This is a genomic window from Nonomuraea sp. NPDC048826 (genome assembly GCF_043198225.1).
GTDB lineage: Bacteria > Actinomycetota > Actinomycetes > Streptosporangiales > Streptosporangiaceae > Nonomuraea.
Genome location: NZ_JBICUQ010000016.1, coordinates 1 through 53,581, shown reverse-complemented (window position 1 = coordinate 53,581; position 53,581 = coordinate 1). Strand labels below are relative to the sequence as shown.

Annotated in this window: 56 protein-coding genes and 2 pseudogenes (1 of these 58 cut by a window edge); 31 read left to right on the top strand and 27 right to left on the bottom strand. The window is 72.5% G+C overall.

Going from position 1 to position 53,581, the window contains the following annotated elements; genetic code table 11:
* Positions 1–343, bottom strand: the 5' portion of a protein-coding gene (locus ACGFI7_RS40585) for a universal stress protein (RefSeq protein WP_393414783.1). Its footprint begins 515 nt before the window's first position; only the first 343 of its 858 coding nucleotides appear in the window; its start codon is at positions 341–343; the stop codon falls past the left edge of the window.
* 311 nt (positions 344–654) lie between these two features.
* Here ACGFI7_RS40585 and ACGFI7_RS40580 point away from each other — a divergent pair, with 311 nt between their 5' ends.
* The 12 genes from ACGFI7_RS40580 (at position 655) to ACGFI7_RS40525 (ending at position 9,931) form a co-directional block, all read left to right on the top strand.
* Positions 655–1,104, top strand: a complete 450-nt coding sequence (locus ACGFI7_RS40580) for a universal stress protein (protein WP_393414781.1) — start codon at positions 655–657, stop codon at positions 1,102–1,104.
* Positions 1,105–1,119: 15 nt separating this feature from the next.
* Entirely contained in the window at positions 1,120–1,551 is a 432-nt protein-coding gene (locus ACGFI7_RS40575; protein ID WP_393414778.1) for a hypothetical protein, read from the top strand.
* Positions 1,548–2,447: a hypothetical protein gene (locus tag ACGFI7_RS40570; protein ID WP_393414775.1), complete on the top strand. Its 900-nt coding sequence runs from the start codon at positions 1,548–1,550 to the stop codon at positions 2,445–2,447. The genes ACGFI7_RS40575 and ACGFI7_RS40570 overlap by 4 nt, the downstream gene beginning before the upstream one ends.
* Complete coding sequence (locus tag ACGFI7_RS40565) at positions 2,434–3,723, top strand: V-type ATPase 116kDa subunit family protein (RefSeq protein WP_393414772.1); 1,290 nt, start codon at positions 2,434–2,436, stop codon at positions 3,721–3,723. The genes ACGFI7_RS40570 and ACGFI7_RS40565 overlap by 14 nt, the downstream gene beginning before the upstream one ends.
* Positions 3,651–3,992 carry an ATP synthase subunit C gene (locus ACGFI7_RS40560; RefSeq protein WP_393414769.1) on the top strand — a complete coding sequence of 114 codons (342 nt, stop codon included), beginning with the start codon at positions 3,651–3,653 and terminating at the stop codon, positions 3,990–3,992. The genes ACGFI7_RS40565 and ACGFI7_RS40560 overlap by 73 nt, the downstream gene beginning before the upstream one ends.
* Positions 3,992–4,219 carry a hypothetical protein gene (locus ACGFI7_RS40555; RefSeq protein WP_393414766.1) on the top strand — a complete coding sequence of 76 codons (228 nt, stop codon included), beginning with the start codon at positions 3,992–3,994 and terminating at the stop codon, positions 4,217–4,219. Before ACGFI7_RS40560 ends, ACGFI7_RS40555 begins: the two co-directional genes overlap by 1 nt.
* Positions 4,216–4,710 (top strand): V-type ATP synthase subunit E family protein, encoded by a 495-nt coding sequence (locus ACGFI7_RS40550; protein ID WP_393414763.1) that lies wholly within the window; start codon positions 4,216–4,218, stop codon positions 4,708–4,710. The genes ACGFI7_RS40555 and ACGFI7_RS40550 overlap by 4 nt, the downstream gene beginning before the upstream one ends.
* On the top strand, positions 4,707–6,323 hold the full coding sequence (locus ACGFI7_RS40545; RefSeq protein ID WP_393414977.1) for a V-type ATP synthase subunit A: 1,617 nt from the start codon (positions 4,707–4,709) through the stop codon (positions 6,321–6,323). Before ACGFI7_RS40550 ends, ACGFI7_RS40545 begins: the two co-directional genes overlap by 4 nt.
* A complete protein-coding gene (locus ACGFI7_RS40540; protein ID WP_393414760.1) occupies positions 6,320–7,684 on the top strand; it encodes a V-type ATP synthase subunit B in 1,365 nt (454 codons plus the stop codon). Before ACGFI7_RS40545 ends, ACGFI7_RS40540 begins: the two co-directional genes overlap by 4 nt.
* Entirely contained in the window at positions 7,681–8,286 is a 606-nt protein-coding gene (locus tag ACGFI7_RS40535; protein WP_393414757.1) for a V-type ATP synthase subunit D, read from the top strand. The genes ACGFI7_RS40540 and ACGFI7_RS40535 overlap by 4 nt, the downstream gene beginning before the upstream one ends.
* Positions 8,287–8,642: 356 nt before the next feature.
* The gene (locus ACGFI7_RS40530; RefSeq protein ID WP_393414755.1) at positions 8,643–9,323 is read left to right on the top strand and encodes a CBS domain-containing protein; all 681 of its coding nucleotides are present in this window, start codon (positions 8,643–8,645) and stop codon (positions 9,321–9,323) included.
* Positions 9,324–9,325: 2 nt separating this feature from the next.
* The gene (locus ACGFI7_RS40525; RefSeq protein WP_393414752.1) at positions 9,326–9,931 is read left to right on the top strand and encodes an HPP family protein; all 606 of its coding nucleotides are present in this window, start codon (positions 9,326–9,328) and stop codon (positions 9,929–9,931) included.
* Between the two features lie 61 nt (positions 9,932–9,992).
* On the opposite strand, the gene ACGFI7_RS40520 is transcribed toward ACGFI7_RS40525, so the two are convergent.
* A complete protein-coding gene (locus tag ACGFI7_RS40520; RefSeq protein ID WP_393414749.1) occupies positions 9,993–10,865 on the bottom strand; it encodes a universal stress protein in 873 nt (290 codons plus the stop codon).
* A gap of 120 nt (positions 10,866–10,985) precedes the next feature.
* Positions 10,986–11,972: a type I glyceraldehyde-3-phosphate dehydrogenase gene (gap, locus tag ACGFI7_RS40515; RefSeq protein WP_393414746.1), complete on the bottom strand. Its 987-nt coding sequence runs from the start codon at positions 11,970–11,972 to the stop codon at positions 10,986–10,988.
* Positions 11,973–12,252: 280 nt separating this feature from the next.
* On the opposite strand from gap, the gene ACGFI7_RS40510 reads away from it, so the two are divergent.
* On the top strand, positions 12,253–12,681 hold the full coding sequence (locus ACGFI7_RS40510; protein WP_393414743.1) for a chemotaxis protein CheB: 429 nt from the start codon (positions 12,253–12,255) through the stop codon (positions 12,679–12,681).
* Between the two features lie 155 nt (positions 12,682–12,836).
* Here the strand turns inward: ACGFI7_RS40510 and ACGFI7_RS40505 are convergent, their stop codons facing one another.
* Positions 12,837–13,184, bottom strand: a complete 348-nt coding sequence (locus tag ACGFI7_RS40505; protein ID WP_393414740.1) for a VOC family protein — start codon at positions 13,182–13,184, stop codon at positions 12,837–12,839.
* Positions 13,185–13,444: 260 nt separating this feature from the next.
* A pseudogene (locus ACGFI7_RS40500) lies at positions 13,445–14,611 on the bottom strand (amino acid permease); the annotation flags it as partial.
* Between the two features lie 290 nt (positions 14,612–14,901).
* Here ACGFI7_RS40500 and ACGFI7_RS40495 point away from each other — a divergent pair.
* The gene (locus tag ACGFI7_RS40495; RefSeq protein WP_393414737.1) at positions 14,902–15,480 is read left to right on the top strand and encodes a hypothetical protein; all 579 of its coding nucleotides are present in this window, start codon (positions 14,902–14,904) and stop codon (positions 15,478–15,480) included.
* A 205-nt stretch (positions 15,481–15,685) separates the two neighbouring features.
* Entirely contained in the window at positions 15,686–15,976 is a 291-nt protein-coding gene (locus ACGFI7_RS40490) for a hypothetical protein (protein ID WP_393414734.1), read from the top strand.
* A 532-nt stretch (positions 15,977–16,508) separates the two neighbouring features.
* On the opposite strand, the gene ACGFI7_RS40485 is transcribed toward ACGFI7_RS40490, so the two are convergent.
* Positions 16,509–17,630 carry a Glu/Leu/Phe/Val dehydrogenase gene (locus ACGFI7_RS40485; protein ID WP_393414731.1) on the bottom strand — a complete coding sequence of 374 codons (1,122 nt, stop codon included), beginning with the start codon at positions 17,628–17,630 and terminating at the stop codon, positions 16,509–16,511.
* Positions 17,631–18,634: 1,004 nt separating this feature from the next.
* Between ACGFI7_RS40485 and ACGFI7_RS40480 the strand changes: the two genes are divergently transcribed.
* The 3 genes from ACGFI7_RS40480 to ACGFI7_RS40470 all read left to right on the top strand — a co-directional run bounded on the left by ACGFI7_RS40480 (position 18,635) and on the right by ACGFI7_RS40470 (position 20,965).
* On the top strand, positions 18,635–19,306 hold the full coding sequence (locus ACGFI7_RS40480; RefSeq protein ID WP_393414728.1) for a L,D-transpeptidase family protein: 672 nt from the start codon (positions 18,635–18,637) through the stop codon (positions 19,304–19,306).
* Positions 19,307–19,399: 93 nt separating this feature from the next.
* On the top strand, positions 19,400–19,933 hold the full coding sequence (locus ACGFI7_RS40475; protein ID WP_393414725.1) for a GNAT family N-acetyltransferase: 534 nt from the start codon (positions 19,400–19,402) through the stop codon (positions 19,931–19,933).
* A 468-nt stretch (positions 19,934–20,401) separates the two neighbouring features.
* Positions 20,402–20,965 carry a hypothetical protein gene (locus ACGFI7_RS40470; protein WP_393414722.1) on the top strand — a complete coding sequence of 188 codons (564 nt, stop codon included), beginning with the start codon at positions 20,402–20,404 and terminating at the stop codon, positions 20,963–20,965.
* A gap of 13 nt (positions 20,966–20,978) precedes the next feature.
* Here ACGFI7_RS40470 and ACGFI7_RS40465 read toward each other — a convergent pair whose 3' ends face one another.
* The 5 genes from ACGFI7_RS40465 to ACGFI7_RS40445 form a co-directional block, all read right to left on the bottom strand.
* Positions 20,979–21,401: a hypothetical protein gene (locus ACGFI7_RS40465; protein ID WP_393414720.1), complete on the bottom strand. Its 423-nt coding sequence runs from the start codon at positions 21,399–21,401 to the stop codon at positions 20,979–20,981.
* Positions 21,402–22,010: 609 nt separating this feature from the next.
* Positions 22,011–22,850: a universal stress protein gene (locus ACGFI7_RS40460; protein ID WP_393414717.1), complete on the bottom strand. Its 840-nt coding sequence runs from the start codon at positions 22,848–22,850 to the stop codon at positions 22,011–22,013.
* A 134-nt stretch (positions 22,851–22,984) separates the two neighbouring features.
* Positions 22,985–23,614: an OsmC family protein gene (locus ACGFI7_RS40455; RefSeq protein WP_393414714.1), complete on the bottom strand. Its 630-nt coding sequence runs from the start codon at positions 23,612–23,614 to the stop codon at positions 22,985–22,987.
* Positions 23,611–24,978, bottom strand: a complete 1,368-nt coding sequence (locus ACGFI7_RS40450; protein ID WP_393414712.1) for a sensor histidine kinase — start codon at positions 24,976–24,978, stop codon at positions 23,611–23,613. The genes ACGFI7_RS40455 and ACGFI7_RS40450 overlap by 4 nt, the downstream gene beginning before the upstream one ends.
* Entirely contained in the window at positions 24,968–25,660 is a 693-nt protein-coding gene (locus tag ACGFI7_RS40445; protein ID WP_393414709.1) for a response regulator transcription factor, read from the bottom strand. The genes ACGFI7_RS40450 and ACGFI7_RS40445 overlap by 11 nt, the downstream gene beginning before the upstream one ends.
* Before the next feature lie 180 nt (positions 25,661–25,840).
* Here ACGFI7_RS40445 and ACGFI7_RS40440 point away from each other — a divergent pair, with 180 nt between their 5' ends.
* The 4 genes from ACGFI7_RS40440 to ACGFI7_RS40425 all read left to right on the top strand — a co-directional run bounded on the left by ACGFI7_RS40440 (position 25,841) and on the right by ACGFI7_RS40425 (position 29,016).
* Complete coding sequence (locus ACGFI7_RS40440) at positions 25,841–26,110, top strand: metal-sensitive transcriptional regulator (protein WP_393414706.1); 270 nt, start codon at positions 25,841–25,843, stop codon at positions 26,108–26,110.
* 71 nt (positions 26,111–26,181) lie between these two features.
* Complete coding sequence (locus ACGFI7_RS40435; protein WP_393414703.1) at positions 26,182–27,507, top strand: rhodanese-like domain-containing protein; 1,326 nt, start codon at positions 26,182–26,184, stop codon at positions 27,505–27,507.
* Between the two features lie 36 nt (positions 27,508–27,543).
* Positions 27,544–28,116, top strand: a complete 573-nt coding sequence (locus ACGFI7_RS40430) for a rhodanese-like domain-containing protein (protein WP_393414700.1) — start codon at positions 27,544–27,546, stop codon at positions 28,114–28,116.
* A 42-nt stretch (positions 28,117–28,158) separates the two neighbouring features.
* Positions 28,159–29,016, top strand: coding sequence for a sulfite exporter TauE/SafE family protein (locus ACGFI7_RS40425; protein WP_393414697.1), 858 nt, complete (start codon positions 28,159–28,161; stop codon positions 29,014–29,016).
* Positions 29,017–29,259: 243 nt separating this feature from the next.
* Here ACGFI7_RS40425 and ACGFI7_RS40420 read toward each other — a convergent pair whose 3' ends face one another.
* From ACGFI7_RS40420 to ACGFI7_RS40390, 7 genes are all read right to left on the bottom strand, one after another.
* Positions 29,260–29,892 carry a DUF2202 domain-containing protein gene (locus ACGFI7_RS40420; protein ID WP_393414694.1) on the bottom strand — a complete coding sequence of 211 codons (633 nt, stop codon included), beginning with the start codon at positions 29,890–29,892 and terminating at the stop codon, positions 29,260–29,262.
* Positions 29,893–30,011: 119 nt separating this feature from the next.
* Positions 30,012–30,689: a response regulator gene (locus tag ACGFI7_RS40415; protein ID WP_393414691.1), complete on the bottom strand. Its 678-nt coding sequence runs from the start codon at positions 30,687–30,689 to the stop codon at positions 30,012–30,014.
* The gene (locus ACGFI7_RS40410; protein WP_393414689.1) at positions 30,686–32,116 is read right to left on the bottom strand and encodes a DUF4118 domain-containing protein; all 1,431 of its coding nucleotides are present in this window, start codon (positions 32,114–32,116) and stop codon (positions 30,686–30,688) included. Before ACGFI7_RS40410 ends, ACGFI7_RS40415 begins: the two co-directional genes overlap by 4 nt.
* Before the next feature lie 10 nt (positions 32,117–32,126).
* Positions 32,127–34,106 carry an APC family permease gene (locus tag ACGFI7_RS40405; protein ID WP_393414686.1) on the bottom strand — a complete coding sequence of 660 codons (1,980 nt, stop codon included), beginning with the start codon at positions 34,104–34,106 and terminating at the stop codon, positions 32,127–32,129.
* A 73-nt stretch (positions 34,107–34,179) separates the two neighbouring features.
* Positions 34,180–35,172, bottom strand: coding sequence for a nitroreductase/quinone reductase family protein (locus ACGFI7_RS40400; protein ID WP_393414683.1), 993 nt, complete (start codon positions 35,170–35,172; stop codon positions 34,180–34,182).
* The gene (locus tag ACGFI7_RS40395) at positions 35,169–36,740 is read right to left on the bottom strand and encodes an ABC transporter permease (RefSeq protein ID WP_393414680.1); all 1,572 of its coding nucleotides are present in this window, start codon (positions 36,738–36,740) and stop codon (positions 35,169–35,171) included. The genes ACGFI7_RS40400 and ACGFI7_RS40395 overlap by 4 nt, the downstream gene beginning before the upstream one ends.
* On the bottom strand, positions 36,737–37,669 hold the full coding sequence (locus tag ACGFI7_RS40390; protein WP_393414677.1) for an ABC transporter ATP-binding protein: 933 nt from the start codon (positions 37,667–37,669) through the stop codon (positions 36,737–36,739). Before ACGFI7_RS40390 ends, ACGFI7_RS40395 begins: the two co-directional genes overlap by 4 nt.
* A gap of 394 nt (positions 37,670–38,063) precedes the next feature.
* On the opposite strand from ACGFI7_RS40390, the gene ACGFI7_RS40385 reads away from it, so the two are divergent.
* Entirely contained in the window at positions 38,064–38,435 is a 372-nt protein-coding gene (locus tag ACGFI7_RS40385) for a 2-dehydropantoate 2-reductase N-terminal domain-containing protein (RefSeq protein WP_393414674.1), read from the top strand.
* A 26-nt stretch (positions 38,436–38,461) separates the two neighbouring features.
* Positions 38,462–38,770, top strand: a pseudogene (locus tag ACGFI7_RS40380) (NAD(P)H-dependent glycerol-3-phosphate dehydrogenase); the annotation flags it as partial.
* A 231-nt stretch (positions 38,771–39,001) separates the two neighbouring features.
* On the opposite strand, the gene ACGFI7_RS40375 reads toward ACGFI7_RS40380, so the two are convergent.
* The 5 genes from ACGFI7_RS40375 to ACGFI7_RS40355 all read right to left on the bottom strand — a co-directional run bounded on the left by ACGFI7_RS40375 (position 39,002) and on the right by ACGFI7_RS40355 (position 44,733).
* Entirely contained in the window at positions 39,002–39,349 is a 348-nt protein-coding gene (locus ACGFI7_RS40375; RefSeq protein ID WP_393414974.1) for an acyl-CoA dehydrogenase family protein, read from the bottom strand.
* Between the two features lie 244 nt (positions 39,350–39,593).
* Positions 39,594–40,301, bottom strand: coding sequence for a hypothetical protein (locus ACGFI7_RS40370; protein ID WP_393414671.1), 708 nt, complete (start codon positions 40,299–40,301; stop codon positions 39,594–39,596).
* Positions 40,302–40,465: 164 nt separating this feature from the next.
* Positions 40,466–41,428, bottom strand: coding sequence for an Acg family FMN-binding oxidoreductase (locus tag ACGFI7_RS40365; protein WP_393414668.1), 963 nt, complete (start codon positions 41,426–41,428; stop codon positions 40,466–40,468).
* Between the two features lie 25 nt (positions 41,429–41,453).
* Positions 41,454–43,928: a cation-translocating P-type ATPase gene (locus tag ACGFI7_RS40360; protein ID WP_393414665.1), complete on the bottom strand. Its 2,475-nt coding sequence runs from the start codon at positions 43,926–43,928 to the stop codon at positions 41,454–41,456.
* Positions 43,929–44,031: 103 nt separating this feature from the next.
* Positions 44,032–44,733 carry a universal stress protein gene (locus tag ACGFI7_RS40355; RefSeq protein ID WP_393414662.1) on the bottom strand — a complete coding sequence of 234 codons (702 nt, stop codon included), beginning with the start codon at positions 44,731–44,733 and terminating at the stop codon, positions 44,032–44,034.
* A 175-nt stretch (positions 44,734–44,908) separates the two neighbouring features.
* Between ACGFI7_RS40355 and ACGFI7_RS40350 the strand changes: the two genes are divergently transcribed.
* The 7 genes from ACGFI7_RS40350 (at position 44,909) to ACGFI7_RS40320 (ending at position 50,360) form a co-directional block, all read left to right on the top strand.
* The gene (locus ACGFI7_RS40350) at positions 44,909–45,199 is read left to right on the top strand and encodes a hypothetical protein (protein ID WP_393414659.1); all 291 of its coding nucleotides are present in this window, start codon (positions 44,909–44,911) and stop codon (positions 45,197–45,199) included.
* Positions 45,200–45,375: 176 nt separating this feature from the next.
* Positions 45,376–45,888 (top strand): acetate--CoA ligase family protein, encoded by a 513-nt coding sequence (locus tag ACGFI7_RS40345; protein ID WP_393414971.1) that lies wholly within the window; start codon positions 45,376–45,378, stop codon positions 45,886–45,888.
* A 68-nt stretch (positions 45,889–45,956) separates the two neighbouring features.
* The gene (locus ACGFI7_RS40340) at positions 45,957–47,027 is read left to right on the top strand and encodes a 4Fe-4S dicluster domain-containing protein (RefSeq protein ID WP_393414656.1); all 1,071 of its coding nucleotides are present in this window, start codon (positions 45,957–45,959) and stop codon (positions 47,025–47,027) included.
* Positions 47,024–47,827, top strand: coding sequence for an FAD/NAD(P)-binding protein (locus tag ACGFI7_RS40335; protein WP_393414654.1), 804 nt, complete (start codon positions 47,024–47,026; stop codon positions 47,825–47,827). Before ACGFI7_RS40340 ends, ACGFI7_RS40335 begins: the two co-directional genes overlap by 4 nt.
* The gene (locus ACGFI7_RS40330) at positions 47,824–48,573 is read left to right on the top strand and encodes an oxidoreductase (protein ID WP_393414651.1); all 750 of its coding nucleotides are present in this window, start codon (positions 47,824–47,826) and stop codon (positions 48,571–48,573) included. The genes ACGFI7_RS40335 and ACGFI7_RS40330 overlap by 4 nt, the downstream gene beginning before the upstream one ends.
* Positions 48,563–49,852 (top strand): Ni/Fe hydrogenase subunit alpha, encoded by a 1,290-nt coding sequence (locus tag ACGFI7_RS40325; protein ID WP_393414648.1) that lies wholly within the window; start codon positions 48,563–48,565, stop codon positions 49,850–49,852. Before ACGFI7_RS40330 ends, ACGFI7_RS40325 begins: the two co-directional genes overlap by 11 nt.
* The gene (locus ACGFI7_RS40320; protein WP_393414645.1) at positions 49,845–50,360 is read left to right on the top strand and encodes a hydrogenase maturation protease; all 516 of its coding nucleotides are present in this window, start codon (positions 49,845–49,847) and stop codon (positions 50,358–50,360) included. The genes ACGFI7_RS40325 and ACGFI7_RS40320 overlap by 8 nt, the downstream gene beginning before the upstream one ends.
* On the opposite strand, the gene hypE is transcribed toward ACGFI7_RS40320, so the two are convergent.
* Genes hypE through ACGFI7_RS40300 form a run of 4 tightly spaced genes read right to left on the bottom strand, consistent with a single transcriptional unit; the run spans position 50,270 to position 52,992 of the window.
* The gene (gene hypE / locus ACGFI7_RS40315; RefSeq protein ID WP_393414642.1) at positions 50,270–51,319 is read right to left on the bottom strand and encodes a hydrogenase expression/formation protein HypE; all 1,050 of its coding nucleotides are present in this window, start codon (positions 51,317–51,319) and stop codon (positions 50,270–50,272) included. The genes ACGFI7_RS40320 and hypE overlap by 91 nt on opposite strands.
* Positions 51,316–52,419: a hydrogenase formation protein HypD gene (hypD, locus tag ACGFI7_RS40310; protein ID WP_393414639.1), complete on the bottom strand. Its 1,104-nt coding sequence runs from the start codon at positions 52,417–52,419 to the stop codon at positions 51,316–51,318. Before hypD ends, hypE begins: the two co-directional genes overlap by 4 nt.
* Positions 52,403–52,636, bottom strand: a complete 234-nt coding sequence (locus tag ACGFI7_RS40305; protein WP_393414637.1) for a HypC/HybG/HupF family hydrogenase formation chaperone — start codon at positions 52,634–52,636, stop codon at positions 52,403–52,405. The genes hypD and ACGFI7_RS40305 overlap by 17 nt, the downstream gene beginning before the upstream one ends.
* On the bottom strand, positions 52,636–52,992 hold the full coding sequence (locus tag ACGFI7_RS40300) for a universal stress protein (RefSeq protein ID WP_393414968.1): 357 nt from the start codon (positions 52,990–52,992) through the stop codon (positions 52,636–52,638). The genes ACGFI7_RS40305 and ACGFI7_RS40300 overlap by 1 nt, the downstream gene beginning before the upstream one ends.
* Positions 52,993–53,581 lie beyond the last annotated feature (589 nt).

Sequence of the window (53,581 nt, the reverse complement as noted above, 5' to 3'; positions counted from 1 at the left end):
GCATCCCGCCGATCCCGTGGCTGCCGATCACCAGCAGTTCGGCCGCTTGTGACGCCCTGATCAGGGCGGTGCGCGGATCGCCGGGCAGCAGGTCGGCCATCACCTTGACCTCACGTCCCTCGCGGCGGGCCCGTTCCTCGCCGGCATCGAGCACCTCCTGGCCGCTCCGGCGCATCCAGGCGGCCACTTCGGCGTAGCGGCCGTCGTCGCGTTCGCAGACCCACCGCGACAGCGCGTGCACCACCGTCAGCCCAGTCTGCCGGATGACCGCCTCCCGGGCTGCCCAGCCGACCGCCTCGAGCCCGGCCCGCGACCCGTCGACTCCCACGATGATCATCGTCATCGTCCTCCTCGGTCCCTTTTCCTCCAGCGCATCCCAGCGGCGTGGACGGCACCACCACCGAAGGTCCTACGGTTCGTGACCTTCGTCCTGTCTGTCCACCGGCCCCCTCACAGGAGTCCGGAAAGCCGTGTCTTTCGGCCCGCCGACGACGACTTTCTGCCCTCGCCGGGCGAGCGCGCCGCGCCTGAACTTGGAGTCAGGACCGCAAGCAGAGGGGGCCTCGCCATGAGCGTCGTCAGGGAGGACGTCAGGGTCGGCGGCACCGAACGCGCCGGCAGGCTCGAAGGCGTCCCGCACAAGGACAACACGCCATGATCGAGAAGATTCTGCTCGCCGTCGATGACTCCTCTGCGGCGCTGAAGGCGGCGCGCCCGGCCATCGACCTCGACGCCGCCACGCGGGCACAGCTGCGTGTGCTCCACACGGTCGAGGATCATGTGCTGACCGACGCGGTGGGCAGGGTCTCCACCGCGCGTGACGTCGCCCGGCGCAGAGAGGTCGCGGGCGAGAACGTGCTGCGGAAGGTGGTGCAGCTCGCTCATGGGGCGGGCGTGCCGGCGCACACCACGCTCAAGGGTGGCGAGCTGGCCAGGTGCCTGCTGGCCGAGACGCGTATCTGGCAGGCGGACCTCGTGATCGTCGGCCTCGCCGTGGGCACTTCGGGCGACGCGCATGCGGGCGAGGCCGCCATCGTCGAGTTCGCCGACCAGCCGGTTCTGATCGTCCCCGATCGGGCCCGGCAGGGCGTCCGGAGCGGGTGAAGGGAGGGCTGCGTCATGGCGCGGCTGCGGGAGTTCGCCGGCCGGTTCCGTCCGGCGGGGGTGCCGGGCGCCGCCGCACCGGCGGCGGTGCCGGCCGACCTGCGCGCCTGCCGTGAAGCCGAACTCGAACCCGTCTTCGCGGCGCTGGCGGAGACGGCGCGGACCTGCTCGGATATGCGTGAACAGGCCGAGAAGGACGCTCGTGAGACGGAGCGGCAGGCCGGCGAGCGCTGTGAGGCCATCCTGGCCGACGCGCGCTCCCGTACGGCCGCCGAACGCGCCGATGCTCTCGCCGTGGCCCGGAGCCGGGTCTTGGCCGAGAACGCGGCCCTGCTGGATGAGGCGCGGCGAACGGCGCACGACATCCGCGAGCGCGCACGGTCCCGGCTGCCGCACCTGGTCGAGCGGGTGCTCGACCGGATCCGGGCGCTGGGGGCCGAGCCGTGAGCGGCGCCTGGGTCGCGGGCGCGACCAGGGCGAAGGCTCTGGTGCGGCGCCGGCTGGGCGAGGCGGGAGCCGTGCAACTGGCGCGATCCGGGAGCTTCGAGGCCGCCGTCGAAACCCTGTCCATCGGCCCCTACGGTCACGACGTCCGCCCTGGTCTGGACCCTGCCCGAGCCCAGAACGCCGTGGCGGCCACACTGTTGTGGCACACGCGGGTGCTGGCCGGCTGGGTGCCCCGGCAGGGGGCGGACGCTCTGCGGACGCTGGCCCGCTGGTTCGAGATCGCCAACGTCGACGCCCTGCTCGCCGGTGCGGACGCGCCGTTCGAGCTGGGGGCGCTGGCCACCTCGTGGTCGCGGTTGAGCAGGGCTGCCGACCCGCGGGCGCTCCGCGCGGAACTGGCCTCCTCCGCCTGGGGCGACCCGGGCGAGGACAGCCCGCGGGAGATCCAGCTCGGCATGCGCTTGTCCTGGGCGGCGCGTGTGGCCGACGCGCTCGATCCGGCGCTGCCGTGGGCGGCGGGAGCGGCGGCGCTGCTCGTGGCCAGAGAACGTTTTCTGGAGCGGCGGGAACTGGGTTCGCGAACCTCGGACCGGGCCGTGGCGCTGCTGGGGGCCGAGGCGGCGCACGCGCCGTCGCTCGCGGACCTGGCCAGCCGGCTGCCGGTGGCGGCGGCCTGGGCGCTCGACGGATTGGACGAGCCCGAACAGCTGTGGCGCGGCGAGGTCCGCTGCTGGCAGCGGATCGATCACGACGGCTGGGCCCTGCTCGCCGGATCGGGGTTCGGGCTGGAACCGGTCATCGGCGCGCTGGCCGTGCTGGCCGCCGACGCCTGGCGGACGCGGGCGGCGCTGGCCCGCCTCGCGCGCGGAGTGGGGAGTGAGGATGCGCAGGTCTGAGGCGAGGACGCGGTGGCGGCCGGTGCGGATGGCGCGGGTCGCCGTGGCGGCGCCGCTGTCCCGCATGCGAGAGGTGCTCGCCCAGGTGGGCGATGCCGGATGCGTGGAGTTCGAAGGCGGTCCGGACCTGAAGGCGTTCGCCGACGCGGCGGTGGTGCGCGACGGTGTGGCGGCGCTGCCCGGGTGGATGCCGGAACCCGCCGTCGCGGCGCTGGCGGACCGGCTGGCCCCGCTGGGCGGCGCGGTGATGCCGCTGCCGCATCCGCGCGGGGTGCAGGCGCCTTCCCTGCTGCGCCCGGGTGGGGTGCGCGGATCGATCAACATGCTGGTCGAGACATACGGGGCGGTGCCGTACGCGGACGTCGATCCCGCTCCGCTGGCCATGGCCGCCTACATGCTGATGTTCGGCATGATGTTCGGCGACGCCGGGCACGGGCTGCTGCTGCTGGCCCTGGCCGGGCTGCTGCTGTCGGGGCGGCTGCCGCGCCTGCGCCGGATGTGGCCGTTCGCGGCGGGAGCGGGCGTGACCAGCGTGCTGTTCGGGCTGCTGTACGGCGAGTTCTTCGGCCCCACCGGGTGGGTGCCGGTGCTCTGGCTGGAGCCCATGGCCGAGCCGATCCCGCTGCTGCTGGCCGCGCTCGGCGTCGGCGGCCTGCTGCTCGGCGGCGCGTACCTGCTGGGCAGCGTGAACCGGTGGCGCGAGGGCGGCTGGCCGCTGGCGCTTTATGCCCGCTCGGGCGTGGCGGGGGCGGCGGCCTTCCTCGGCGTCGGGCTGGTGGCCGCCGGCTGGTACACCGGTCTGGGCTGGCTGCTGGGCGGCGGGATCGCGGTGGCGGTGGCCGGGCTTGGGCTGGTGCTGGCGGGTTTCGTGGCGGAGGGCGGCGGGGTCACGCAGGCCGTGATGGAGCTGTTCGACGTGGTCGTCAGCCTGGGCTCGAACGTGGCGTCGTTCGCCCGGCTGGCCGCCTTCGGCCTCACGCACGCCGCGATCGGCGCGATCGTCTGGGAGAACACCGCCGGGTTGTGGCCGTCGCCCGCCGCGGTCGTGGTGTTCCTGCTGGGCAACGCGGTCGCCTTCGCCCTGGAGGGGCTGGTGGTGGCGATCCAGGCGCTGCGCCTGGAGTACTACGAGCTGTTCTCGCGCGTCTTCGAAACCGAGGGGCGGCCCTTCCGCCCCTGGCACGTCCCGTTGGAGGGATCGGCATGTCCGTCTGGTTCAAGCGAGGTGTCCTCACCGTCACTTCCGTCATCGTCCTCCTCGCTGTCACGCTCCTGATCGTGGCGGTGTCCGGCACGGCGGCGGGCGCCGAGGGCGCCGCGCGGGCCGCCGAGGCGAACTGGGCGGCGCTGCTGGGCGCCGCCATCGCGGTGGCGGGCTCGTGCATCGGAGCGGGTGTGGCGGTCGCCTACACCGGTGCCGCCGCGCTGGCGGCGCTGAGCGAGCGGCCGGAGCTGTTCGGCCGCGCCATCGTCATCGTCGGCCTGGCCGAAGGCATCGCCATCTATGGGCTGGTCGTCGGGATCATCCTGATCGGCAGGGCGTGATGGGCCGCATCGCGGTGCTCGGCGAGCGCGCCAGAGTAGCCGACTTCGGGCTGGCCGGCGCGCTCACGCTGCCGGCCGGCAACCTCGAGGAGGTGCGCCGGGCGTGGGAGACGCTGCCGCCGGACGTCCTCGTGGTCGTGCTCACGCCCATGGCCGCCCGGGCGCTGGGCCCGGTACGCGGCCGGCTCACCGTGATCATGGGCGAAAGAGCAGGTGAGGGCAGATGAACGACTCGATCGCCGCGCTGCGAGCGGAGCTGCTGCGCACGGCCGGTCAGGAGGCCGAGCAGGTGCGCTCGCAGGCGGAGAACGAGGCCACCGGGCGCGTCGCCGCCGCCCGCCGGGAAGTCGGCGAGCTGCTGGCAGCCGCCCGCGCGGACGGCCTGGCGCAGGCCGCCGCCGACGACAAGGCCGAGCGCATCAAGGTCGAACGCGAGGCGCGCCGACTGATCCTGACCGCCCGCCGGGAGGCGCTGGAGGAACTCCGTTCGCATGCCGCCGCGGCGGCGAGCCGCCTGCGCGATGACCAGAGGCTGCTGCGCCGGCTGCGCGACCTGGTCGGCGACCGGCTCGGCGCCGGCCACACGCTGGCCGCGCACCCCGACGGCGGCATAGTCGGGCAGGCGCCGGGCCGCCGCGTCGACGCCGGCCTGCCCACGCTGGCCGCCCGGGCGATCGACGAGATGGGAGCGGAGGTTGAGCGGCTGTGGCGAGAATGACGCGGGTCAACGGGCCGCTGGTCGAGGTGGACGGCCTCGGCGGGGCCGCCATGTTCGAGCTCGTGGACATCGGCGGCATTCCGGGCGAGATCGTGGCATTGACCGGCGACCACGCCACCGTCCAGGCGTATGAGTACACCGGCGGGCTCGAGCCCGGCGCCCGCGTCGTGTCCTTGGGCGGCCCGCTGTCGGCCAGGCTGGGTCCCCACCTGCTGGGTGGCATCTTCGACGGCCTGCTGCGGCCGCTGGACGGCACGGACATGTGGCTGAAGCCGGCGCCTCTGCGGGCCCCGGGCCGCAGGCTGCGGCCCTTCCGGCCGCTGGTATCGGCGGGCACGCCCGTCGCGCCGGGCACGCCGATCGGCTCAGTGGACGGCTCGGGCACTCTGCCCTATCTCGTCCTGTCCCCCGGCGGCACGGTCACGGCCATCCGTCCCGCGGGCGGCTACGCCGCCGACGCTGCCGTGGCCAGCGTGAGCGGGCGGGACGTCACCATGGAGCGGCTCTGGCCGGTACGCCGCGGACTGCCGTACAGGGGCAGGCTGGACGAGCAGGTGCCGCTCATCACCGGGCAGCGCGTCATCGACCTGCTGCTTCCGGTACGGCGGGGCGGGACCGTGGCGGTACCCGGCGGCTTCGGCACCGGCAAGACGGTGCTGCTGCAGCAGATCGCCAAGTGGTGCGACGCCGACGTGGTCGTCTACATCGGCTGCGGCGAGCGCGGCAACGAGATGGCCGACGTGCTGGCCGAGCTGCGCGAGCTGGCCGACCCGCGTACCGGGGGGCGGCTAATGGACCGTACCGTCGTGATAGCCAATACCTCGAACATGCCGATGATGGCGCGCGAGGCGAGCGTCTACACGGGCGTGACTGTGGCCGAGCACTTCCGCGACATGGGTTACCACGCCGTGGTGATCGCCGACTCGACCTCCCGCTGGGCCGAGGCCCGCCGCGAGTTCGCCTCCCGCGGCGGCGCGCTGCCGGCCGAGGAGGGGTACCCGGCCGATCTGGCCTCGGCCATCGCCGCCTTTTACGAGCGGGCGGGCCTAGTCACCACGCTCGGCGGCGAGCCGGGATCGGTGACGATCATCGGTGCGGTCTCCCCGCCGGGAGGCGACTTGACCGAGCCGGTCACCACGCACACCCAGCGCTTCGTGAGAACGGTGTGGAACCTGGACCGCGCCCTCGCCTACGCCCGCCACTATCCGGCCGTGACGTGGAACGATTCATTCTCCCGGGACGACGCCGCCCTGGCCGGCTGGCACGTCAGGAACGGCCGGCGGGACTGGGTGGTGGCACGGACGCGCGTGGCGGGCCTGCTCGCGGAGGCCGACCGGCTCTCCGCACTGGCCGAGCTGGTCGGCCCCGCCGCCTTCCCCGCGCGCGAGCGGGTCGTGTTGCTGGCCGGAAGGCTGCTGCGGGAAGGGCTGCTCCAGCAGAGCGCGCTCAGTGCCGCCGACGCCTACTGCGCTCCCGAGCGCACCGGCCGCCTGACCAGCCAGATCCTCGACGTTGTCGACGAGTGCCTGCGGCTGGCCGAACAGGGCGTGCCGGCCGGCGAGATCGAGACCCGCGACTTCTCCGACGTCCTGCGTGCCAAGGAGCGGCCATGATAGAGCTTGAGTACACCTCGCTCAGCGAGCTGCGCGGCCCGCTGGCCGTGGTCAGCGGCGTGTCGGGAGTCGGCTGGGACGAGTTCGCGACGATCCGGCTGCCTTCCGGCGAGACCCGGCACGGCCTGGTACTGGAGGTGGACCGCGATCTCGCTCTGGTCCAGGTGCTGGAGGGCACCTCGGGCATGGCCGGGGACAGGACGCGGGTCGCCTTCGCCGGTTCGCCGCTGCGCGTGCCGGTCGGGCCCGGCTGGCTCGGCCGCGTCTGCGACGGCCGCGGCCAGCCACTGGACGGCGGCCCCGCCGTCTTCGGCACGTCCACGGCTCCCGCGGGCGGTTACCCGCTCAACCCCACCTGGCGGGTGCCACCCGCCGAACCGGTGCTGACCGGGATGTCGGCCATCGACCTGCTGACCACCCTGGTCCGCGGCCAGAAGATCGCGTTGTTCTCGGCGGCGGGCCTGCCGCACCTGGAGCTGGCCGCGCAGATCGCCGCCCAGTCCCATGCCGGCGGCGAACCGTTCAGCGTCGTGTTCGCGGCGATGGGGCTGACGCACGCCGACGCCGCATCGGTGCGGGACGCGCTGGAGCTGCGCTCGGCCGCCGGCGAGCTGGTGCTGCTGCTGAACTTGGCCGACGATCCCGTAATCGAACGGGTCCTGACGCCCCGGATCGCGCTGACCGTGGCCGAGCACCTGGCCTTCGAGCTGGGCCGGCACGTGCTGGTCGTGATGGCCGACATGACCAGCTACTGCGAGGCGCTGCGCGAGGTGTCGGCCGCTCGCGGCGAGATCCCGGCCCGCCGCGCCTATCCCGGCTATCTCTACAGCGACCTGGCTTCGCTGTACGAGCGCTGCGGCCGAGTACGCGGCAGGCCTGGCTCGCTGACCCTGCTGCCAGTGCTGACGATGCCTGCCGGAGACATCACGCATCCTGTGCCGGACCTCACCGGCTACATCACCGAGGGGCAGATCGTCTTGTCTCCGGAGGCCGGCGTCTACCCGCCGATCGACGCGCTGGCCTCGCTGTCGCGGCTGATGCGCCGCGGCGTGGGCGAAGGCCGCACCCGGCCGGAGCACATGGCCCTGGCAGCCCAGACGCTGGCCGCGCTCGCGCGCGCCCGGCAGGCCGGGGAACTGGCCGAGCTTGTCGGGGCCGGGGCGCTCAGCGCGACCGACCGCGGCCACCTCGATCTGGCGCGCGCCTTCGCCGCGCATCTGCTGACCCAGCGCGCGGACGAGGAGCGCACGCTCGAGGAGACGTTCGACCGGGCCTGGAGGGTCGTCTCGGTGCTGCCGCGGCGCGAGCTGGCCATGCTCGGGCAGGACGCGCTGGACGCCTGCTACCGGGAGGGCGGATGAGGATACTCGCGCCTGCCGGTCGCATGGGACGGCTGTGGCTGCGCCGCCGCCTCACCACGGCCCGTCGCGGCATCGACCTGCTGGATCGCAGGCTCCGTATCCTGCTGCGGGAGCAGGAACGTTTGCGGCTGGCCAGCGACCGCACCGCACGCGCCTGGGCGGCCGCCCAGGCCGAGGCGGAGACCTGGACCCTGCGCGCCGCCACGCTGGCGGGCGAGCAGGCGCTGGCGCCGGGCCCGCCCGCTGAGATCACTGTCGAGTGGGCTGAGGTGATGGGCGTGGCCTTCCCCGGCCGCGTCTGCTGCCGCTTCCCCGACCATCGGGAGAGTCTCGCGGCCAGCGCCGCGGTGCCTGTGGCACGGCACGCCTGCCGGGCGGCTCTGGAGGCCGCAACCCGGCATGCGGCCGCGCGCGAGGCTTTGCGCCTGATGGCCGAGGAGACCGCCACCACGACCACCCGGATCAGGGCGTTGCGGGAACGCTGGGTGCCGGCCTTGCAGGAGGCTCTCGCTCAGCTGGAGCTCGGTTTGGACGAGACGGAACGGGCGGCCGCGGTGCAGGCCGCCCGAGCACGCCGGAGCGGGTCGAGCCCGCTCGCCTGAAGCCTTGCGTCGTCGCGGCGCCTCGGCCCCGGAATCCGTGTGGCGACCTACGACCGCCCGGTTAGGGACCTTTGCCTCTGAAACCTGCCGTTTGCGCGATGTGTGATGAGGACGGCCGACGAGGAGGAACGCATGGACGGCATCATGTGCCGGGATCGCGAAGATCTCCGACATGCCGCAGGCACCGAAGGACGTCCCCCGGCCCCGGACAGGATCGCTTCGCCGGCCGTTGCCGGGAAGGGCGACGTCACGGCCACGTACCACCTGGGTAGTGTCGCGGCCGGCATCCTGCCGGCCGGGCCCGGGCCGACGGGCTCCCGCCCTTGTGCGCAGGAGCCGGAAAGGGACTGATCGGCATGCGTATCACTGTCACCGACGTGATGACGACCGAGGTCGTCTCCGTCACCGCTCCCACCCCCTTCAAGGACATCGCCGAAGCGCTCATCGAAGGCGGCATCAGCGCCATGCCCGTCGTGGACGACGACCGCCGCGTGATCGGCATGGTGTCAGAGGCGGACCTGCTCCGTAAGGAGGAGTTCCGCGAGCAGTTCTACCGCGAGGGCTACCGCCCGCCGCTGCGCGCCCGGCTGCGCCACCCCAAGGGGCGGCAGAAGGCCGAGGGCGAGACCGCCGGCGAGCTGATGACCAGCCCCGCGATCACCGTCTCACCGCGGGCCTCGGCGGTCACCGCCGCCCGCCTGATGGACACGCACGCCGTCAAACGGCTGGCCGTCGTCGACGAGGACCGCCATCTTATGGGCATCGTCAGCCGCCGCGACCTGGTGAAGCTGTTCACCAGAGGTGATGCCGAGATCGCCGCCGAGATCCGCGAGGACATCCTCGACCGGGCGCTGTGGGTGGACACCGACGGCGTGCGGGTAGAGGTGCGCCAGGGCGTCGTGACGTTGTCCGGCTGGATGGACCGCCGGTCCGAGGCCGCGATCGCCGTCCGCATGATCGGCCGCGTCAACGGCGTGGTCGACGTCGTCGACAAGCTCACCTGGAAACAGGACGACTCCGCCTGGGAAGGCAGGTAATCATGCTCGTTCGCGAGGTCATGAGCAGCCCGGCCATCACTGTCCGCCGCACTGACTCGGTGCGGCGGGCGATCCGGACGCTGTATGTGCACGACATCACCGCCGCGCCCGTCGTGGACGACGTCGACCGGCTGGTGGGCGTGGTCAGCGAGCTGGACCTGCTGCGTGGCGAGTTCGAGCCGGACCCGCGCGCCACCGCGATGCCGGTCCGCGCGGCGGCCGAGCCGCCGCGCCGCCGCGTCATGGAGGTGATGACCGGGCAGGCCGTCACGGTCACCGAGACCACCGACGTCACCACCGCCATCGACCTCATGGTGGGTAAGCGGATCAAGAGCCTGCCAGTGCTGCGCGGCCACGAGATCGTCGGCATGGTCAGCCGCCGCGACCTGATGGCCATGCTCGCCCGTCCCGACGACGAGCTGCGCACGGCCGTCGAGGCGGCGCTGCGCGAACAGTACCCGTTCGGCCCGAGCTGGGACGTCGCCGTGCGCGAGGGCGTCGCCGAGCTGAGCGGCCCGCCCCGCGAGCATGCCGACCACATCGCCGACCTGCTCGCCCGTACCGTGCCCGGCATCGTCCGGGTCAAGCACCTGAGGAGACAACCGTAGAGACGACGCGGAGGGACGTGGAGGACAGCACCGTGACGCCGTCCATACCGATCGCCGGGACTCACCGCCGCCGTCGATCGCCGCGTTCCTCCGGCATGGCCCATGAGTGCACCACGGCCACCGGGCAGCGGGCGCGGCGCAGCACGCCTCGGCTGACCTGCCCCAGCGGCTCCGGTGCGGTAGCCCGGTCCCAACCCACGACCAGCAGGTCGGCTTGCCCGGCCGCTGCGGTGAGCGCGGTCACCGGGTCGGCGCGCAGGAGGTCTTCGACGACCGGCACACGTGGGTGATCGTGTCCGACGGCCTTGACCAGGTCTCGAGCAAGCAGGCGCTCGGCTGTGACCTCGCTCATGCCGCGGGTGTTCCCCGCGGTGACGGCGTGTGCGGGCGTCTGCCAGGCGTGCACGACCCTGAGCGTCGCCTCGCGCAGTTCGGCCTGGAGAAAGGCGTAGGTCAAGGCGGGCCCGCACGCTGGCGAGCCGTCCACTCCCACCACGACCTCGCCGTACACGGTTCGGTGCTCAGCCCGCACCAGCACGATCGGGCAGCGGACGAGCTCGGCCACATGCATGTTCACCGGGCTCGGCACCGCGCCGAAGGATGCGTGACACGCGTAGCTGCCCAGCACCAGCTCGACGCCATCGTCTGCCTGCTCGAGCAGAGCCGTGGCGGGCTCGCCCGTCACCTCTTTCGTCGTCACCTCGATGGTCGGCTGCCGCTCGCGAACCAGTGCCTCGGCCTCACGCAGCGCCCGGCGTCCGTCGCGCGACCGTGTCCTGCGAGGAAAGGCGGCGCCGCTTCTGCCGGCCTGGTACGGAACGGTCCCCGTGACGTGCACGATCAGCAGCGGGACGTGCATGCGCATGGCGTCGCCGGCGGCCCACTGCACAGCGGCGCGGGCGGCCATGGAGCCGTCCACTCCTGTAACGATCATGTTGTCCTCCTTCGCCACTTCCCGCCGGATCGGCTCGTCCGGAGCGTGGGCTGCCACGTCCGGCTGCGCGGGTCGGGAGATGGAGGATTACCGCAGCCGGACGTGACGGCCGGTGCCGTTTCAGGCCATCCGTCGGGCCGTCTCCACCAGCCGGTTGGCGTACCCCCACTCGTTGTCGTACCAGCCGAAGACCTTCACCAGGTCCCCGCCTGCCTGGGTGAGTGCGGAGTCGAAGACGCACGAGGCGGCGTCGCCGACGATGTCGCGCGACACCAGCGGGTCGGTGCTGTAGCGCAGGATGCCGCGCAGTTCGCCCTCGGCGGCCGCGGCGAAGGCGTCGTTGACCTCGCCCGCGGTGACCGGGCGGGCCAGCTGGGCCGACAGGTCGGTGATCGAGCCGTCCTCGACCGGCACCCGGATAGCCACGCCGTCCAGGCGGCCGTCCAGCTCGGGCAGCACCCGGCCGACCATACGGGCGGCACCGGTGGTGGTGGGCACGATGTTGACCGCCGCCGACCGGGCCCGGCGCGGATCCTTGTGCGGGGCGTCCAGCAGCCGCTGGTCGCCGGTGTAGGCGTGGATGGTGGTCATGAAGCCGCGTACCAGCCCGAACCGCTCGTGCAACACCTTCACCATCGGGGCCACGCAGTTGGTCGTGCACGAGGCCAGCGAAACGATCTCGTGCCGGGCCGGGTCGTAGGTGCTGTCGTTCACGCCGGGCACGATGGTGGCGTCCAGGTCCTTGCCCGGGGCCGACAGCAGCACCCTGCGGGCGCCCGCCTTCAGGTGCGCGGCCAGCGCCTCGCGGGTGCGGAAGCGGCCGGTGGCGTCGATGACCAGCTCGACGCCGTGCGCCCGCCAGTCGATCTGTGCGGGGTCGGCGCAGGCGCTGACGGCGATCTTCCGGTCGCCGACCTCCAGCATGCCGGGCGAGGCGGCGACGGGCCGATCGAGCGGCCCGTAGGTGGAGTCGTGCTTGAGCAGGTGGGCCAGCGCGGCCGGCTCGGTGATGTCGTTGACGGCGACGATGTCGAGGCCGTCGAGGGTGAGCGTGCGGCGCAGGACGGCTCGGCCGATCCTGCCGAATCCATTGATCCCGATTCTCATGACCTCATCGTCCGCCGCCGCCGACCGGCCGGGCAGAGGCCAGAGTCCCGTCCTGCACGGACCTTCGACCCGGCGACGCGCGTCGATCGATCGCCGACGGCTTCTAGTTGACCGATGACCGATGCGACGGGACCAAAGCCTCCTGTGGTCGTCTTTCGCCTGGTCAAGGACGAGATGAGGAAGTGATCGGACCGGCCGTCCCGGGCGGCTCAGGGGACCCCCGTACGCCACTCGGAGTGTCAGGCCCCGCGCCGCTTCGCCGGCCGAAGGGAGGCATCCCGTGGTCTTCAAGGACGCCGTTACGGCGATGGACCGCACCACGGAGCCGATCGCCGGACGTGTGCCGGTCGTCGCCATCGTGTGCTCGTCCGGAGGGCGACACGCGGCCGGCCGGGTGCTGTCCGGGCTTCCGGCCACCTTTGCCAGGGCCGTCATCGTCCTGCAGCACGTCTCACCCGATCACAGGAGCATGCTGCCGGAGATTCTGGCCAGACCAACCGAGCTGCCCGTGGCGGCCGCGTGTGACGGGCAGCCCCGCTACCTGGCGCTGGCGTGCGGCGCCGATGTCATCGCGGTGGTCCTGTCCGGGGAGGGCAGCGACGGCGCGACGGGCGCCACTGCCGCCCATCGGTTCGGCGGCACGGTCATCGTCACCGACGAAGCCAGCACCCCTCACTTCTCGATGCCGCGCCTGTATCACCCGGGATGAGATCGTCGACCATGTCGTCCCCCTCGACGAGGTCGCCTCGTTGCTGATCGGCCTCGTCGCAGGGCGCAGGGCCAGGTGACGGGCGACGGCCGCGCTCCGCCGCGGAGGTGACCGCCGCCCTTCCCTCGTATCCGGCCGGCCCGTTCGGCGCCGTTTCACCGGGTCGTGGACAGCAGGCCGATCAGGTTGCCCGCCGGGTCGGTGAACAGCGCGAACTGCGTGCTTTCACCGATCGTCGTCGCTGGCACGCGCACGTCAGCGCCGAGTTCGCGGACGCGCTCCAACTTCTGATTCAGGTCCTCGACCCGCACGTAGACGGTGACGTACGGCGGCGCGCCCGTGCCGGTCCGCATGATGCCGCCGTCCATGCCCTCGCCCGGCCGGACCAGGGCGTAGTTGTCGTCGACGGTCTCGCTCTTCCAGCCGAACAGGCTCTCGTAGAAGGTTCGCAGCGCCTCGCGATCAGGTCCCGCGATCTCCCAGTGCACAATCGGATGTGCCATGGCATCCTCCTTTCCTCGTTCGCCTTCAGTGTGAGCAGCTGCACCGTGCGCATCTGCGGGAGAAGGCCCTGGATCGTGCGTCTTTCGGCCCAGGCACGAACTCGTCCGGGCCGCCTTGGCCGATCAAGCCGCCTTCTCGTGATCACACTCGTGTCGCGGCGGTCGTGGCGCTTGAGCCACACGTAGACGGGGATGCCGGCGAGCAGTAGCAGCGTGCCCTTGTAGACGACCTCGTAGCCGGACCCGGCGATGGTCCACAGCGTGTACGCGAACGCCAGGACCGCGACCGTCCCGTCCCGCGCCATCCGCCTGCCGGAGCACCGTTCGCGGTCGGTGAGCATCAGCATCAGCTGGGCCATCGCCGCGTACGCGTACGGGATCAGCGTGGTGAAGGTGGCCAGCAGGATCACGAAGTTGAACTGCTCGACCAGGCTCGCGTTGTAGTTGAGCAGCATCAGGGCGGTCACCAGCACGCTAGAGACGACCAGCCCGACAGCTGGGGTGCCCCAGCGCGACACCCTGGCGAACACCTGCGGGAACAGCCCGTCGCGGGCGGCGGCCAGCGGCACCTGCCCCTGCAGCAGGATCCAGCCGTTCAGGGCGCCGAACGCGCTGACGATCGCGCCGATCGCGACGGCGGCGCCGGCCCAGCCGCCGAACATCGCGGCAGCCGCGTCGGCGAAGGGCGCGGTGGAGTTCACGAGTACCTGGCGGGGCACGGCGGCGAAGACGGCGACGGTGCCCAGGATGTACACGGCGGCGGTGACGGCGGTGCCGACGATGGTGGCGCGCGGAATGGTCCGCTCGGGGTTATCCACGTCCTCGGCCGGGACGGTGGCCGACTCGATGCCGATGAACGCCCACAGCGTCAGTGAGGCGGCCGCGGTGACGGCGCCGAAGGCGCTCTGGTCGCCGGGGTTGAACGGGGTGAAGTCGCCGGCGTCGATGAAGAACGGCGCGGCCACGGCCAGCGCGACCAGCGGGAGCAGCTTGGCGACGGCGGTGACGGCCTGGACCCAGCCGCCCTGCCGCACGCCCCGGACGTTGACGGCGGTGAGCAGCCAGATGGCGGCCAACGCGACCCCTGCCGCCGGCAGCGCGCTCTGGCCGAGCGCGGGCCAGAAGTAGCCGAGATAGCTGACGAAGGCGACGGCGATGGCGGCGTTGCCGACCCAGACCGCGATCCAGTACCCCCACGCGGTCTGGAAGCCGACGAAGTCGCCGAAGGCGCGCCGGGCGTAGGCGTACGGGCCGCCGGTCCTGGGATAGGCGCGGCCGAGGCGCGCGAAGACCAGCGCCAGCAGCAGCGCGCCGGTGCCGGTGAGCATCCAGGCCAGCAGGCTGGCGCTGCCGAAGGCAGCCAGCGACGCGGGCAGCAGGAACACGCCAGAGCCGATCATGTTGCCGACGACCAGCGCGGTCGCCATCCCCAAGCCCAGCTTGCGGCGTCGTGGCAATGCCGTCACGGACACGGTTATCCCCTCTCACTCGATCACCACCAGCACATCAGCGTGGGTCGCCCGTGTCCGGAGGCGAAGGACACGGGTGCTGCGGCCTTGGTCCCGAACGGCGACGTCCCGTCACAGCGGCGTGCCTGCCCGCGCCCGGGTGGGACATAGGTCCCGTGGTGTCCAGCCGTCCGGCCCTGCCCTTTCCACGAAGGCGCTTGCACGGTGATGAGCAAGGAGGTCGCGCGATGAGGAGCTCGATCGAACCGATGGTAATGTGCCTGCGCCGGTACCGTCTGGACGGCAACCCTCTACGCCGGCGCTGCGACCGGTGGGAGTCCGTCGTGCTGCTGGCCGCGTCGGCGCTGGTGCTGGTCAGCGTGTTGCCAGCAGTGTTGGCCGGACGGGCGGTCTACGAGAGCGCGGTGGAGATGGAGCGTGCCGTCGCCCGCCACCGGGTCGTGGCGACCCTGCTGGAGGACGCCCCGGTCACACGGATCTCCTTCACGGAGGTTCCCGCCGCACGGCCGACGGCGACGGCACGCTGGACGACCTCGGCAGGCTTGGAGCGGATCGCCTCCGTGCCCGTGCCCGCGCTGGCCAAGGCGGGCTCGACGGTGACGGTGTGGCTCGACTCCTCGGGTATGTCCACCTCGCCGCCCCCGGATCCGGTGGTCCTGCGGCTGCGCGGCATCGCGGCAGGCCTGCTGGTCGCGGTCGTCGCCGCGCTGGTGGCTCTGGCGTCGTTCGCCGGCGCGCGATGGTGGCTCGATCAGTTGCGCTACAGGCAGTGGGGTCTTGCCTGGGAACGCGCCGACGACACACGGCGGCGTCCCCGGCAGCCGTAGGTGGACACGGTGCGTAGGTGGACACGGTGCGTAGGTGGACACGGTGCGTAGGTGGACACGGTGCGTAGGTGGACACGCCGCCGCCGGTCCTCGCAGGGGGTGGCGTTCACAGTTCTTCGCGGCGGCCCAGGGCGATCGCGGTAGCGAGGCGGTGACTGCGGCGACGGGCAGGCCGCTCGCCGGTTCGACGCGCAGCAGTTCCTCCATGGCTCCGGCGAGCCGGGTGGGCAGCCACGCCACACCGGTGATCCCCTCGGCGAGGGCCACGGCGAGGAGCGTGGCCGACGCGGCGCCCGCCGTGCCGGCCACGCTCCGGCTCCAGGCGGCGGCCAGCGCCGTCAGCGCGACGGCGAAGGCCAGGAACAGCGCACCGCAGGCCAGACCGGCCAGCATGCGCGCGGGCGGCACAGCGCTCAGCAGCACCACGGTCTCGTACCAGGCGGCGAGCGTGCCGAGCAGCAGGGCGCTGCCGGCGGCGCCGGTGGTGGCGACATAGGCGGGCAGGACGATGGCGGCTGTTGCACGTACCCGGGTGCGCAGGAAGACTGCCATCTCGCGGCGGGCGTCGAAGGTCGGGGGTACGGGGACGAGGTCCTCGTACGGCCTCGATGGTCCTCCTTTGCCAAGGACCTTCGGCTCGGGCAGAGGCTTCGCGGTCAAGAGGGTGAGCAGAGGCAGGGCGCCCGGGCCGGGCGGCTCGGCGCAAGGCATCCGGCGAGTTCAGGGCTTGTCACCGCTTGCGCTTGGCGTGCCGCATCCGGGCGATGGCGCGGAGGGTGAGCAAAGCCTTCGTCGGGCCGCTCCCCCTCCTGCTCCCCCTGCCGCCGCCACCTCCGCCGCCGATCCGGGCGACAGGGATGACGGTGAGGCCGTCCTGAGTGGTCGGCTCGCCAAGACGCGCGCGACCCTGGCCATCTCGGTGATTGTTCCGCTGACATCGATCGTGTCCATGTCACTGCTCCTTGGTGGCCGGGGTGATCCAGGGAGAAGGCGTGAGCCCGCCTTCGAACCTCGGGCCGGATCTGCTGTCAGAAACGGCGCCGAAAGCCGGCCGCGGCGCGCAGGCGGCTCATGGCCATCGCCATGGCCGCCCGGCGGGGCGACGCGTCGTCGGAGCCGGCCCGGTCGAGCAGCTCGCACGTGTTGGCCCGGATCTTTTCCTCGATCGCGGTGAAGGCATGCGCGCGGCTGCCGCCCCGCTGCTCGACCGAGGCGCAGATGACCCCGCCGGCATTGGCGATGACGTCGGGGACGCACAAGACGCCCCGCCGGTGGAAGATCTCCTCGGCCTCGGCGGTGGCCGGAATGTTGGCCCCCTGCAGGATCACCTTTGCCCGGACCCGGGCGGCGTTGCCGGCGGTGAACACGTCCGGCCCTGCGGCGGGCACCAGCAGCTCGCACTCCTGCCAGAGGATCTCGTCGCGTTCGCGGGCCGTCCCGCCCGCGAACGCAGCGACCGGCCGCCCCGCCCGTTTGGCGGCCAGCAGCCCTTCCACGTCGAGGCCGTCGGGGTGATAGGTGGCGCCGGCGATGTCGGAGACGGCGATGATACGGGCGCCCCGTTCGGCCAGGAACCTTGCCGTGTGCGAGCCGACGGCGCCGAATCCCTGCACGACGACCCGCGCGCCGTCCAGGTCGACGATCTTGTCGTCGGCCAGCGCTTCGGCGCAGCAGGCCAGGCCGTAGCCGGTGGCTCCCAGCTCGTCCAGCGGAATGCCGCCGAGCATCGCCGGCAGCCCGACGGCGCGGCCGATCTCGTCGTGCACGACGGCCATGCAGCTCTCGTCGGTGCCCATGTCGGGGCCGGGGATGTAGTCGGTGAGCTGCTCGATCGCGTGAGCGAAGGCCCGCATCGCGGCGAGCCGCGCCTGGCCGTGCGGGCACGGCGGCAGGTAGATGCCGGCTTTTCCGCCTCCGTGCGGCAGACCGGCGGCGGCGTTCTTGACCGTCATCGCCCTGGCCAGCCGGGCGACCTCCGCCACCGACACCGACGGCGACCATCGCACCCCACCGATGGCCGGGCCGAGGGCGAGGTTGTCCACCACGACCACGGCGGCCATGCGGGGCATCGGCCGCAGGAACACCACCTTGACCGGACCGAGCTCGTCGGCCTGCCACACGGCTTGCACGTCACGTACCACGACTGTCATCTCCTCTGGGGCTCCGCCAAGGGTCTTGCACAGCCGCGGCGAGGCTGCCGCCTCCCGGCTGCGCCGGGCGTCGAACCTTCTCCAACCCTGGCAAGCGGTCGCAGGCGGCGACACCCGCGAAGGTCCCCTGCACGGCGGCGATGGTCACGGATGGTCGACGGCGATCTCCCGCGCGCCGAACGCCTGGACCGCGGAGCATCCGCACGGCCGTAGCCATATCTCGGTAGGCCTCCAGAGCACGGGCCGCCGCGGTGGCGAACCGGATCAGCAACTCCTCGTCGAGCTCGTCGAACGCCCGCCCGGCCACCCACAGCACGACCTGGCCGCGGGTGGTCATGGGCATCGGCACACTCAGCACGGTCAGTCTTCGCACGTCGGCTTGGACCGGCTCCTGCGCCACTACCCACATCCGCCGCAGCCGCCACGATCTGCCCCGGCAGCCGGGCCGCGCCGCATTCGGCCAGGTGCTCGACCAGTTCCCGCAGCCTGGACGAGGACGGTCGGCGCATGATCGATCGTTTCGCCATGACCGGCACCCCCACCGGTTCCGTGTCCTCATCGCCGGCCGGTACGAGGTCAGGGCCGTTCGCCCTCTTCGCCGCGGATGCCCGCCCCGAGACCAAGGCCCCATGGTGGCCGGGACTTCGTCCCTCGGTTGGATCGATCACCGCTCGATCGCAGGTGGCGGCTACGATCCTGTGATCTCGAGACAACGGCGTTCTGGGGGAAGATCAGGCCGTTGGACCCTACGAGAGCTGCCGGGGCGGGTGGAACGATGTGCATGTCCACGGGCAGGCGAGACAAGACCGCCCCTTCGCAAGGGCCGTCATCTCGCCGATCCGCTGCACATAGATCCGCACCAGGAGAAGGAGCCCTCGCAGGTCCTCGCCCGGAGGATCCGGCGCACGAGGCCTTGCGCGGGCTCCGGGTGCCTCGCACGGGGAGGACACATGTGGACTCGATGGGTGAGTGCGGCGGCCGCGACGCTGGCCGTTTGCGCCAGTATGACGGCTCCGGCCGCCGCCACGACGGCCTGGCACGACGGGCCGGTGACCGGTGTCCAGCAGCAGAGCGGGCGGCGGCCTATCCTGCGGCAGGGCAGTAAAGGCGCCGCGGTCCTGGACGTGCAGCGGCGGCTCAGCGCGCTCGGCTACTGGATGGGCGCGGCGGACGGCATGTTCGGCCCGTTGACCACGCAGGCGGTTTACGCGCTGCAGAAGTCCGCGGGTCTGGCGCGTGACGGCGTGGTGGGCCCCGCTACGTGGGCGGCCCTGACCGCGAGGGTGCGGCCGGCCGCCGGCACCCGGTCGGGGAAGGTCGTGGAGGTCGATCTGCGCAGGCAGGTGCTCCTGCTCGTACGCGACGGTCGGGTGCAGCGGGTGTTCAACACCTCCACCGGCAGCGGCCGGACCTACAGCGTCGGCGGCGTCATCAAACGGGCGGTCACCCCGTCTGGCACCTTCAGGGTGCGGCGCCAGGTCAACGGCTGGGACAAGGGACCACTCGGCTCGCTGTACCGGCCGCGTTACTTCAACGGAGGCATCGCGGTGCACGGCTACGGGTCGGTCCCTCCGTACGCGGCCTCGCACGGATGCGTACGAGTGAGCGTTTCCGCGATGGACTGGCTCTGGAGCCAGTCCTGGTTGAAGGTCGGCGATGTGGTCGTCGTCAGGTGAGCACACCCCTTCCGCAGCGCGAGAGCTGAGAAGGAGCCGCCCATGCCCGGCAGTCCTCCGCCTCCCGATTATCCACGTGACCTGGAGCGCACGGTGACGCTGCGAGACGGCCGGACCGTCGTGTTACGTCCCATCGTCCCCGGCGACGCTCCGGCTCTGGCCGAGGCCATCCGCGAGGCGGACCCGGCGACGCTGCGCCGCCGGTTTCTCGGCGCTCCCCCACCGGTCACCGACCGGCTGCTGCGGCACTTGACCTCCGTCGACTACGCACGGCGCCTCGCCCTCGTCGGCCTTGACCCGGACAGCGGCCGCGGCATCGCCATCGCCCGCTACGAGCCCGTGGACGAGCAGACCGCAGAGGTCGCCGTCGCCGTCGATCCGGCCTGGCGGCGGGAGGGGCTGGCCACAGCGATGGTCAAGCTGCTCGCGCGGGCCGCGCTGGAGCGCGGTTACCGGACGTTCACCGCGACCTATCTGGCCGACAACCGCCCCGTCGAGGCGCTCGTCTCGGTCTCGGACGGACATCAGCGGATCAAGCAGGGCCTCGCGGAGGCGGCCGTCGCCCTGCAGCACGCACTGGTGGCCCAGCGCGACCCGGACACGGAGCGCTCCGGCCGAATGCCGTGACCGTCGTCTCGGCCTGTCTGGTACGGTACGGCGCTTCAGTCGAGGCCGCCCCCCGACAATCCGGCATCGGGGGACCCTGGTCCAGCGAACTCCGGCCGAACTGCCCTGGGCCGCCTCCACAATGTGCGGTCTGCTGGTGGCGAAACCGACCGCTGGCTGGAAGGCCGCCATGGCTCGCGTGGAAAGTGAGATCACCAGCAACCGTCCTGCGGAGGCGGTATCTAGCCACGTCGCGGACCAGGCGAACGAGCCGCGCCCGGTGCGCGCGGAGACGATCATGAGGATCCGCATGCGCCTGCGGCGCCAGGTTCCCCGGACGGCGCGCTGCGCCTGCCGCGACTGTTCATCACTTCGACGGCCAGGCACCGGGAGCAGCGCGTTCGGCAGCGCCTGAAGAACCATCCGGAGCCCGACGCGTCGAACCGGAGGTGAGCATCATGTCCCGAAGACACCCCACGTGCCGGTGACGTGGCGTGGAGCCCGCTCTATCGCATCGCAGGCGCCTCGGCGGGCTTGGCCGTGCTCCTGTACGGCGCAGTGCTGGTCATCGTCTCCGTCACCGCTCCCGCGCCGGTGTCCGGGGGTGCTCCACTGCTGGAGTACATCGGCGCGCACCGCACGCTCTACATCGTCCGCCAGGTGCTGTGGCTGTGCCCGAGCGTCTTGCTGATGGTGGTCTTTCTCGCGCTGGTCGTGGCCCTGCGCCGCCGGAACCGGAGCCTTGTGGCGATCGCGGGCCTGATCGGTGTCACGTCGTGGGCGTTGTCCCTGGCCTGGCCGACGACCGGTGACGGCTCACTGGCGCTGGTGATGCTAAGCGACGGATACGCCACCGCGGGAAAGGCTCCGTTCGTGGCCGGGTCCGAGGTGTTGATCGCGCTCAACGACGTCCCGACGGTGATCGGGGTCTTCTCCGAGCTGTTGAGGCCCGTGCTCGGCTGGGCCTACGCGATCTACGGTGTGCTGCTGTTCGCCTGGCTGGCCTGGATCGCCGTCGCCTTGCTACGGCTCGGCCGCCCGGCGCCGAGGTGAGACGAGAGCTGGATCATCCTGGTCTCCCTGTCGGCACATGGCATCGGCCCATCCGCCATGGCGGATGACTCGGTCGCCTTCGTGCCGCCTGTCTTGCCGGATCGGCTCGCCCGCACCCGCCGCCCGAAACGTGCCGGCCTCCTCCCACCGGGCCGGAACCCGCGGGAGGAGGCGCGTCCGGTACTTGCCTGATCACTTCGTGCGTGTCGCGGTCACGCACCGGTTCCGGCGCCTGCATGAAGGCGTGTCTCAGGGTCGCGACCAGCCACAGGGCGGCCGTGGCCCCTCCGGCCCCGCCGACCAGCAGGATCACGATCGCGGCACCGCGCACGCTGCTGAGGACGAAGACGTCGGCCTGCTGCAGGAACACGACGTAGACGGCCGTAATCACGCCCATGGCCACCGTCGCCACCGCGTCTTTCCACGTCAACCTCATCGCCTGTCCTCCTTTCTGCTCACTTTCAGGCTCGTGCCAGGGAGGACGGCGGAACAGTGCTGACGGGCCCGCACAGGGTGCCGTTCGTCCCCGGCCTCATGCGCCCGGGTCAGGGCCTCCGGCGGCGGGATGGGAGCGGCCGGTGCCGGGTGGTCCCGCAGCCTGGCCGGGGCGATATGTGAATGACCCGCCCGCGAGCGGCTGGGGGAAGGGCCCTGGACGGTAGCCGGCGGAAGCGCTGGGCCGAACCTGGGCGTGTGCGCCGTTCTCCCGAAACCGTGCGGGGCTACCTCGGTGGTCGGCGTCCGCATCCGCCGCCCGTCAGGTCCGAACGGCGTGTCCGCGGGTACTTCTACCCCTACCGGGCGCGGTTGCTCGGGCGGACGCGGCGGGTGGACGCCCAGAAGATGATCAGCATGATCACGGGGCCTGTCCGGCCTGATCGACGCTCGTGTGGGCTGAGCGCGAACCGTACAAGACGGCAGTGCTCACCTGCGGCGACCGGGGCCCGTCCCGCTCATGGGCTGGGTGTGGGTGCGGTCGGCCGTTGAGGCTGCGGGCGTCGGGAACAGCGCTGGATCGTATCCGCGTGCGACAGCCGCTCAGGCCTCATGCCGATCGCTTGCGAGGTCGTACCACGGCGGTCGGGCACGCCGCGTGGTGCAGGAGCGCGTGGCTGACCGAGCCGAGCACGGCGGAGGCGAAGCCGCCCAGGCCGCGCGAGCCCACCACTATCAGATCCGCCGTCTCGCCAGCTTCGATCAGCGCTTCCGCGGGGTGTCCGGTGCGCTGCTCACCGACGATCTCGCAGTCCGGGTGCTGCGCACGCCAGGCCTCCACGCGCTGGGCCGCGGCGCGGAGTTCCTCCTCGCAGGCGCTCTCCAGGAGGGCGTTGTAGCCGGCCGCGTACGGTGGGGCGATCGGCATCTGCCAGGAGTACACCACGTGCAAAGGCACCTGCCGGGCACGGGCCTGCTCGACGGCGTAGGTCACGGCGACGGCGGAGCAGCCCGAGCCGTCGTCGCCGACGACCACGCGCCCGTGCGCCGGCCACGACGATCCACGGACGATCACGACGGGGCCGTCGGCGTGACCGGCCACGCCCCTGCCGACCGAGCCGAGCAGGAGTCTCGTGAACCCGCCGAGACCCCTGCTGCCCAGCACCACGCTGTCGGCGGACCGCGACTCGCCGATCAACGCGTCGATCACGTTGCCGGCCAGCATGCCGGTGCTCACTTCGAGGTCTGGACTCGACGCGCGGGCCCGGTCCGCTGCCGCGGCCAGTGTTCCCGCGCAGTACCTCGTGCCTTCGTCGCCGAAGCCACCGTGCTCGCAGACATGCACGATCCGCAAGCTCAGGCCTCTTCGGCGGGCATCGGCCGCAGCCCACTGCAAGGCCTCCGTCGCCGGCGCCGACCCGTCCACCCCGACCACGACGTTCCTGGTCATGATGTCTCCCCTGCTTCTCGTCCACCCGCTGCCCATCCGGGATCCGTCGAAAACTGCCGGCGCCGCCCCTTGAACCGGGCCGGCTCGTACGAACACATGGCGGCTCCCGACACTCCAGCCTGTGCTGAAGAGGTTCAGGCCAGCTCGATGCCGACCTCGGGCGGCTGCTGCAGCGAGTTGTGCACCGTGCAGTGCGAGGCCACGGCCAGCAGGGCGGGCTTGCGCCGCTCGGGCACGCCGGGGGCGGAGACCAGCAAGCGGATCTTCTGTACGCGAGCCGGTCTGTCGGTGGCCATGGCGAACTCGGCGCTGACGCGCAGGCCCTGCCGGGACAGTCCGTGGCGGGTGAGGTAGCGGCCCGCGTAGAAGGCGACGCAGGCGGCCAGGGAGGCGGCGAACAGCTCGGTGGGCGTGGGGGCGCTATCCTGTCCGCCCGCATCGGCGGGCTGGTCGCAGAGCAGGACGTGCCGGCGGACGGCGACCGCGTACGCCTCGCCGCCGGCGTGGGTGACCTCGATGCCTGCCGGCGCCCCGCCGTCGACCGCGGAGGCCTGGGCCAGCAGGGCCGCGGCGAGCCGGCGGCTCTCGGCCGGGGCGAGGCTGAGCCAGGCCTCGTCGCGGTCGTAGGAGCGCAGGCCGACGTCGAGCGTCACCCTGCCCGGCGGGTGCCCATCGCCGGTGAAGGGCAGCCGGCCGATGACGATCTCGCGTCCGCACTGCGTCGTCATGCGCTGGTGCGTGGCCTGATCGCGGGTGGTGGTCATGGTGATCTCCTCAAGGGCAGGTGGATGGTGAAGGCACTGCCATGGCCCGGCTCCGAGCGGGCGGTGACGGTGCCGTGGTGCGCCGTGACCAGCTCGCGGACCACGGCGAGCCCGATGCCGGATCCGGCCACCGCGCCGCTGGATCGGCCCCGCCAGAGCCGGTCGAAGACGTGCGGCAGGTCCTCGGCAGGAATGCCGGGGCCGGTGTCGACCACCTCGGCGATCGCCTGGCCGCCGGTGGCGCGGACGGTGACCGTGACGGTGTCATGCGGAGCGCAGTAGCGGGCGGCGTTGTCGAGCAGGTTGCCGATGGCCTGGTGCAGGCGGTCGGGGTCGGCGTGGACGACGACGGCCTCGGCCAGGTCGGCCCGCACGTCGAGGCCGACGGCATGCAGCCGGGGCTCGGCGGCGTGGAGTACTCGGCGAGTGAGCTCGGCCAGGTCGGTCTCACGCGGGCGCAGGGACAGCGCGGCCGACTCGGCGGCCGACAGCTCGGCCAGGTCGCCGACGATGCGGCCGAGCCGCAGCGCCTGGTCGTGCAGCACGGCCAGGCGGGCCGGATCCGGCTCGGCCAGGCCGTCACGCACTTCCTCCAGTCCCGCCTGCAGCGCGGTGAGCGGCGTGCGCAACTCGTGGGCGACGTCTGCGGCCAGGCGGCGACGCGCTTGGTCGGACCGTGTCACCTCATCGGCCATGTCGTCGAAGGCACGGGCCAGCTCGCCGAGTTCTCCGGGAGCCCGCAGCCTGGCCCGGGTCTCGCGGTGCCCGGTGGCGAACGCGCGGGCGGCGTGGGTGACCGTCCTGATCGGGCCGCTCAGACGGTGGGTCACCAGCAGGCCGGCGGACAGCGCGAGCGCCAGTGCCAGCAGGGCGGCCGCGGCGATCCAGCCCCAGGCGACGTCCCGGGCGGCGGAGTCGGCCGGTGTGCCGAACCGCAGGTGCGCGGTGCCGGCGGTCGTTCCCGCCACGATGATCGGGGCGGTGGTGATGCCCTGCCCCGCAGCCGCGCCGGGTCCCATGCCGTGCCGGGGTGTGGATCCGCCGGGCGAGAGCACCATCCGGCCTCTGGCGTCCAGGATCGACAGCCGGGCTCCGGAGCTCGCCGACAGCGAGCGGGCCGCGGCCAGGTCGGCTCCGGCCCACGTGCCTGCCCGTGCGTAGGCGGTCGCGGCCGACTGCGCCACGCGGGTGGCCGCCTGCTCGCGGTCCGCGCGGCGTGCCGTGTCCAGCCCGGCCCCGGTTCCCATCAGCGAGGCCAGCGTGAGCGCCGCCACCGACAGCAGGGTGACCAGTGCGAACGCTGCCAGCAGGCGCCGCCCGAGTGGCCCGAGCAGGCCCGCGCCTGGGCCGCGGTCAGGGATCACGGTTCAGCCCCAGCCGGTATCCGACGCCCACCACGGTCTGGACGACCTCTGAGCCCGTGGCGCCGAGCTTGTGGCGAAGGTTTTTGACGTGGGAGTCGATGGTGCGCTCGTAGCTGGCGAACTCGTACCCGCGCACCCGGTTCACCAGCTCGTAGCGTGAGTAGACGCGTCCGGGAACTGTGGCCAGTGCCACCAGCACGCCCCACTCGGTGGGTGTGAGGTCCAGCCGCTCGCCGTCCAGGACGACCTCGTGGCGGGCTTCGTCGATCCGCAGGTGCCCGCCGCCGAAGGTGAGGGTGCCGTTGGCCCCGTTCTGGCCGCGAGCGCGTTGCAGGATCGCCTGCACCCGCAGGGTCACCTCCATCGGGCTGAACGGTTTGGTCACGTAGTCATCGGCGCCGAGCCGCAGCCCATGGAGGCGGTCCTCCAGGGCGTCACGGGCGGTGAGCACGAGCACCGCGGGCGCGCCGCGGGCGCGGGCTGCGCGCAGGACCTCGGTTCCGTCGAGGTCGGGCAGGCCGAGGTCGAGCACCATCAGATCGGCGCCGCCCGCTTGCAGCAGCCGCAGCGCCTCGGCGCCGGAGCCGGTCGTCAGCACGCCGTGGCCGGCGCGTTCGAGGTAGCGGCGCAGCAGGTCGCGGATCGCTTTCTCGTCCTCCACGACGAGCACCGTTCCTGCCATACCCCCATGTGTATGCGAACTTGGGGTGCCGAGGCAGTGCCGAAAGTCCCGCCCTGCTGTACCGCAAGTCACCGGCGCCTTGTGCGCAGTGCAGTCTTGGGAACAGACGTCTTGTCGGCCGATGATCGTCGGATCCTGGGTATTTGCCTCCCCCGGTACCCCTGGGGGTATATTGATGGCATGGAGCTGAACGAAAGCATCGTGGGCGACGCCCTGACCCGACTGAAGCGAGCGCACGGCCAGCTGGCCGGTGTGATCGCGATGATCGAGGCGGGCGAGGACTGCACGAAGGTGCTCACCCAGCTCGCCGCCGTCTCCAAGGCACTCGACCGGGCCGGCTTCAAGATCGTCGCCACCGGCCTGAAGCACTGCCAGGATGCCGAGAGACGTGGCGACGAGCCGCCCATGAGCGTCGCGGAGCTGGAGAAGCTCTTCCTGGCGCTCGCCTGACACCTCAGCGGTCACAGGACGCCTGTGACCGCATATTTTTCACCGCCACATACCCCCGGGAGTATACAGCCATGGATGTCACCACGTTCCGCACGCCCGGCCTGGGCGACCAGACCTACCTGCTCACCCACCACGGCCGCGGAGTGCTCGTCGATCCGCAACGCGACATCGGCCGCTTCCTGGACGCCGCCGCCCGGCGCGACGTCGAGCTGCGCCTCGTCCTGGAGACCCACCTGCACAACGACTACGTCTCCGGCGGCGAGCAGGCCGCGCTCCGCGCCGGCGCCGAGCTGGTGATGCCCGCCGCCGCCGCGCCCGCCTACCGGCACACGCCCGCCTTCCACCTCGAAGACATCGACGGCGGCTCCGGTCTGACCGTCCGGCCCGTGCACACGCCCGGCCACACCCCCGAGCACACCAGCTACCTGGTGCTCGTCGACGGCGAGCCGATCGCGCTGTTCTCCGGCGGCAGCCTGCTGGTCGCCTCGGCGGGGCGTCCTGACCTGCTCGGCCCCGAGCGGGCCCGCTCCCTGGCCCGCCTGCAGCACCTCTCGCTGCGCCGGCTGGCCGCGCTGCCGCCCGGCGTCGCGCTGTATCCCACCCACGGCGCGGGCTCGTTCTGCACCGCCTCCGGCACCGGCCGGCTGACCTCCACCATCGGCACGGAGCTGACGGACAACCCGCTGCTGGCCATCGACGATGCGGAGACGTTCGCCGACACGCTGCTGGCCGCCCCGATGCCGATTCCCGCCTTCTACCGGCACATGGGCCCGGCCAACACCCTGGGCGGGCCGCCCATGCCGCCCGTCGTCGTGCCCGAGCTCGACGAGCCGACCGGTCACGTCGTGGACATCCGGCCGCGACACGTCCAGGCCCGCGGCATGCTGCCCGGCTCCATCGGCATCGAGCTGGACGACGACTTCGGCAGCTGGACCGGCTGGCTGCTGCCCCACGCCGAGCCGATCACGCTGGTCGCCGAACCCGGCCAGGACGCCGGCCGGGCCATCATCCAGCTCGCCCAGATCGGCATCGACACCGTCCAAGGCGTCGTCCGCGACCTCGGCGAAACCGCCACCCAGACCTACCGGCTCGCCGGCCTCGACGCCTTCGTCCAGCTCGTACGCCGGACGGACGCGCAGCTCCTGGACGTGCGCATGCCGAGCGAGCGGGAGCAGGCCCGGCTGGAGGGCGCGATCGAGCGTTTCCTGCCCGACCTGTTCGTCCACGGCATCCCCGCCGGACTCGACCGGGAGCGGCCGGTGCTCGTCGCCTGCGCCTCCGGCCGCCGCGCCGCGATCGCCGCCACCCTGCTCACCCGCGAAGGCTACCGGCCCATCACACTCACCGGAGCCGGCGTACCCGACGCCGCCGACGCGCTGCGCCGGCACGCCGCCTGACCCGCACCCCCGTACCCCGCAAGGAGAGAACCCCGCATGTCCCGCATCGACGCCGCCCGGGCCCGCGCGCTGATCACGACCGACCCCGACGTCCTCGTGGTGGACGTCCGCACCCCGGCCGAGTTCGGCGCCGCGCACATCGACGGCGCCATCAACCTGCCTCTCGACCAGGTCGACGCGCACCTGCGGCGCATCGTCACCGACGCGGGCGGCCGCCTGCTGCTCATCTGCCAGTCCGGCAACCGCGCCGAACGCGCCCGGGCCGCGCTCAGCGACGCCGGGCTGTCCGACGTCATGGTTCTGGACGGCGGTATGAACGCCTGGATCGCCGCCGAAGCGCCCGTCAACCGCGGCCGGCCGCGCTGGACCCTGGAACGGCAGATCCGGCTCGTGGCGGGCAGCCTCGTGCTCGCCTCGACGGTGACGAGCCTGTGGATCCCGGCCGCGCTGCTCGTGGCCGCGTTCATCGGCGCGGGCCTGGCGCTCGCCGCGCTCACCGACACCTGCGTCATGGGGATGCTGCTGGCCAAGCTGCCCTACAACCGCGTCGGCGGCGTGGAGGTCGAAGCCGCCCTCGCCCGCCTGCGCGCCTCCGGGGCGAGCGGCTGAGCAAGGCTTTCCCATGACCTTCACATACCCCTGGGGGTATCAATGTTCGTGGTGATCCTGACCGCCGCCGCCCTGATCGGCATCACCCTCGGCCTGTTCGGCGGCGGCGGGTCCATCCTCGCCGTGCCGGTGCTGACCTACCTCGCCGGCGTCCCCGCCAAGCAGGCCATCGCCATGTCCCTGCTCGTCGTGGCCGTCACCAGCGCCGTCAGCGCGATCGGCCACGCCCGCGCCGGACGCATCCGCTGGCGCACCGGGCTCGTCTTCGGCGCGGCCGGCATGGCCGGCGCCTACGCGGGCGGGCTGATCGGCCCGCACCTGCCCGAGGGCCTGCTCATGGCCGCCTTCGCGGCCATGATGCTCGCCACCGCCCTCGCCATGATCCGCCGCCGCCCCCCGCGCGCCACACCGCCCCGGCACGAGTCTCGCCGTTCGTACATGATCGTCGAAGGCGTCGGCGTCGGCCTGGTCACCGGGCTCGTCGGCGCCGGCGGCGGCTTCCTCGTGGTGCCCGCGCTGGTCCTGCTAGGCGGCCTGCCCATGGGAGCAGCCGTGGGCACCTCCCTGCTCGTCATCGCCCTGAAATCGCTGGCCGGACTGGCCGGATACCTGCACAGCGTGCCCATCGACTGGTCCCTGGCCCTGCCGGTGACCGCGGCCGCCGTGGCGGGCGGACTGGCCGGCGGCGCCCTCGCCGGCCGTATCGACGCCGACCGGCTCCGCACCGCGTTCGGCTGGTTCGTCCTGGCCATGGGCGCCTTAGTGCTCGTACAGCAGGCCCCGCCGACGCTGTTCCACAGCCCCTGGACCGCGGCAGCGGCCGCACTCGTGGTGCTGACCGCCGCCGCCCTGATACTGCGGCGACACCGATCGGCCAAGACCCGCGCCGGTTCCACATGAACATGGCGAACAGGAGCAAGCCATGCCCAGACCGGTAACCGTCACCGCCGGCACCTGGCCTTGCCACCGCGACAGCGTCGTCGTCCGCGCCCGGCCCCGACGCTCTGCCCGAAGTCGCTGACGGATCTCACCTCGCAGGTCACGGCTCTGAACATGGCCGAGACCCACCCGAAGACCGCCACCACGGTATAAGGGTGGTGTCCCGGCAACCAGGCCGGGACACCCCTGCTGCGGCTGCGCTTGTCAGCCCGTCCACCGTCCGAAAGCCGTCAGGTGCATATGCTCGGCCCGCAGCAGATTGCCGTACAGCTGCCGCACATCAGGGGCGGTCAGTCCGGGCAGTGCCTTGCGCAGCGCGTCTATGCGCGCTTGCTCAGCCCGCCGGCCTGCCGTCAGCGCGGCCTGCGCGCTGTTCTTGCCCTCGGCCAGCAACCGGTCGTAGGCGGCCCGCACCGGTGCCGAGGCGAACTCCCCCGCCGCCTTGCCCTCGGTCGGGTCGCTCGCGCCGTAGCGGGCCAGCATCGTGCGCACCGCCGTCAGGTGCCGCGCCTCGGCCGCCGCGATCCCATCGAAGAAGCGCAGGCCGTACTGGTCGGCGAAGGCCGCGTAGAGATCACGGGCCATCTTCTCCTGCTCAGCCGCCGCGGCGAGCGTGCTCTTCTGCTCGGCGGTGAGGGTGCCCTTCGGAATGCTCCGATCGAAGAACATGCAGTATCCGTCCGGGTGACCCCGTCCGCTGTGCTGTCCCTGCCCCTGCGGCCAGGGACAGCCGCCCGGCCCGCCCGGACCAGCAGCCAGCACCGGCGTCGCGACCAGCGCGCCCACGGTGACGGCTCCGGCCGCGACGGCCAGAGCGAACTTCCTTGTGCGCTTCATGACCCCTCCCGGGTCCGTCGTCGTCTTCTCTTGTGTCTCGCCCCTTCACTGTGCGGCGGGCGGGTTCAGGGGCTGTGGCGGGCCGATGGAGAAGAGGTGGAGAGACGGCCGGCGCGCTGTCAGGGTTCGAAGCGGTAACCCAGGCCGGGTTCGGTGACCAGGTGGCGGGGGCGCGCGGGGTCCGGTTCGAGTTTGCGACGTAGCTGGGCGAGGTAGACGCGCAGGTAGTTGGTCTCGGTCCGGTAGGACGGCCCCCAGACTTCCTGCAGGAGCCGCCGCTGATCGACCAGTTTGCCAGCGTTGCGAACCAGGATCTCCAAAATGTGCCATTCCGTGGGCGTCAGCCGGATGTCCCGGCCGTCGGCGGAGGTGACCTTCTTGGCGGCCAGGTCGACGGTGAAGGCGTCGGTGCGGATGGTGGGGTCGCCGATGGCGGGGGTGGCACGGCGCAGGGCCGCGCGGACGCGGGCCAGCAGTTCGTCCATGCCGAAGGGTTTGGTGACGTAGTCGTCGGCGCCGGCGTCCAGGGCGGTGACCTTGTCGGCCTGCTGGTCACGGGCCGACAGCACCACGATGGGGGCCGTGCACCAGCCGCGCAGCCCGCGTACGACCTCGATGCCGTCCATGTCGGGCAGGCCGAGATCGAGGATGACCAGGCCGGGCGGGTGTTTGGCCGCGGCGGCCAGCGCGGCCGCGGCGGTGGCGGCGGTGTCGACCTGGTAGTGGCGGGCTCGCAGGTTGACGCTGAGGGCCCGGAGCAGGTGCCGGTCGTCTTCGACCAGGAGGATGCGGCTCATGGGCGCGGCGCGATGGGCAGGGTCAGGGTCATGGTCAGCCCTCCGCCGGGCGTGGCGGACGGGCGCAGGGTGCCGCCCATGGCGTGGGTGAAGCCGCGGGCGATGGCCAGGCCGAGCCCGTTTCCCTGGGGTGAGCGGTCGTCCAGGCGCTGGAACGGCTGGAACATCTCCCCCCAGCGGTCTCGCGGGACGCCGGGGCCGTGATCGACCACCTGCAGGGTCACCGTCGCGGTGCCGGCGTGGGCGCGCACGTCTGTCGGCCGGCCGGGCGGACAGTAGCGGCGGGCGTTGTCGAGCAGGTTGGCGATCACGCGTTCGCACAGGCCCGCGTCGGCCAGCACGTCGGGCAGCCCTTCGGGCACGTCGGACCGTACGTCGGCGGCGTGCTGGTGGATCAGGGCTCTGGCCACGATTTCCTCCAGCGCGACCGGGCGCAGGGTGACGCTGAGCACGCCGGTCTGCAGCCGGCTCATGTCGAGCAGGTTGGCGACGAGCTCGCCCAGCCGGTCGGCCGATTCCTCGATGGTGGCCAGCAGGTCCTGCCGGTCGGGCTCGGCGAAGTCCACGTCGGGCTGGCGCAGGCTGGAGACGGCGGCCTTGATCCCGGCCAGCGGGGTGCGCAGGTCATGGCCGACGGCTGCCAGCAAGGCGGAGCGGACCCGGTCGATCTCGGACAGTTCGCGCGCGTGCGCCGCGTGGGCGGCCAGCCGCCGGCCTTCCACCGTGCGTCCGGCGGCCTGGGCCAGGGCGGTCAGCACCCGGCGGTCCTCTGCGAAGGGTTGCGGACCTTCACCGACGAGTCTCAGGCCCCGCCCCGCCGCTATGTCGATCACGCTGTGCCTGCCGGATGGACCGCCGACCCGTGCCAGCTCGTGCTCGTTCTCGCCCCGCTGTTCCAGCAGCGCCACCGAGTTCATCCCGAAGGTGGACTGCACCTGGCGCAGCACCCCTTCCAATGAGGCGTGGCCCACCGGCTCGGCGGCGAGCCGGGACATGATCTCCGCTTCGATGCGGCTGCGCACCGCGGCGACCCGGCGCCGGGCCGCCACGTCGACGGTGATGCTGACGGTGATGGCGACCGCCAGGAAGACCAGCAGGGCGATGACGCTGTCGCGGCCTGCCACGTGGAAGGCTTGGAAGGGATGGGTGAAGAAGTAATTGGCGCTGCAGAACGAGGCCAGCGCGGCCAGCAGAGCGGGCCACACACCGCCGACCACGGCCACGACGACCACGGCCAGCAGGTAGAGCAGGAGGACGCTTTCCAGCGCCAGCACCTCGCGCAGCCCGACCAGGACCGCGGTCACCACCGGCAGCCCGGCGACGGCCAGCGCGAACGCCGCCCAGCGGCGGCCGCGGCTCAGCCCGCCGCTGGGCAGCGGCAGCCGCCGCGGTCGGGTGCTGGCGGCCGATGGCATGACAGAGCCCATGGGGCAACTGTCACACACCGGCGGTGCCGTGCTGTTCGACGGCCTGCTGTTCGTCGGGCCGACGAGCGAAGGCGGCCTCGGCCGAGCCGAGCTGCCAGGGCACGCTGGTGACCATGACGCCGGGCCGGAACAGCAGGCGGGCCTTGAGCCGCAGCGCGCTCTGGTTGTGCAGCAGATGCTCCCACCAGCGGCCCACCACGTACTCCGGGATGAAGACCGCCACCACGTCACGGGGGCTCTTGCGGCGCAGCTGCGTGACGTAGTCGAGGACCGGGCCGGTGATCTCGCGATAGGGCGAGTCCAGCACGGTCAGCGGCACCGGCATGCCGCGCTCGGCCCACTCGCGTTCCAGGTCCTGCGCCTCCTGCTGGGAGGTCTGCACCGTCACCGCGGTCAGCGTGTCGGGCCGGGTGGCCCGGGCGAAGGCGAGCGCCCGCAGCGTGGGCGTGTGCAGCCTGGACACCAGGACCACCGCGTGCACCCGGCTGGGCAGGGTGATCCCGGCCGGGCTCGGCCGCAGCTCGGCGGCCACCGCGTCGTAATGCCGCCTGATCGCCCTCATCAGCATGAACACCAGCGGCATGGCGATCACCACGATCCAGGCGCCGTGGGTGAACTTGGTGACCAGCACCACCATCAGCACCAGGCCGGTCGATGACGCGCCGACCGCGTTGATCAGGCGGGCCCGGCGGATCCGCGGCCGAGCCGGCGTGTCCGCAGTACGCAGGATCACGGTCCAGTGCTTGACCATGCCAGCCTGGGACAGGGTGAAGGAGACGAACACCCCGATGATGTACAGCTGGATCAGCCGGGTGGTGCTGGCGTCGAAGGCCCAGATCAGCGCCCCGGCCAGCAGCGCCAGCACCACGATGCCGTTGCTGAAGACCAGCCGGTCCCCGCGGCGGCCGAACTGCCGAGGCAGGAAGCCGTCCCGGCCCAGGATCGAGGCCAGGATCGGGAAGCCGTTGAAGGCGGTGTTGGCCGCCAGAATCAGGATCGCGGCGGTGCAGGCGGCCAGCAGATAGAACAGCACCGAGCCGTCCCCGAACACCGCCGCGCCCACCTGGGCGATGACGGTTTTGGCCATGTATCCCGCGGGCGCGCCGATCAGGTGGTCCGGCGACTCCGCCACGCGCACCCCGGCCACCAGCGCCAGTGCGGTGATGCCGGCGAACATGGTCACGGTGATGGCGCCCATGATGGCCAGCGTCGCGGCGGCGTTGCGGCTCTTGGGCCGGGTGAAGTTCGGCACTCCGTTACTGATCGCCTCCACCCCGGTCAGGGCGGTGCAGCCCTGGGAGAAGGCGCGCAGCACCAGGCCCAGGGCCAGCAGGCCGGTGGCGGAGGCGGCCGGTCCGATGCCGAAGCCGGCCGATTCGGCCACCGGTGCCTCACCTCCGGCAGCCCGCACCACACCCCAGACGATCATGGTGGACACCACGGCGATGAAGCCGTAGGTGGGGATGGCGAACACGGTCCCCGACTCTCTGGTCCCGCGCAGGTTCATCAACGTCAGCACCGCTACCATCCCCAGCGCCAGCGGCACCGCCTGCGCCGCCAGCTCAGGGAAGGCCGAGACGATGTTGGCCACGCCCGCGGCCACCGACACCGCCACCGTCAGCACGTAGTCCACCAGTAGCGCGCTGGCCGCCACCAGCGAGGCGTTCTGCCCCAGGTTTTCCCGGCTGACCGCATAGGCGCCGCCCCCGTTCGGGTAGGCGTGGCAGGTTTGCCGGTAGGAGGCGACCACGACCACCAGCAGCACGATCACCGCCAGCGCCACCCAGGGGGTGAGCGTGAACATCGCCAGTCCGCCCAGGCTCAGCCCGAGCAGGATCTCCTCGGTGGCATAGGCGTTGGACGACAGCGGGTCGCTGCAGAACACCGGCAGCGCCAGCTTTTTGGGCAGCAACGTCTCACCGAGCTGAGAACTACGCAGCGGACGGCCCACGACAAGCCGCTTGGGCACGTCCAGAAGGGATTGCTTCACAAAGGCCATCGAAACCGGCGCAAGACCCAACGAACGGGCTCTTAACGCTTCCCTAGCGCCAACGGTTCCGGTCTTAACGGGATCCTGACACCTGCGTCGGAGTGGGAGGAACTGCCCGTCCGGGGCGTGCCAGCAGGCGTACGAGGGCCGCGCCGGTCAGCGCCGCCACGGTGAAGGCCATGACCGAGCCGCCGAGCACGCCGATCGCGATGACCAGCCAGACCGGTTGTCCTTCTTGCCACAGCGGGCTGGTCACCAGCGCGAACGCGCTCAGGGCGGCCAGCCAGGAGCCTGCTGTCGCCGGCACCCACCACCAGGCCCCGCGCACGTGCTGCCGCAGCAGCCGGCATTGCAGCAGCCCCATCGCGGCCAGCAGGGTCACTCCCAGGAGCGCGAGCACGGCGGGCGGCCATCGCAGGAGGCCTTCACCAAGCATGATCGGTAGCGCTCCGACGGTCCACGCGATGGCGGCGCCGCCCGCCGTGGCGCGCACCCAGTCGCGGGTGGCGACCGTGGGAAGCGCCGTACGCAGCGCGTACGCCTGGGCGAGACCGAGGATCGCGCCCTCGGCGGTCCCCGCCAGAACGATCACCGCCAGCTGGGCGAGCGGCCCGGCACCGAGCGCCAGGGCCGCCACCACCGCCGGCACCGAGAATCCGGCGATCTCCCCCAGCGTGACGGCCCGTGTCCAGCGCCACCACAAACCCGCGCGCCTCGACGCGGGCGCCTGCGCCTGCGAGGTCAGGCGGATGGTCACCATGGGGACCGCTGCCTCGCGCACCGTGGCGTGTCCGTCGCGTACCGCTCCTGCCAGGACGAGCCGCACCGACGCGCCTCCTCGCAGATTGCGCCACCACAGCCGGTGCTGGGCGCTGACGACGGTGAGCGTCGTGCCCTTTCGCTCGTACCGGACGGGCAGCCGGACGGCGGCGCCACTGCGGCGGCCGGTGACGGTCAGCAGGGCGATGCTGCCGGACAGCAGGTCGTGCAGCGGCGTGCGGAGCAGCCGGGCGATGAACGGGTTCACCAGGCGGGTCTGCAGCCGGTCCAGCGTCCTGCTGGTCATGACAGCCTCCCTCGTCGCAGACCGGAAGGGCACACGAGGGCCAGGGCCGCTGTCGCGCCCAGCGTCCACAGCGTCACCACGGCCAGGTCGGCCCACGGCCACGGCCGTCCCGCCAGCGTGTCGAGCACGGTGTGCGACAGGTGCTTGAGCGGGAAGACGTCGCCGACGACGGTCAGCACGGCGGGCAGTTCGCCGCCGATGACGAAGACGTCGGAGACGAAGGCCAGGGGCAGGAACGTGCCGAGGGTGACGGCGTTGACCGTCTGCTGCTTGCCCGTCAGCGTCACCACGAGGGCGCCGAGCGCGGTGAAGCAGGCCGTGCCGAGGAGGATCGCGGCGAGCATCCCGGCGACCGCGCCGGGTCCGATCGCGACGCCGTAGCCGAACGCCGCCAGCAGCGTCAGCAGGACGGCGGTGACGGCCGTGACCAGCAGCGCGGTGGCGAGGTTGCCGGCATGGTAGGCCCAGCGCGGCAGCGGGGTGCCGGCCAGCCGCTTGAGCACGCCGCGCTCGCGGTCGCCGGCGATCGTCTCGGGGATGTTGACGTAGGAGGCCACTCCTATCGTGTACGTGATCATGGCGGCGAGCATGAACACCGGCAGCGGTACCCCTGAGACCCGGGACCCGGCGAAGATCAGCGAGATGAGCGCGAGGAGGAGCAGCGGCAGGATCACGGTGAAGAACGCCGTGGACAGGTCGCGGCGCAGCCGGACGAGCGCGTGCCCGACCTGGCCGGCCACCAGCCGACGGGGTGTGGACCGCCCGCCCAGCATGACGCGCTGCTCGCGCGCCTTGCGCAGATTCTGTGTGCGGGCCTGAGGGCGTTCCCAGCGGAAGCGCCACAAAGCCAGCGCCGCGCCGCCGATCCCCCAGACCACCAGGACGGCCAGATGGTCGGGGTAGAGGCCCGGCCCGGCGAGGAAGGGGTTCATGGCGTCGCGTACGGCATGCGCGAAGTGCCGCAGGGGAAAGGCCCAGCCGACGGCGTCGAGCCAGGCGGGCAGCCGAGCGCCGACGAGGATGACGTCGGAGATGAACGCCAGCGCCAGCAGCAGCCCGGTGCCCAGCAGTTGCACCGCCGCCGCGTTGCGCACCAGCGCCACCACCGCGAAGCCGAGCGCGGTGAAGCAGGCCGCCCCGATCAGCAGGGTGAGCAGCAGCGCGGGCAGCGTCCGCCAGACCAGCTGGGTGCCGTAGAAGACCGTGCCCACCGTCAGCAGCACGGCCACCGTCGTCGCCGCGACCGCCAGCGACGCCCCGGCCAGCCCCGCGAGCACCGCCGAGGCGGGCACCGGCGTGCCGTGCAGCCGCTTCAGCCAGCCGCGGTCGCGCAGGTCCGCCAGGCGGATGGCCAGCGTGCCGAAACAGCCCTGGGCGACGCCGAACACGGCCATGACGGGGACGACGAACTGCATGACGCGCACGTCCGTACCGGGCTGGACGACCTGGTTGCCCACCGCGGCGCCGATGATCACCGTCATCAGCAGGGGCATGGCGACGGTGAAGAAGGCCGCCATGGGAGTGCGGACGAAGGAGAGGGTCTCGTGCCGGACCAGCCGCCCGATCATGACGCCGCCTCCTGTGATGCCTCCTGGGGAACTGGTGTCTCGCCGACCAGGTCGAGGTAGACGTCCTCCAGCGACGGGCGGGCCAGGGACAGGGCGGTCAGCTCGGTGCCGCGCCGCAGCGCCCAGCCGGTCAGCGCGTGCAGGTCGCGGGCGGGCTGCGCGGTCTGGACCGACACGGCAGTGCCGCGGGCGTCGAAGCGGCCGGTGAGAGGCGGCAGGTCGGCGGCGGTCGTGCCGTCGGGCAGGCGGAAGGACAGCACGCTGGTCCGCTCGGCCGCGATGAGCGTGTCGGGCGCGCCGCAGGCGACCACCCGGCCCTCCCGGAGCACCGCGACCCGGTCGGCGAGGTGCTGGGCCTCGTCCATGTAGTGGGTGGTGAGCAGGATCGTCGTGCCCGAGGAGCGCAGCCCGTCGATCAGCTGCCACGCGTGGTGGCGGGCTGAGGGGTCGAATCCGGTGGTCGGCTCGTCCAGGAACAGCAGCTCCGGCCGGCCGATCAGGCCGAGCGCCAGGTCCAGGCGGCGCCGCTGCCCGCCGGACAGCGTGCGTACCCGGGCGTCGCGTTTGTCCTTGAGCCCGACCTGCTCGATCACCTCGTCCGAACCGCGCGGGTGCGGGTAGAAGCCCGCGTACAGCCGCACCAGCTCGAAGACGGAGAACTCCTCCTCGAACCCGGCCTCCTGCAGCACGATCCCGATGCGCTCGCGGTAGGCCCGGCCTCCGGTGGCCGGGTCGAAGCCCAGCACCGACACCTCACCGGCATCTCTGGCCCGGTGCCCTTCCAGGATCTCCACCGTGGTGGTCTTGCCGGCGCCGTTCGGCCCGAGCAGCGCGAACACCTCTCCCTGCGCGACGGCGAAGCTCACCCCGTCGACGGCCTGCACGGCGCCGTACCGCTTGCGTAATCCTTCGACGATCACTGCGGACATGTCAGGCTCCCTCCGGGCTGCCCTCGGGTCATCCGACGGGCCATGAAACACGCATGAGGCGGCGACGGCACGGCCGATCCTGCCAAGACTGTGGATCCCGATCCTCATGCCCTCATCGTCCGCCGCCGCCCGCCGGCGCAGCAGAGGCCACGGTCCCGCCCTGGACGGACCTTCGACCCGCAAGCGCAGAACCGGCCCCCTGCCCGGCGTCGCCGGGCGGGAGGCCGCTGGGGATGGGGATTTCTCATGCACCCCGCAAAGGGTGCCTGTTGTCAGGATCGCGGGCGCGGCCCCGCGCGTGCAAAGGCGATGGTCCTCACCCGCCGGGACCTTCACCGGCGGCCTGGCATCCATTGCCACTGGCCGGCGGCGGCAGGGCAGGTGAGATGGAGGGATGAGGATATCCGTGCTCGGCGCCGGTTCCTGGGGCACCACGGTGGCCGCCCTGGTGTGCAAGCGGCATGACACGCTCGTGTGGTCGCGTGATCCAGGCGTCGCCGAAGAGATCAATGCCAGACATCACAACCAGGTATACCTGCCCGGCTTCGACCTGCCCGAGGCGCTCAGGGGGTCGGACGACCTCGGGGCCGCCGCCGACAGGGCGCAGGTTCTGATCGTGGGGGTGCCGTCGCACGCCTTCCGCCAGGTGCTGGAAGCGGCGCGCGACCATGTGCCGCCCTGGATCCCGGTCGTCAGCCTGGCCAAGGGGCTTGAGGACGGGACGCACCTGCGACGACGTGATCGGGTGCGAGCTCGGCGGCGCTGAAGAAAGTCGTGGCGATCGCGGCGGGCATGGCCGAAGGGCTGGGTGTCGGGGACAACACCAGGGGGGCGGTCATCACCCGCGGCCTGGCGGAACTCAGCCAGCTCGGTCAGGCGATGGGCGGCCGGGCGGCCACGTTCGCCGGGCTGACCGGGCTGGGTGACCTGGTCGCGACCTTCCTGAGCCCGTACAGCCGCAACCGGTACGTCGGCGAGCAACTCGGCCGGGGCCGCAAGCTCGACGAGGTGCTCGCAGAAATGATTATGGTCGCCGAGGGCGTCCACACCACGCCGGTGGCGGTGCGGCTGGGCGACCTGCACGGGCTGGAGCTGCCGATCTGCCGCACCATCTACCGGGTGCTGACCGGCGTGATCACCGCGCGTGACGCCTATTCGGGCCTGCGCCACTCCCCAGCCGGCGCGGAGTCCGGCCCCTGGTGCACCGGCGGTGACGATGTCCCCGCCAGCCGGGATCTTCGGCCCTGCCCCGCTCCTCCTCTGTGGGGCACCATGCGGGCAGCGCCACGCGTGAAGGAGGGACACCATGAGCACGCCGAAGATCCTGCTGGCCTACGGCACGGGCATCCGGCGTCGCGCGCGTTCGCCCGCAGGCACGCCGGGAAGCTGGCCGGCACGCCCGTCTGGCTGTTCAGCAGCGGGCCGCTGGACGACTCCGCCGACACGAAGGAGATTCCTGCGGTACGGCACGCGGCCGACGCCATGCGCAAGCTCGCCGCCGTACCGCCGAAAGAGGATCGGGTCGCTGCCGAGGAAGGTCGCGAACACCGATGTGGCCGACCCCAGGTCGAGGCGGGCCAGGCGCTCGCAGATGCGGTAGGAGTCGAACGCGCCGCCTCCCACGCCGCCGTAGTCCTCCGGCACCAAGGCGAGCTGTACGCCGAGGGCGTCGCCGCCCATCCGCCGAATGGTCTCCTCGGGGCAGCTGTCGTCGCGGTCGAGCCGCAGCGGGCTTTCCTCCGGGGCCCGGCGGCGACGAAGTCGCCGAGCGGGTCGAGCATCACATCGAGTGTTTCGAGTCGAGTCCTTTCGTCACGGCTCGTCTCCCTCTGGGTGTCCGCCTGGTTTGCCGTGACCGTAGAACCCGGGGGCGGGCGCGGGCAGTCGGGGAGTGCCCGGGTGTGCGGGACTTCGTCTCGACTTCTCACCTGGAGGGCAGGCCCGATGGCGCTGTCGCACCGGCCCGGGCCGCGAGGTTCTTCAGCATCTTGCGTTCCAGCAGGAAACTGCCGGGGAGGATGAACAGCTCCGCGAGGAGCGCCGGGACGCCGCTTGAGCGCCGCGTCCGCCAGCGGACGATCATCCGGGTGCCGCCTGCGAGGGCCGGCGTCAGCAGGAAGCAGCCGGTCGTCCCCGTCTCAGGGTCACCCACCACCAGGAGGCTGCCCGTTTCGAGGCGGCGCACCGGCGGTCCCCATCCGGGCAGCATCGGGATGATGTCGCCGACGTGCAGTTCCTGCAGCTCCGGGATGATCCGGTCCGCGCTCGGCCGGCCGTCGTTGTCCAGCCAGTCGTAGCTGTACCAGCCGGCGCGTCCCCAGCCGAGCTGCGCCAGCCACGGCCACACCCGCTCCGGCGGGGCGTCGATGGTGATCGCGCGGGTGACGGTCGCGCCGTCGGGGATCAGCTCGTCGCCGGGCATCGGCGCGGCCGCCTCGGCGTGCGTGGCGCCCCACCGGCACGCCCACGGCTTGAAGACATACGCGTACGCCAGCAGCATGGTCGCGGCGACCGCGAGCCCCGCGGCCAGGCCGGGACAGAAGCCGAGCCAGGTCACGAGCGCGGCCAGGACGCCGCAGCACGCGATCACCACTGTGGCGATGATCGCCGCGATGACCTTCTTGGTGCGCATGATCCTCACCTCCGGGCAGGGCCGGCCGCGCCACTGGGCGAGGTCCTCCGGCCTGCGCCGGTGGATTGCCTGCCTCGCCCTCACCTTGGCAGCGGCCCTCGCGGGCGGGGAACGTGCGAAGGTCAGCGGTCCTGTGGCATTGGTCCCGCGGCGGGGGTGGCCCTTCACTCCAGGACTTCGGGCAGCGGGCGTCGGGGCGTGTCCTGGTGGTGGTCGAAGGTGACACCCAACCTCATGATCATTTGCGGGTGTTCGCCGGAGAAGAGTTCCTGGCGCAGGAAGTCGCGCAGCGGGCCCATCTCCAGAGCCTGCGTGTGGAAGGCCGCGCTGATCCCGTGAGCGGCGGCGTGCAGCAGGACGTGCTGCAGCGCCTGACCGGCGGCGATCCATTCCCCGGGGCTGTCCCCCCGGGTGGTCAGGGCCGCCACGACGCCACTGGCCGTTTCCTTCTCCTCCGGGGCGTTCCAGTCGTGCCGCCAGGTGTAGTGGCGCTGCGGGAAGTCCGGCGCCGGCCGCGGCGACTCGCTGCGGGCAGGCGATGCGCCGGTACAGGCGCCGGCGCGTGGGGCTTGGCGGATGGCCTCCAGGCCGAACGGCGGATCTTGCGCCTGCACGTTCTGCGCGGCCCGGGTGAGCGCGGCGACCACGCCCACCGCCCCGGGTGAGCGGATGGGCGTCAGCCGGGCGCCCTCGCTCATGGCCGCGCGCACCAGCGATTCGATGAGCTGGCCGGGCACCGGCACGTCGGCGAAGCCGGCCCGGTGGGTGCGGCGCCGCTCAATCTCGCCGCCGAGCACCCAGGTGGCCTCGTCGGCGTCGATCTCCTTGCCCAGCCTGACCGTCGCCAGCAGGTCCGGCCGGGCGGCGTCGGGCAGGATCCGCACGAGGGGTTCGTAGCCCTCGCAGCGAATCACGGTGCGCATGGTGAACAGCGCTGCCCCGCAGCTGATCAGCAGTTCCCGGCCCGCCGCGTCCTCGACCGGCAGTTTCCTGGCCAGGTCGGCCCTCAAGCCGATCTCCTCCTCCGCGAGGGTGAAGGTCCAGGGCTGGGTGTTGTGCACGGACGGCGCCCAGCGGCCGGCGTCCACCGCCGCGGACAGGGCCTGCTCCGGCAATCGGGTGCTCATGCTCCACCTCCAGGGGACGATGCGTTCACCGCATCACATCAGGGGCGTCAGGTGAAGCGCGTCGCCGGCCGGCCTGCCGAGCCTTGTACGCGGCGTCGGCAAGGATTACGGCGGGGATCGCCAGTGCGGCCAGCGCCCACCCTGCGGCCGGCGGGAAGGCGCCGCCAAGCAGGCCCGCCACCGCCGGGAGGCCGAGGAAGACCAGGAGCAGGACGGCTTCGACGGCGACGGCGCCAAGCAGCAGAGGATTGGTCCGCCAGCGCATCCTGCCGACCCAGCGGGACTGGCTGCGGCAGGCGAAGGCGTTGGCGAACTGGCCGAGCACGACGGCGGCGAAGGCGGCGCCGGAGGCCGCGGCCAGCAGGCCCGCGTCCGGGACGGCGCCCAACTGCCACCCTCCCAGCAGCAGCACGCCGATGAACGCCCCCATCTCGGCCAGCGCCTGCGTCGGGCCGAGCACGCCGAAGACGCGCACGAGCACACGCCGGTCGATGAGGCTGCCGGTCCGGGCCGGGCGGTGCATGGTGCGCGGATTGGCCGGCTCCGCGCCGAGCGCGAGAGCCGGCAGCAGGTCGGTCCCGATGTCGAGGGCGAGCACCTGCAGCACGCTGAGCGCGAGCGGGATGGTGCCGCCCGACAACGCCCAGACGGCGAACGGGGTCAGCTCGGCGACGTTGTCGGTCAGATGGTAGGTGAGGAAGCGCCGCACGTTGGCGTAGGTGGCACGGCCCAGCTCGACCGCGGAGACGATGGTGGCGAAGTGGTCGTCGAGCAGTACCAGGTCGGCGGCTTCCCGGGCGACGTCGGTGCCGGAGGCGCCCATCGCGATGCCGATGTCGGCCTCGCGCAGCGCGGGCCCGTCGTTGACGCCGTCGCCGGTCATCGCCACCACGTGCCCGCGCGAGCGCAGGGCGCGGGCGATGCGCAGTTTGTCCTCAGGGGTGACGCGGGCGACCACGACGCCGTCGCGGTCGAGCAGCTCGCCCAGCGCCGCGTCGTCGCCGGGCAGCTCCGCGCCGGTCACGACCAACTCGTCGTCGCCGAGCAGCCCGACCTCGGCGGCGATGGCGCGGGCGGTGCGCGGGTGATCGCCCGTGACCATGGCGAGCTTGATCCCGGCGATCCGGCATTTCCAGATCGCCTCCGCCACGTCGGCTCGGGGTGGGTCGAACAGCCCGACCAGGCCGAGGAACTCCAGGTCCCGTTCCTGCGCGGTGTCGCCGCGGGCGACCGCCAGGACCCGCAGTCCCCGGTCGCTCATCGCGGCCAGCGCCTCGTCCACGCCCGGCACGGCGCGGCAGAGCGGGAGCACGGCGTCCGGGGCGCCTTTGAGATGCAGCCGGCCGCCGGCCACGACGGAGGCGCGGCGCCGCAGGGGATCGAACGGGAAGCGCGCGGTGATCTCGTCGTCCACGTCGGCGCCCAGCCGCAACGCCTCGACGTGCAGGGCGACCTCCATGGGGTCGCCGACCGGTTTGCCATCGCTCATCCGCCCGGTCGAGCTCAGCACGGCGGTGCGCAGGACATCGGCGGGCGGGCAGTCCGGCGCCCATAGGGCGGCGACCGTCATCTCGTTACGGGTCAGCGTGCCGGTCTTGTCGGTGCAGATGAACGTGGCCGACCCCAGCGTCTCCACCGCTTCCAGGTGGCGTACGAGGGCGTTGTTGTCCGCCATCCGCTGCGCGGCCCGCGCCAGCGACAAGGTGACGGTCGGCAGCAGACCCTCGGGAACCAGCGCCACCGTGACGCCGAGCGCGAACAGGAAGCTCTCCCCGGCATGCATGCCCAGCAGCTGCGCCAGCCCGAAGAACGCGGCGCCCACCGCCAGGGCGATCCCGGCGACGATCCTGACGACCTTGCCGAGCTGCACCGACAGCGGGCTGGGCGGCCGGGACGCCTCCTCGGTGAGCCGGGCGATGCCGGCCAGCCGGGTGCGCCCGCCGGTGGCCGTCGCGACCGCCTCGGCCTGTCCCTCCACCACGAACGTGCCCGCGAACACCTCGTCTCCCGCGGCCGGCCGCACCATCCGGCTCTCGCCCGTGAGCATCGACTCGTTGACGCCTAGCGCGTGCACGTCCGCCAGTCGCAGGTCCGCCGAGATCCGGTCGCCCGCCTCCAACAGGACGACGTCACCGGCCACCAGCTCGGCGGCGGCGACCACCGTCCGCCTGCCGTCGCGGCGCACGACCACGTTGGCCGGGATGAGTTCGCGCAGCCGCTGCGACGCCTTGTCCGCGCGGTACTCCTGCGCGAAGGCGAACGCGCCGTTGAGCAGCACGACGATGACGATCGCCACGGCGAGCTGCGGCATCCCGGCCAGCAGCGCGAGCACGGAGGCGCCCCAGAGCAGCAGCGCGAAGAAGTGCACCATCTGGCGCAGCAGCAGGACCACCGCCGGGGTGCGGCGCCCGGACGGCAGGACGTTCGGCCCGTCGCGAGCCAGCCGGGCCGCCGCCTCGGCTACGGTCAGTCCCTGCCCGAGCTGGAATAGGGTGCTCATGACCACCACTGTGGACGCGCGGTCGCGCTGCCCGGCAGGGCCCTTCGGCATCAACGGGGCGGGCCGTCCGGCACCCACGAGGGGGCGGCGAGTGGTGGAGCTTTCAGCCCACCACTGCCACCGGGCAGGGGGCGTGCCGCAGAAGGAAGTGGGCGGCACCGGGGTGGGCGGCGCGTTTGCGGCCGGCGACCATGAGGGATGCGGGCCGGTGCCCGGTGGCGGGCAGGATCCGTACGCCCGGATGGCGTGCCGCCCACTCGGCGAGGTCCGGGGTGTGGGCGGCGAGTGGCAGCCGGCGCAGGGCCGCCTCGCCGAACGCGAACTCCAGCACGGCGGCGTCCGGGTGCCGGTCGGCCACGACGACCGGCCCGGGATTCTTCACCGCGGGCAGCGGCCCCGGCCCTCGGACGACGATCACCGGGCAGGCGGCATGGGCGGCGACGTACCCGGCCACCGACCCCATGTCCGCCCCCGGCAGTGCGCCGAGGCCTCGCGAGCCGACCACGACGAGCGCGGCGTCCGCCGAAAGCTCGACGAGACGTGGGGCGGCCGGCCCCTCGTACAGGTCGGTTCCGACGCGTACACCGAGGCTGGTCTGGCGGGCGCACTCGGCGCCGTGCCACAGCACGTGCTCGGCCGCCTTGCACAGGTGGGCCCTGGCCTCCTCGTCCGCCTCACCGTAGGGCCACTGCCAGGCGTGAGCGACGGTCAAGGGCAGCTTTCTCAGCTCGGCCTCGTCCAGCGCCCAGTCCAGGGCCTGCATGGAGAAGTCCGACCCGTCGTAGCCGAGCACGATTCCCTTCATCAGCCTGCCTCCTGTCCGGCACCATGGTGGTGATGCGGCCATCGTGGTGCCGGCGCCGGGATGCCGGGCAGAGACCTTCGGCCTCGGTGCCGGGGTCGTCCGGCTCTGACTCGCCAATCCGCTGCCCGGCAGCCTCGCAAGGAGGAGCACCCTTGTCAGAGTCGGGAGACGCGCCATGTCTGACGGTTACGACGTGCTGCTGCGCGACGGCGGCATCGCCCACGTGCGCCCGCTACGTCCCGGCGACCGCACCGCCCTGCACGAGCTGGTGGAGCGCTCCTCGGAACGCTCGGCATACCTGCGGTTCTGCACCGGCGGCCGCAACACCGCCCACGCCTACATGCGGACCGCATCACCTCCGACGCCTACCAGGGGCACGCGCTGGTGGCCACGGTACGCGGCCGGCGGGTCGCGGTCGTCGAGTACATCCCCATCGGCGACGGCAGCGCCGACCTGGCCATCCTGATCGACGACGCCGTGCACGGCACGGGCTCGGCACCCTGCTGCTCGAACACGTCGCCCTGGACGCGGCCGAGCACGGGGTGCGCACCCTGGTGGCCGACGTGCTGGCCGAGGACCGGCCGACGCTCCGGGTGCTGCGCAACCTGATCGAAGAGCGACGTCGGCGGCGTCCGGCTCGACCTGCGTACCGAGGAAGAGGTACGCCGGACCTACCGCGAGCTGGCGGCCCGCCTCGGTGCGGTGATGACCGGCGCGATCGTCCAGCCCATGCTGGCGGGCGGCGTCGAGATGATCGTCGGCGGTGTCAACTATGCGGCGTTCGGCTCCCTGGTCATGGCTGGGATGAGCGGGATGATGGCCGACCTGCTCGCCGACCGCTCCTTCCGCGTCCCGCCCGTCACCGGCGCGGAGCGGATGCTCGGCGAGTTGCGCCGCGCGCTGCTGCTGCACGGCTACCGCGGTATGCCGGCTGTCGACATCAAACCCTTGACCGGCCAGATCAGGCGCGTCGGCCGGCTGCTCGACGACCTTCCCCAGGTGGCCGAGCTCGACCTCAACCCGCTGATCGCCAGCCCGGACGGGGCCGTCACGGTGACGCCCGCATCAGGGTCTCGCCGTGCGAGCCGCCGCCCTCGCCGCTCCTGCGCCGCCTGCGCTTACCAACGCCCGCCCGTTCGGGACCTTCGGCTCTGAAGGGCGCCTTTCGCGCGAGGTGTGATGAGGGCGACCGGCTGATCGGCCCGCATGGAGCGGAGCATGACATGGAGCCCATCGTCCTGGACACGCTGGATCCGCTGATCGAGGCGTTGCGCGAGCGTGGATACGCCGTCGTGGGCCCTGTCGTCCGCGACGGCGTCATCCGTTTCGCCGAACTCGGCTCGGCCGCCGACCTGCCCACCGGGTGGGGCGATGAGCAGGCGCCCGGCACCTACCGGCTGCGTGCGCGGGGCGAGCTCGTCTTCGGGTTCGCCGCGAGCCCTGACACGGTCAAGCGGTTCACACATCCGCCCCGGACCAGCTTGTTCCGGATGCGGGACGGCATGCCCGAACGTGTCCCGGTCGAGGCGCCGAAGGTGGCGATCCTGGGAGTTCGGGCCTGCGATCTGGCCGCGCTGGCCGTACAGGATCGGGTACTGCTGGGCGGCCGGTACCCGGACGAGGCCTACCGAAAGCACCGCGGGGCCCTGTTCCTGATCGCCGTCACCTGCGCGGTGCCGGGCGGCACCTGCTTCTGCGCGTCCATGGGCGCAGGCCCGCGCGCCGTCTCCGGCTTCGACCTGGCCTTGACCGAGCTGAGTGGCCCGCACCGGTTCCTGGCCGAGAGCGGAGGCGAGCGTGGCGCGGCGCTGCTGGCCGCGCTGCCGTCGCAGCCCGCCGCTGCCGCCGATCTGGAGGCCGCCCGCGCAGTCAGCGAGGCCGCGGCCGCCCGGATGGGCCGCCGGGTCGATCTCGACGGCGTCAGGGAGCGCCTGGTGCAGCAGCGCGAGTCCCCGATCTGGAACGAGATCGCCTCCCGCTGCCTGACCTGCGCGAACTGCACGATGGTCTGCCCGACCTGCTTCTGCGTCACCGTCGAGGACGGCACCGATCTGGCCGACGGCACGGCCGAGCGCACCGAACGCTGGGACTCCTGCTTCACCCTGGACTTCACCGAGCTGGGCGGCGCGCCGGTGCGGTCGTCGGGGGCCGCCCGCTACCGTCAGTGGCTCAGCCACAAGTTCTCCACCTGGGTCGACCAGTTCGGCGCTTACGGCTGCGTCGGCTGCGGCCGGTGCATCACCTGGTGCCCGGCCGGCATCGACATCACCGAGGAACTGGAGCGGCTGCGATGATCCCCGCCCCGTACCGCGTCCGCTCGCGCCGCCCCGACCGCGCCGGCACCGTCACACTCGTCCTGGAGCCGGTCGACGGCGCCTGCCCGCCGTTCCGGCCCGGCCAGTTCACCATGCTGTACGCGCCCGGGGTGGGCGAGATCCCCGTCTCCATCAGCGGCCGCGCCCGCGCCGGCGGCTACGTGCAGACCATCCGGGCCGTGGGCGCCGTCAGCCGCGCCCTGTGCCACACGCCGCCCGGTTCGCTGGTCGGGCTCCGCGGCCCCTTCGGCACCCACTTCGATCTTGCCCGGGCGGCCGGTCTAGACGTGGTGGTCGCGGCCGGCGGGCTCGGCCTGGCCCCGCTGCGGCCGGTGATCCGTGAACTGGCGGCGCACGGCGCCCGCTACGGCCGGATCAGCCTGATCGTCGGCGCCCGGACCCCGGACACCCTGATGTACCCGCGTGAGCTGGCCCGCTGGGGCCGCCGCTTCGACGTGCGGGTCACCGTCGACCGTCCCGACCGGGCCTGGCAGGGGCCGACCGGTCTGATCACCGGGCTCGTCGGCGGCATCGGCGTCGAGCCGGGCCGCACCCTCGCGTTCGTCTGCGGCCCCGAGGTCATGATGCGGGCGACCGCCGAGGAATTGCTGCGCCGTGGCGTACCGGCCGATCGGGTGGTGCTGTCGCTGGAGCGCAACATGAAGTGCGGCATCGGCCACTGCGGCCACTGCCAGCTCGGCCCGCTGTTCACCTGCCTGGACGGGCCCGTGCTCAGCTACGACAAGGTGGCCGCCCTGCTGGAGGTGGAACAGCTGTGAAGAAGCTCGCCGTCTTCAAACTCGCCTCGTGCGACGGCTGCCAGCTCACGCTGCTCGACTGCGAGGAGGAGCTGCTGTCAGTCGCGGCCAACGTCGAGATCGCCTACTTCCTCGAAGCCTCCAGCGCCCGCGGCGAAGGCCCCTACGATCTGTCCCTGGTGGAAGGGTCGATCACCACGCCGGACGACCTGGAGCGGATCCGGCACATCCGCCGCGTCTCCAAGCACCTCGTGACGATCGGCGCATGCGCCACTGCGGGCGGCGTGCAGGCGCTGCGGAACCTGGCCGACGTCGGCGAGTTCGCCTCGATCGTCTACGCCCGCCCCGGCTACATCGAGACGCTCGACCGCTCCACGCCCGTGTCGGCGCACGTGAGCGTCGACTTCGAGCTGCGTGGCTGCCCGATCGACCGGCGGCAGCTGCTGGAGGTCATCGGCGCCTTCCTGGCGGGGCGGCGGCCGGTGGTGCCCGCCCACAGCGTCTGCGTCGAGTGCAAGGCGCGCGGCAACCCCTGCGTGCTGGTCGCCCACGGCACCCCGTGCCTGGGCCCGGTCACCCAGGCCGGCTGCGGCGCGCTGTGCCCGGCGTTCAACCGCGGTTGCTTCGGCTGCTTCGGCCCCATGCGGAGCCGGAACGCCGCCGCGCTCAACGCCCGCCTGCGCGCCGCCGGCATGGACGACGACGAGCTGGCGCGCGTCTACCACACCTTCAACGTCACCTCCTTCGGAGGCAGCTGTGACGCATAAGACGATCCGTGTGGGCGGCCTGACCCGGGTGGAGGGCGAGGGCGCGCTGCTCGTCCGCGCCCGCGACGGCCGCCTCACCGACCTTCAGCTGCGCATCTACGAGCCGCCGCGCTTCTTCGAGGCGCTGCTGCGCGGCCGTGCCTTCACCGAACCGCCCGACATCACCGCCCGCGTCTGCGGCATCTGCCCGGTCGCCTACCAGATGAGCGCCTGCCAGGCGCTGGAGTCCGCCTGCGGCGTCACCGTCGGCGGCCCGCTGCGTGACCTGCGGCTGCTGCTCTGCTACGGCGAGTGGATCGAGTCCCACGCCCTGCACGTCTACCTGCTGCACGCCCCCGACTTCCTCGGCTACCCCAGCGGCGTCGCCATGGCCGCCGACCACCGCCCGCTGGTCGAGCGCGGCCTGGCGCTGAAGAAGGCGGGCAACGAGCTGGTCGCCGCCGTCGGCGGGCGTGCCATCCACCCGGTCAACGTCAAGGTCGGCGGCTTCTACCGGCTGCCCTTGCGGGCCGAGCTGGCGCCGGTCGCCGAGCGGCTGCGGCAGGCGCTCGGCGACGCGCTGGCCACGGTCGAGTGGGTCAGCGGCTTCGGCTTCCCCGACGTCGAGCACGACTACCGTTTCCTGGCCCTGCGCCACCCCACCGAATACGCCATCTTGTCCGGCGACGTCGCCGTCAGCGACGGCACCGCCTTCCCGATCGCCGACTGGCCACGCCACGTGGTGGAGGAGCAGGTGCGGCACTCGACCGCGCTGCACGCCCACCTGGATGGCCGCACCGGCTACCTGACCGGCCCACTCGCCCGCTACGCGCTCAACGCGCCGCTGCTGTCGCCGCTGGCGCTGCGCGCCGCCGCCGACGCCGGGCTCGGCCGGGTGTGCCGCAACCCGTTCCGCAGCATCGTCGTACGCGCCGTCGAGATCGTGCACGCATGCGAGGAAGCGCTGGCCGTCATCGACCGGTACGCCCCCGCCGGCGAGCCGTCCGTCCCCGTCGCCGCCCGGCCCGGCGTCGGCCACGGCGCCTCCGAAGCCCCTCGGGGCACCCTCTACCACCGCTACCGCATTGACGACAGCGGCAAGATCGCCGAGGCGGACATCGTCCCGCCGACCGCGCAGAACCAGGCCCGCATCGAAGCCGACCTGCGCGCCCTCGTCGCGCCCCGGCTCGACCTGCCCGCCGCGGAGCTCGCCGAGCTGTGCGAGCGCGCCATCCGCAACCACGATCCGTGCATCTCCTGCTCGGCCCACTTCCTCGACCTGCGGATCGATCATGGCTAGGGCGGTCGTCGTCGGCGTCGGCAACGACTATCGGGGCGACGACGGGGCCGGGCTCGCAGTGGCGCGGCTGCTGCGCGGCCTCGGCGTGCCCGCCGTCGACAACGGCGGCGACCCGGCCGAGCTCATCGAGGCCTGGACCGACACCGGCGTGGCCGTGGTGATCGACGCCGCCCGGTCCGGGGACCCGCCCGGGACGGTGCGGCGGCACGCCGGCCTGCGGCAACTGCCGGAAGGGACGGCCAGCACCCACGCGCTCAGCCTCGCCGACGCCGTCGCCCTGGGCCGCGCCCTGGGACGGCTGCCCGGCGAGCTCATCGTCTACACGGTCGAGGGCGCCAGCTTCGTCCTGGGCGCCGGCCTGTCGCGGCCGGTCGCGTCGTCCGTCCCGGACGTGGCCCGGGCAGTGATGCGCGAGATTCAGCAGATGCGCGGCAGCTGCTCGCCGACGAGCATGTCGACCACCCGGGTGGATCCGACCAGCGTGCGCATGACGACGCGTCCCGGATGACCGGCGACCACGGTGCCGATCCGGGTGGCGTGCGCGCCCTCGTCCAGGCCGCGCATCACCGCCAGCACCTGCTCGGACCGGTCCGGCGCGACGAAGGCCACCAGGCAGCCCTCGTTGGCCACGTGCAGCGGGTCCAACCCGAGCAGGTCGCAGGCGGCGGCCACCTGGGCGGGCACCGGGACGGCCGCCTCCTCCACGACCACTCCCACCCCCGACGCGGCGGCGAGTTCGTTGAGCGCGCTGGCAAGACCACCCCTGGTGGGGTCGCGCAGCACGTGCACGGCCGGCCCGGCAGCCTCGATCATCGCGGCTGTCAGGCGGTGCAGCGGGCGGCAGTCGGAGGCCAGCTCGCTGTCGAAGCCGAGCCCCTCGCGGGTGCCGAGGATGGTCACGCCGTGCAGCCCGATCGGCCCGGACAGCAGCACGACGTCGCCGGGACGGCCATGGGTGGCCGACGCCTCCGCGCCGGGCAGGCGCACACCGATCCCGGTGGTGGTCACATACAGGCCGTCCGCCGCACCCCGGCCCACGACCTTGGTATCGCCGGTCGCCACGGGCACCCCGCACGCGCGGGCGGCCTCCGCGATGGAGGAGGTGACGCGACGGAGCTCGTCGAGCGGCAGGCCCTCCTCCACGATGAAGGCGACGCTGAGCGCGATCGGGGCCGCGCCGCGCATGGCCAGGTCGTTGACCGTGCCGTGGACGGCCAGCGAGCCGATGTCGCCGCCGGGGAAGAAGCGCGGCGTGACCACGAACGCGTCGGTGGACATCACCACCTCCGGCGCCCCGGTGGCCACGATCGCGGCGTCCTCGATCGTGGCGGCGCCGAGACGCGGGGCGAGGTCGGCGAGCAGCTCGGCCATGAGCTGCCCCCCGGAACCGTGGCCGAGCAGCACCCGCTCGTTCTCGGCCAGCGGGGCGGGGCAGGTGGCGGCGATCGGGTCGAAGCGGGTGGTCATGTCCTCTCCTGTCTCGTGGGGCCCTGTCTCGTACGGCCGGCGTTGTGGAAGGCGGCGCAGGTGCCCTCGGCGGACACCATCGGCGCGCCGAGGGGTGCGCGCGGCGTGCACAGCACGCCGTAGGCGGGGCAGTCGATCGGGGTGCGCGTGCCGCGCAGGACGTCCCCCGCGATGCAGGCGGGGTGCTCGTGCGCGCTGACCGCGCCGACGCCGAACCGCAGCGTGGCGTCGTAGCGGGCGAACTCCGGCGCCAGCGCCAGCCCGCTGGCCGGGATCTTCCCGATCCCCCGCCAGATCTGGTCGCTCACCCGGAAGACCCGCCGCATGGCGTCCTGGGCGTGGGTGTTGCCGGTGCGGCGGACGGCCCGCGCGTACTGGTTCTCCACCGCGCAGCGGCCCTCCTCCAGCTGGCGCACCGCCATGAGGATGCCTTCCAGCAGGTCGAGGGGCTCGAACCCGGTCACCACGATCGGCACGCCGTAGCGCACGGCCAGCGGCTCGTACTCGGTCCAGCCCATCACCGCGCACACGTGCCCGGCGGCCAGGAAGGCGTTCACCGATGCCGATTCCATGATGGCGGCCATGGCGGGCGGCACCAGGACGTGGCTGACCAGGACGCTGAAGTTGTCCAGCCGTTCCGCGGCCGCGCGCAGCACGGCCATCGCGTTGGCCGGCGCCGTGGTCTCGAAGCCGACCGCGAAGAACACCACCTGCCGGTCCGGGCGCGTCCGGGCCAGGCGGACCGCGTCCAGCGGCGAGTACACCACGCGAACGTCCGCGCCCCGCGCCTTGGCCGACAGCAGATCGGTGCCGGAGCCGGGCACCCGGAGCATGTCACCGAAAGAAGTGAAGATCACCTCGGGGCGGGCGGCGATGGCCAGCGCCCGGTCGATGGTGGCCAGCGGCGTCACGCACACCGGGCAGCCCGGCCCGTGCACCATCCGCACCGGGACGAGCTCGTCGATGCCCTGCCGGACGATCGTGTGCGTCTGCCCGCCGCACACCTCCATGATCGCCCACGGCCGGGTGGCCGCGGCCCGGATCTCGCGTATCAGGCGGCGGGCGAGGACGGGGTCGCGGTACTCATCGAGATATCTCATCCAGGCCTCCCGGGATGGCCCGCAGCACCTCGATCGTGCGCAGCGCCTCGTCCTCGTCCAGGACGGAGATGGCGAAGCCGACGTGCACGATCACGTAGTCGTCCGGCCCCGCCTCGGGGGTGTAGGACAGGCACGCCTCGCGGCGCAGCCCGTCGAAGTCCACGGTGCCCATCTCGCCGTCGCGGGCGACGATCCTTCCCGGTACGCCCAGGCACATCACGACCTCGCCTCCTTCGCCTCTCCCCAGGATCCGCCGTGCCACCCGGATCGGACAGCGGCGAACGTCCTCGTAGCGGGGCCGGAGGTCCCAGACGTCAGCCCACCCGGACGGGCGGCCTCCAGGTGTGCACCGCCCGCAGCGTGCTTTCCCGCAGGGCGCCTGCGCGAAGGCATAGGTCGCCGGTGCGGCCGGCACTCGGGCGAGTCGTCCACCCCCGCCACGACCTGTCCGTACGCCGGCTGCCGGGGGCCGTGGACGACCACGACGGGGACCTCGGCATGACCGGCGACCTGGCCGCTGACCGACCCGAGGAGGACGCCGGCGACGCCGCCGAGCCTTTGGCTGCCCAGCACCACCTCCGTGGCCGCCCGTCCCTGCTTGCGCAGGATCGTCACGGGCTCCCTCCTCCAGCCGTGTCGTCACCTCGGCACCGGGCCGCGCTCGTGGACCAGGGCCGCCGCCTTGTGGAGAGCTTTCTGCCCGGTACGCCGGAGCTGGGCGGAGGGGTCCGGGCCGGGAGCTTCGCGATCTGGTGCGGCTGCCGGTCCACCGCGTGGACGATCCTCAGCGGCTGATGCACGCGAAAGGCGTCGCCGGCGGCCCGCGCCGGCAGGGGACCGTCGATCCCCGCAACGATCATGGTGTCCGCCCTCGTCACGCCCCATCGATGGGAGGCGGCGGGCGGTGTGGGGGCTAGAAGTCCTCTCGGGCACGGGGCGAAGGATTGTGAACCGGGATGGGCGCCGGCCTGCCGGCCGTACCTTCGCCCACCTGTTGTCTTGAGCGGGAAGTCAGCGCGCCCACCTCCGGCTGCCGGAGGTGGGCGCGGGATCATGCGCACTACTGGAGCCAGGGGGTCCGGCGGACGATGGGCAGGTTGCCGAGTCCCAGGGTGCGGCCGGCGCCGGCGAGGGCCAGGCCGATCAGGACGATCGAGTAGAC

Coding starts and splice junctions, on each gene's coding strand:
- ACGFI7_RS40580 (WP_393414781.1), top strand. CDS start 655: ATGATCGAGAAGATTCTGCTCGCCGTCGATGACTCCTCTGCGGCGCTG.
- ACGFI7_RS40575 (WP_393414778.1), top strand. CDS start 1,120: ATGGCGCGGCTGCGGGAGTTCGCCGGCCGGTTCCGTCCGGCGGGGGTG.
- ACGFI7_RS40565 (WP_393414772.1), top strand. CDS start 2,434: ATGCGCAGGTCTGAGGCGAGGACGCGGTGGCGGCCGGTGCGGATGGCG.
- ACGFI7_RS40560 (WP_393414769.1), top strand. CDS start 3,651: ATGTCCGTCTGGTTCAAGCGAGGTGTCCTCACCGTCACTTCCGTCATC.
- ACGFI7_RS40555 (WP_393414766.1), top strand. CDS start 3,992: ATGGGCCGCATCGCGGTGCTCGGCGAGCGCGCCAGAGTAGCCGACTTC.
- ACGFI7_RS40550 (WP_393414763.1), top strand. CDS start 4,216: ATGAACGACTCGATCGCCGCGCTGCGAGCGGAGCTGCTGCGCACGGCC.
- ACGFI7_RS40545 (WP_393414977.1), top strand. CDS start 4,707: ATGACGCGGGTCAACGGGCCGCTGGTCGAGGTGGACGGCCTCGGCGGG.
- ACGFI7_RS40540 (WP_393414760.1), top strand. CDS start 6,320: ATGATAGAGCTTGAGTACACCTCGCTCAGCGAGCTGCGCGGCCCGCTG.
- ACGFI7_RS40535 (WP_393414757.1), top strand. CDS start 7,681: ATGAGGATACTCGCGCCTGCCGGTCGCATGGGACGGCTGTGGCTGCGC.
- ACGFI7_RS40530 (WP_393414755.1), top strand. CDS start 8,643: ATGCGTATCACTGTCACCGACGTGATGACGACCGAGGTCGTCTCCGTC.
- ACGFI7_RS40525 (WP_393414752.1), top strand. CDS start 9,326: ATGCTCGTTCGCGAGGTCATGAGCAGCCCGGCCATCACTGTCCGCCGC.
- ACGFI7_RS40520 (WP_393414749.1), bottom strand. CDS start 10,865: ATGATCGTTACAGGAGTGGACGGCTCCATGGCCGCCCGCGCCGCTGTG.
- gap (WP_393414746.1), bottom strand. CDS start 11,972: ATGAGAATCGGGATCAATGGATTCGGCAGGATCGGCCGAGCCGTCCTG.
- ACGFI7_RS40505 (WP_393414740.1), bottom strand. CDS start 13,184: ATGGCACATCCGATTGTGCACTGGGAGATCGCGGGACCTGATCGCGAG.
- ACGFI7_RS40495 (WP_393414737.1), top strand. CDS start 14,902: ATGGTAATGTGCCTGCGCCGGTACCGTCTGGACGGCAACCCTCTACGC.
- ACGFI7_RS40490 (WP_393414734.1), top strand. CDS start 15,686: ATGGCTCCGGCGAGCCGGGTGGGCAGCCACGCCACACCGGTGATCCCC.
- ACGFI7_RS40485 (WP_393414731.1), bottom strand. CDS start 17,630: ATGACAGTCGTGGTACGTGACGTGCAAGCCGTGTGGCAGGCCGACGAG.
- ACGFI7_RS40480 (WP_393414728.1), top strand. CDS start 18,635: ATGACGGCTCCGGCCGCCGCCACGACGGCCTGGCACGACGGGCCGGTG.
- ACGFI7_RS40465 (WP_393414720.1), bottom strand. CDS start 21,401: ATGAGGTTGACGTGGAAAGACGCGGTGGCGACGGTGGCCATGGGCGTG.
- ACGFI7_RS40460 (WP_393414717.1), bottom strand. CDS start 22,850: ATGACCAGGAACGTCGTGGTCGGGGTGGACGGGTCGGCGCCGGCGACG.
- ACGFI7_RS40455 (WP_393414714.1), bottom strand. CDS start 23,614: ATGACCACCACCCGCGATCAGGCCACGCACCAGCGCATGACGACGCAG.
- ACGFI7_RS40445 (WP_393414709.1), bottom strand. CDS start 25,660: ATGGCAGGAACGGTGCTCGTCGTGGAGGACGAGAAAGCGATCCGCGAC.
- ACGFI7_RS40440 (WP_393414706.1), top strand. CDS start 25,841: ATGGAGCTGAACGAAAGCATCGTGGGCGACGCCCTGACCCGACTGAAG.
- ACGFI7_RS40435 (WP_393414703.1), top strand. CDS start 26,182: ATGGATGTCACCACGTTCCGCACGCCCGGCCTGGGCGACCAGACCTAC.
- ACGFI7_RS40430 (WP_393414700.1), top strand. CDS start 27,544: ATGTCCCGCATCGACGCCGCCCGGGCCCGCGCGCTGATCACGACCGAC.
- ACGFI7_RS40425 (WP_393414697.1), top strand. CDS start 28,159: ATGTTCGTGGTGATCCTGACCGCCGCCGCCCTGATCGGCATCACCCTC.
- ACGFI7_RS40420 (WP_393414694.1), bottom strand. CDS start 29,892: ATGAAGCGCACAAGGAAGTTCGCTCTGGCCGTCGCGGCCGGAGCCGTC.
- ACGFI7_RS40415 (WP_393414691.1), bottom strand. CDS start 30,689: ATGAGCCGCATCCTCCTGGTCGAAGACGACCGGCACCTGCTCCGGGCC.
- ACGFI7_RS40410 (WP_393414689.1), bottom strand. CDS start 32,116: ATGGGCTCTGTCATGCCATCGGCCGCCAGCACCCGACCGCGGCGGCTG.
- ACGFI7_RS40400 (WP_393414683.1), bottom strand. CDS start 35,172: ATGACCAGCAGGACGCTGGACCGGCTGCAGACCCGCCTGGTGAACCCG.
- ACGFI7_RS40395 (WP_393414680.1), bottom strand. CDS start 36,740: ATGATCGGGCGGCTGGTCCGGCACGAGACCCTCTCCTTCGTCCGCACT.
- ACGFI7_RS40390 (WP_393414677.1), bottom strand. CDS start 37,669: ATGTCCGCAGTGATCGTCGAAGGATTACGCAAGCGGTACGGCGCCGTG.
- ACGFI7_RS40385 (WP_393414674.1), top strand. CDS start 38,064: ATGAGGATATCCGTGCTCGGCGCCGGTTCCTGGGGCACCACGGTGGCC.
- ACGFI7_RS40375 (WP_393414974.1), bottom strand. CDS start 39,349: ATGGGCGGCGACGCCCTCGGCGTACAGCTCGCCTTGGTGCCGGAGGAC.
- ACGFI7_RS40370 (WP_393414671.1), bottom strand. CDS start 40,301: ATGCGCACCAAGAAGGTCATCGCGGCGATCATCGCCACAGTGGTGATC.
- ACGFI7_RS40365 (WP_393414668.1), bottom strand. CDS start 41,428: ATGAGCACCCGATTGCCGGAGCAGGCCCTGTCCGCGGCGGTGGACGCC.
- ACGFI7_RS40360 (WP_393414665.1), bottom strand. CDS start 43,928: ATGAGCACCCTATTCCAGCTCGGGCAGGGACTGACCGTAGCCGAGGCG.
- ACGFI7_RS40355 (WP_393414662.1), bottom strand. CDS start 44,733: ATGAAGGGAATCGTGCTCGGCTACGACGGGTCGGACTTCTCCATGCAG.
- ACGFI7_RS40350 (WP_393414659.1), top strand. CDS start 44,909: ATGTCTGACGGTTACGACGTGCTGCTGCGCGACGGCGGCATCGCCCAC.
- ACGFI7_RS40340 (WP_393414656.1), top strand. CDS start 45,957: ATGGAGCCCATCGTCCTGGACACGCTGGATCCGCTGATCGAGGCGTTG.
- ACGFI7_RS40335 (WP_393414654.1), top strand. CDS start 47,024: ATGATCCCCGCCCCGTACCGCGTCCGCTCGCGCCGCCCCGACCGCGCC.
- ACGFI7_RS40320 (WP_393414645.1), top strand. CDS start 49,845: ATGGCTAGGGCGGTCGTCGTCGGCGTCGGCAACGACTATCGGGGCGAC.
- hypE (WP_393414642.1), bottom strand. CDS start 51,319: ATGACCACCCGCTTCGACCCGATCGCCGCCACCTGCCCCGCCCCGCTG.
- hypD (WP_393414639.1), bottom strand. CDS start 52,419: ATGAGATATCTCGATGAGTACCGCGACCCCGTCCTCGCCCGCCGCCTG.
- ACGFI7_RS40305 (WP_393414637.1), bottom strand. CDS start 52,636: ATGTGCCTGGGCGTACCGGGAAGGATCGTCGCCCGCGACGGCGAGATG.